Genomic DNA, 57,514 nt, shown 5'->3' with positions numbered 1-57,514 from the left:
ACGCGCTGCCGGCAACCTCGCCGTTTACGGCTTCCAGGCCCCGGCGATCTGGCGGGTGGCGATGTTCAGCCGGTTCCAGACATTGATATTGGCGATGGCGATGACGAGTGCCGCAAGGCTCTTGCCGTCATAATGCCGCGTTGCTTCGTCCCAGATATCATCCGGCACAGGGTCGGCGCGGTCGCTAAGGCGGGTAAGCGCCTCCGTGAGCGCAAGCGCGGCGCGTTCGGCATCGCTATAATAGGGAGCGTCACGCCAGCCAGCGACGGCAAAGAGCCGCTCATCGGTTTCGCCGTGTTTACGGGCAATGCGCCAATGGCCATCGATGCAGACGCTGCAGCCGTTGATCTGGCTGGAGCGCAGATTGACGAGTTCGAGCAGCTTTGGCGAAAGGCCGTTCTCTGCCGGCACCTTGCTGAGGGCATTGAGCGCCTGCATGGCCGCGGGAAGGACGAGGGCGGGATTTCCCATTCTCTCCTGCATGATATGTCTCCTTATACGTTCCGTGTTCGACGATCCGCCGGCGCTGTCACATCGGCCGGGTTTCATGCGTCATGGCTTTGACGGAACGCAGCGGAGGAATGTGACACATGGACGAGAAAAAATGGCTGACTGACGAATTCGAGGCGAACAGAGCGCATCTGAGGGACGCAGCCTATCGCATGCTCGGCTCGCGCAGCGAGGCGGAAGATGCCGTTCAGGAGGCCTGGCTGCGGCTTAGCCGCGCGGATACGACAGGGGTCGGCAATCTCGGCGGCTGGCTGACGACGGTGGTGGCGCGCATCTGCCTCGACATGCTCCGCGCCCGTAAGACCCGACGCGAGGAGCCGCTGGAGGCGCCTGTCCATAGCGGGATCGCCGATCCCGCGAACGATCCCGAGCGCGAAGCCGCCTTTGCCGATTCGGTCGGTCTGGCATTGCTCGTCGTGCTGCAGACGCTGGCGCCCGCCGAACGTGTCGCCTTCGTGCTGCACGATATGTTCGACCTGCCCTTCGACGAGATCGCGCCGATCATCGGCCGTTCGTCCGGTGCCACCCGCCAGCTCGCAAGCCGCGCCCGCCGTCGGGTGCAGGGGGTGGACGAAGCGCCGGATGTCGATTTCGGCCGCAAGCGGACGATCGCCGAGGCCTTTCTGACGGCATCGCGCAACGGTGATCTGGAGGGCTTGATCGCGGTGCTTGCCCCTGACGTCGTCTTCCGGCCGGATGCGACGGCAGCCCGCTTCGGCACGATTGGCGAAATGCGCGGCGCAGCTCACGTGGCCGAAGCCTTCAAGGGTCGGGCGCAGGCGGCAGAAATCGCCATCGTCGGCGGCGAGCTCGGATTCGTCGTGGAGATCAAGGGCCAGCTTCGCGTCGTGGTGGCGCTGACAATCGCCGATGGCAGGATCGCTGCGATCGACGCCATCGCCGATCCGGATCACCTGGAACGGCTTGACTATTCGATCCTTCGGGATTGAAAAGAAACGCGAATTCGCCCGCTCTTCGAAACCAGGCGCGCCTCGGATGGAGCGCGCCGCTCACGTTTCTTCAGCGATGACGGCCGGGTCATTTTTCTTGACAGCGGCGTCCTCGGCTTTATTCTATTATAAAGATTTATATAACATAACTATGGAATTGTAGCGACCCAGATACCTCTCTGCATCTTTCGCTACCCAACACTCTTCCATACTGACCCGCAGACGGATGGCCGAGGAGTGATCCCGGTCCGAGACTTCGAAAGGAATGCATGTCATGTCCGGCGACCAGGCGAAGAAGCCGCTTCTCCTCACCAATGTCAAACCGATGGCTTTTGGTGCGGGCACACAAGAGGGGGCAATCGACATTCTTGTCAATGCCGACGGCAGGATCGCCGAGATCGGTCCGTCGCTCGCGGTCTCGCGGGACGTTGCGCGCATCGACGGCAAGGGCGCCTTCATTTCGCCGGGCTGGGTCGACCTGCATGTGCATATCTGGCACGGCGGCACCGATATTTCCATCCGCCCGTCCGAATGCGGCGTCGAGCGCGGCGTTACCACGCTGGTCGATGCCGGTTCAGCCGGCGAGGCGAATTTCCATGGCTTTCGGGAATATATCATCGAGCCGTCGCGCGAACGCATCAAGGCCTTCCTCAATCTTGGCTCGATCGGCCTCGTCGCCTGCAACCGCGTCGCGGAATTGCGGGATATCCGCGATATCGATCTCGACCGCATCCTCGAAGTCTATGCCGAAAACAGCGAGCACATCGTCGGCATCAAGGTGCGCGCCAGCCACGTCATCACCGGCTCCTGGGGCATCACTCCCGTCAAGCTCGGCAAGAAGATTGCCAAGATCTTGAAAGTGCCGATGATGGTGCATGTCGGCGAGCCGCCGGCGCTCTATGACGAGGTGCTGGAGATCCTAGGCCCCGGCGACGTCGTCACCCACTGCTTCAACGGCAAGGCCGGGTCGAGCATTATGGAGGACGAGGACCTCTTCAACCTCGCCGAGCGCTGCGCCTCCGAAGGCATCCGTCTCGACATCGGCCATGGCGGCGCCTCCTTCTCCTTCAAGGTCGCCGAGGCGGCAATCGCGCGCGGACTTCTGCCGTTCTCGATTTCGACCGATCTGCACGGCCATTCGATGAATTTCCCGGTCTGGGACTTGGCGACCACGATGTCGAAGCTGCTCAGTGTCGGCATGCCTTTCGACAAGGTGGTGGAAGCCGTCACCCATGGGCCGGCATCCGTCATCAAGCTGTCGATGGAGAACCGGCTTGCGGTCGGCTCGCAAGCGGAATTCACCATTTTCGATTTGGTCGATTCCGACCTCGAGGCGACGGATTCCAACGGCGACGTCTCGGTCCTCAACAAGCTGTTTGAGCCGCGCTATGCGGTGATGGGTGCCGATGCCTTTACCGCCAGCCGCTATGTGCCGCGGGCGCGCAAGCTGGTGCGCCACAGCCACGGCTATTCATACAGGTAGGATCCGCTGAAGGGCGCAATGCTCAGCGGTTGCGCCAGCCCATCAGTTTTTCGATCCGTTCCGCTGAACTGCGCACGTGGGCCGTATAGTGGTTCTCGTCGGAAAACGCCTTCTGTTCCGGCAGCACGATGGAAATGGTGGCGACGCACTGGCCGTCGCGATCGCAGATCGGCGAGGCGATGCAGGCAACCGCATAATCCGATTCCCCCGCCTGGATCGACAGCCGCGACTCGAAGGCCTTGCCGGCGGCTTCCGACAGCGTGCCTGGATCGATCTCGGCGCGGCCGGTCGGTGAAGAGCGGGCGCAGCGCTTGAACAGTTCGATGCGCTCCTCCTCGGCCAGGTGGCCGACGAGCAGGCGGCCGGAGGCCGTCCAGTTCAGCGGCACCCTTGTGCCGACGCGGGACGCCACCTGAAAATGGCTCGGGCCGTCGGCCATGGCGAGCACCAGCATATAGTCGCCGTCGCGGCCGCAGACCTGCACGGTTTCGCCGGCCTGGCGGCAGAGATCGTGCATTTCGTGGGTGGCGATGCTCATGAAATCCAGCGACCTGGCATAGGCAAGGCCGTAATGGTAGAGCCGCGCGCCGAGCCAGATCGAGCCGTCGGCCTGGCGTGTCAGCATGTTTTTCTCGACGAGATCGTCGACGATGACGTAAACGGTCGACAGCGGCGCCTTCACCGCCTTGGCGATAGCATAGACGCCGGCGGGCGATCCGGTCTCGTAAAGATGGTCGATCACCTGAAGCGCCCGGTCGATGCCGCTGACGCGCGCGCGGCGTGCCCCCTTGCCACCGGCCTCGCCGACGACGCCCTCATCTTCGGAGTAAACTGCGGATGATGTCTTTCCGTCCAATTCCACGCCCCTCATAAAACTGCGATCATGTTACATTACTATGGCATAGTTGTCGCTGTGGCAAATCGCAACATTTAGCGGGTTGATCGTATGACTAATGTGACGGCGGTCGAATCCCGGAGGCTGCGTGATACCCCACGATACCGTCTACTTCATAACAACCGATGATGCGCGCCGACGATGCTGCAAGCTTTTGCCAGCCCCTTGTCCAGGGTGACGAACGTGGCGTCGCTGCCGAGCGCGACAGCGAGATGCAGAGCATCACCGGCGCGCAGACCGATATTAAGTTGATCAGTCATTCGTGCCGCTTCGACAAAGTGCGATCGCGATATCGGCAGAAGTTCGAAGGTCGTCGAACATAGTTCCTTGAACAACGCCAAAGCCTTGCTGCGATCGTCCAGATCGATTTGTCCGTTTCTCGCCTTAAGCGCGATGGCGCTCGAAAATTCGGTGATCGTCCAGCCGCTGACCGCAATTTCTTCGGATCGAAGCGTCGCTAGCCATTGCTGTACGTCGTCCGTGCGGGTTTCGATCGTCCACGCGGCGACGAGGACTGACGTGTCGATATAAAGCATCAGTAACGGTCGGCGTCGCGCATGTCGCGGATGAAAGTCGTGGAATCGACCGGTTCGGCCGGCGGTTTCATCGAGGCGGTCAAAGCCTTCAATCGCTCGACTTCGATCGGTTTTTTGCGTGTCTTTACGGGCACGAGCTGCGCCACCGGTTTGCCATGCCGCAAAATCTCGACGGTCTCGCCGGCTTCGACGCGATTGAGCAATTCACTGAGATGGGCTTTGGCTTCCGCCAGATTGAAACTTGCCATAATGTGCTCCTGATGACCAATTTTCTGGTCATTTTAGTCCGAAAGCAAAACTGCCGCAAGGCCGCTGGAACAACAAGCCGTAGCCCGAGTTTGACCCCCTGAACCCAGGAGGTCACGATGCCAAATTATCCCACACCGCCTTTCCCGTCCCAGAAACAGCCGATGCCGGGTTTCACGGCACAGATGGACCCCGTTCCCGACCATGGCGAAAAGAGCTATCGCGGTTCCGAGCGGCTGAAGGGCAAGCGCGCGATCATCACCGGCGGCGATAGCGGCATCGGCCGGGCGGTGGCAATCGCCTATGCCAGGGAGGGTGCCGACCTGCTGCTCTCCTATCTCGACGAGGATGAGGATGCCGATGAGACGAAACGTCTCGTCGAGCAGGCCGGACGCAAGGCTATCCTCGTCAGCGGTGACATCCAGGATCCCGCCCACTGCAGACAGATCGTCGAGACGGCGGTCAAGGAGCTCGGTGGTATCGACATTCTCGTCAACAACGCCGCGCATCAGGCGAGCTTCAAGAGCATCGACGAGATCAGCGACGAGGAGTGGGAGCTGACCTTCAAGGTCAATATCCATTCGATGTTCTACCTGACCAAGGCAGCCGTCGCCCATATGAAGCCCGGCAGCGCCATCATCAACACGGCTTCGATCAATTCGGACAATCCGAACCCGACGCTGCTTGCCTATGCGACGACCAAGGGCGCGATCCAGAATTTCACTGCCGGCCTTGCCCAGCTTCTGGCCGAGAAAGGCATTCGTGCCAATGCGGTGGCGCCAGGGCCAATCTGGACGCCGCTCATCCCTTCGACACTGCCTGAAGAAAGCGTCAGCAATTTCGGCAAGCAGGTGCCGATGAAACGGCCGGGACAGCCGGCCGAGCTCGCGACAGCCTATGTGATGCTGGCCGATCCCTTGTCGAGCTATGTCTCCGGCACGACCATCGCGGTGACCGGCGGCAAGCCGATCCTCTAAGGAGCGCGATCCCGTTGGACGCTTTTGCGCGACATGCTAAAGCGGCAAGGGCCGCCGTCAGGTTGTGACGGCAGCCCTTGACGGGGGCAGGGAGAGATCCCCAAGCTGTTTAGGCGGCGTCTTCAGCCGAAGCAGGGCACTGCCGGCAGATTGGCGCGGCTTGCGAGTGCTCCGATCATATTACCCACCGATGTCGAGCGCGGTTCGCGTTTGCGGGCGGCCGTCTCCAGGAGTTGCTTGAAGTCTTCAAGCTTTACGCCGTCGGCGCGCAACACCATGGCGATCAGGGGGTCGCGAAGGGCTTCGGATATCGTCAGGTCATCTCTGGTCTTTGTCATGGTTGTCCTCCTTTCGTGGGCGGTCGCCCGTGTTCCACTTTCCGCTGCCATGCCCTCGGCATTGACTTTCGCGTTTCGTGGTGTTACCGGTAAGTAACAATGCATTTGTTACCGATCGGTCACATTGATGTCAAGGACTACGTCCGCAAAAAAATCAGAAACTTCGAATGAAATCTCCGCAGCCGTTCCAGAAGATCGCTTGCCCCCGCGGGAGCGTATCGTCTCGACAGCCTCGGAGCTTTTCCGCGAGCGCGGCATCCGCGGCATTGGCGTCGATGCCATTGCCGACGCGGCTCTGACCAACAAGATGACGCTCTATCGGCATTTTGGCTCGAAGGACGAGTTGGTCTGCGAGACGCTGCGCCGCGCCTCCGAAAAGGCGGGTGCCATCTGGCGCGATCTGGAAGCGGCCTATCCCGGCAATCCGCGCGCCCAGCTGGACGCCTGGGTGGAGCTGCGGGCGCAATGTCTGAATGGCGAGCCCGCCGGCTGCGATCTCGCCAATGCCGCCATCGAGCTGAAGGGCGAGGGCCATCCCGCCCACGAAATGATCGAGCGGCACAAGGCCGAACAGCGTGATCGCCTGGCCGCGCTCTGTTCGGCGGCCGGCGCGCGCGAACCCCGGCTCCTTGCCGATACGTTGACGCTGCTGCTCGAAGGCGCGCGCGTCAGCCGCCAGGCCATGGGCGCTGCCGGCTGCTGCGGTCATTTCGCCAAGGCCTGCCACGCAGCGATCGCTTCCTTCGCCTGACCGCCGCAAGTGTGTGGGAGGGGAACCTTACCGCTTCCATGCCGTTTTTAAACTAACCCGAGGGCGATGTGGAGGCAGGGAGATGAACTACGTCTATCTCAAACGCCTGTATGCCAAACGCGCCGAGCTCGAAGCCAAGCTGGAGCTCCATGATGCGCGCTATTGTTTCGGCGAGGAAGAGGTCGATGACGGCACCGACAGCGATTTGCGTCAGCGGCTGAGCGAAATTTCCGAGGAAATTGCTACGCTGGAGAGCAGGCCGGGCCGATAACTATTTAATTTGCAACAGCATTCAGATTTTAAGCCGACAGGCATAGATCAGTCTGTGCTGGCGCTGAGGATTTTCATCGTCCGATCGTCGAATTTTCCCTGATAGAAACGCTCGATCACCCGGTGGAAGGGCGAACCGTGGTCGCTGATCGCGGCAAACAAGGTCATCGACGAGCGCAGCTTGAGGTCGTCGGGCGAGCCCAGGATTTCGTGCGCCGATCGGCCGTCCACCGACAGGATCGCCTCGACGCAGCGCAGCAGCCGGCTTGAGAGAATGGGATCGGCGAGATAGGCGGCGGCTTCCTCGGCCGAGCGGATCGCATATTTTTCGGCCATCGCCGACATACCGAGACCGGCGATCTGTGGGAATATGAACCACATCCAGTGGGACGTCTTGCGTCCGGCTTTCAGCTCTAAAAGCGCCTGTTCGTAGACGCCGTTCTGGGCATCGATGAACCGATCGAGATTATAGTCGATTTCACCGGCCATGGTCCCTTTCCCTTTCTGCTGTCGATGCAGCCTGGGCCAAGGTCTCCATGCCCGGCGAGCCACTGCATAATTCCTTAAATCGGAATCGATTTTAAGGACAAGTTACGCAGCAATTCAAAGTGCTACAACGTCCGTTGCGCGTCCGAAAAGAAACGCGGCGCTGTAGTTGGTATCAGCAGACCCTCTCGGCGTAGGGGCTACTGTCGCGGCAATGGCCGTAGGCCGGATGAGCCTGCGTGTTATCGCCGGCCGGGGCGGCAATGGCCGATGTCGTCATCGGGTCCGTATCGCCGGAAGAATATGCGGCAAAACCCGCAAAGCTCAAGAGAACCAGCGCTCCGACCACGACAATGCGCTCGAAGGCCGAAAGTTTCTGGGCGCTGACATGATCTACATAATCGCGCTCGCCTAAACCGGCGGTTTTGTCCTCTTTTACATGGAGGGTCACCATATCCTGGCGATGGCTTAAAGTTTCACAATCTGTCATTTTAATTACTCCTGCAACACATGCGGCGCCGGTCTCTCTAGGGCAAATTCCCACCCTCGTGCCGAACCGCTTCCGCATGCGAGCAGCATGTGTGTCTTCGATCGTGGCAATTGAAGGGGCGATATTCAAACTCAGTGTTCAAAAAATCGTACCAATAAATGCAAAATATCGTGAAGCTCTGGTTCACAGGAATGATCCGGAGTAGTCCAGAGAGGAGCATCTCTCTTTTGGATAGTCCCATGAGCAAATCCTTCGGCGCGATGTCGGTCGCGCAGCTTTCCGTCCTCATTCAAGGTGGCGCGGCCGACCCGGTCGAGGTGGCCGAGGCGGTCTTCGATTCCATCACGAATTATGCCGACAAGGCGGTCTTCACCACACTGCTCGAAAGCCGGGCGATGGAGGAGGCGCGCGCCTCCTCGAGACGTCTGCGGGAAGGGCGCTCGCTTGGATTGCTGGACGGCATTCCGATTGCCTGGAAGGATCTTTTCGACATGGAAGGCCTGCCGACGACGGCGGGTTCCGTCGTACTGGCAAAGGATATGCCGGCCAAGCGCGATGCGGCTGTCGTCGCTCTCCTGCAGCAGGCGGGCATGGTCGCCGTCGGACGCACCAATATGAGCGAATTCGCCTTTTCCGGCCTCGGCATCAATCCGCATTACGGCACGCCGGCAAATCCGCGCGGCACCGATCTCCCGCGCATTCCGGGCGGCTCATCCTCCGGTGCTGGTGTCGCCGTCGCGGCCGGATTGGTGTCGGTCGCCATGGGCACCGATACCGGCGGCTCGGTGCGCATTCCCGCTGCCTTCAACGGTATCGTTGGTTATAAGGCAACACGCGGCCGCCACGCGATGGCGGGCGTCTATCCGCTGGCAAAGAGCCTGGATTCGCTGGGACCGCTCTGCCGCAGCGTCACGGACGCGGTCTGGATCGACGCGGCAATGCGCGGCCTGACGGTGCCCGATGTCGCCACGCATCCCCTGCAAGGGCTGGAACTCGTCGTGCCTGAAAATGTCGTCTTCGATGGCGCTGAAGCCGGGGTCGTCGATGCGTTCGAGGCAGCTCTGGGACGTCTTCAGAAGGCGGGCGCCAAGGTTGCCCGCACCGTCATCCCCGCCTTCGACGAGATATTCGAGCTGATGACGAGATATGGTCCGCTGGTCACGGCGGAGGCTTTCGCACTTCACCAGGAACGCTTGGCCGGACCGGACGCGGACAGGATGGATCACCGTGTCGTCATGCGCACCCGTCTCGGAAGCAAGACGACGCTGCCCGATTACCTCAGAATCCTCGAGGCGCGCAGCCGCCTGATCGCCGATGTCGAGCGCCTTGTCGGCGACCGGCTGCTCGCCTTTCCGACTGTCGCCCATGTCGCGCCGCCGATCGGGCCGCTGGAGCAGGATGACGAACTGTTCTTCGCGACGAACAACAAGACGTTGCGCAACACCGCACTCGGCAATTTCCTCGACTGGTGCGGCGTTTCCATTCCCTGCGGCACCGGCGAGGCTGGCATGCCGGTTGGCCTGCTGCTTTCGGCCACTGCCCATCGGGATGAGGCGCTGCTGGGGATTGCCCTTGCCGCCGAGGCGGTTGTCCGCGGCGATTTTGCCTGATGGCAATTGAACCGACTGGCTTTTGTTGCCATTGATGGCATGAGGAGATCCTGGAGGAAGACACGTGCAGGTTTTGCAAAACGGACGTTTCGCGGTTTCGACATGGTCGCTGCATCGGCTGCTTGGCGCCGTTCATGCCTATAGTCCCGATCCCGGCAAAAGCGCTGCGCCGAAAGAACCCTATGGCCCGGGTGCCACGGCGCTGATCGACGTGCCGGCGGCGCTCTCGGCGCGCGGCGTTAACCGGCTGGAGGTCTGTTCCTTCCATCTGCCGAGCCTCGACGCCGCCTACATGAGCGACTTGCGTGGCGCGATGGCGGCCTCGAACGTGCTGTTCCAGACGCTGCTCGTCGAGGACGGCGATCCGAGCCATCCCGAGACAGCCGAACGCGACGTCGAATGGATGGCGGGGTGGATCGACATTGCCGCAGCCCTCGGCGCGCAGAGGATGCGCGTCATTGCCGGCAAGCAGAAGCCGACGGAGGAAAACCTTACCCGTGCCGCCAACCATCTGAACTGGCTGGCCGGAAAGGCCGAAGGCAGCGGTGTGCGTATCGTCGTCGAGAACTGGTTCGACCTGCTGCCGTCGCCCGTCGAGATGAACTGGCTGTTGGACCGGCTGGATGGCAGGGTCGGCCTCAACGGCGACCTTGGCAACTGGCCGGCGCCAGCGAAATATGTAGGCCTTGCCGATATCATGGGCCGGGCGGAAATCTGCCATGCCAAAGCCGATTACGGCGTCGCCGGTCTCGACACCGAGGATTACCGCAGGTGCCTGGAGATATGCGAGAGAGCCGGTTACGACGGTCCCTTTACGCTAATCTATGACTCGCCCTTCTTCCCCAATGAATGGGACGGCATCCTGCTGCAAAAGGCCTTCATCGAGGATTTCCTGCGTGAGGCGCCGGCGCGCAAGACGGCTTAAATCAGACGCGCTTCTTGCTCATTCCTAGAGCATGATGCCGAAACGTGTGAGCGGTTTTCGGACGACATCCTGTTCTAGCGTGGGAACCTTTGGTTTTCCTCCAGCACGTTCAGATCCATGTGGTTGCGCATATAGCGCTCCGAGGCTTTCTGCAGCGGCTGGTAGTCCCATGGATAATAGGCCCCATTGCGCAGCGCCGCATAGACCACCCAGCGCCGCGCCTGGCTTTCGCGCACGGCTGCGTCGAAATCGGAAAGATTCCAGCGCCGGCCAGCCTGTTCGACAAGCCTTGCCAAGATCTCGGCATGCGCCGGATCGGCCGCCAGATTGTCGAGTTCCTGCGGATCGGTCTCGAGATTAAACAGCATCGGCGGGTCCTTGTCGCAAAGCGAGAGCTTGTATCGTCCGTCCCGGATGCAGACGAGCGGTGCCTCGGAACCCTCCGCGGCATATTCCATCGGCACCGCGCCGCGGCTGCCGGTGCCTTCCGCAAGCGCTGCGAGATCCTCGCCCTCGGTCCATGGCTTCAGCGAGGCAATATCGATCCCCGCAAGACCGGCAAGCGTCGGCGTCACGTCGAGAGTGGAGACAGGCTGGTCGATCTGTCTGGGCTGCCAGCCGGGTGCTGCGATCATCAGCGGAACGCGGGCCGATCCTTCGAAGAAGTTCATCTTGAACCAGAGGCCGCGATCACCGAGCATGTCGCCATGGTCGGAGGCAAAGAGGATGATCGTGTTTTCAGCCATGCGGCTCCGTTCCAGGACGCCGAGAATGTCGCCGATCTTCTCGTCGACATAGGAGATATTGGCGAAATAGCCCCGCCTTGCCCGCCTGATCTGCTCGTCGCTGATGTCGAAGGCGTCGTGATCGCAGGCTTTCATCAGACGTTGTGAGTGCGGGTCCTGCCGCTCGAAGGCAATCGGCGCAACCGCAGGGTCCAGTGCCGGGCAATCCTCATAGAGGTCCCAGAATTTGCGGCGCGCGACATAGGGGTCGTGCGGATGGGTGAAGCTGACGGTCAGGCACCAGGGGCGCTCGTCATGACCGCGTGACAGATCGAACAGCTTGCGGCCCGCGTGATAGGCGACCTCGTCGTCATACTCCATCTGGTTGGTGATCTCGGCAACGCCGGCGCCGGTGACCGAACCCAGATTGTGATACCACCAGTCTATGCGCTCGCCCGGCTTGCTATAGTCGGGCGTCCAGCCGAAATCGGCCGGGTAGATATCCGTGGTCAGGCGCTGCTCGAAGCCATGCAACTGGTCGGGGCCGACGAAATGCATCTTACCGGAAAGCGCGGTCTGGTATCCGGCGGCGCGCAGATGATGCGCATAGGTCGGAATGTCGGAGGCAAATTCCGCCGCATTGTCATAGACGCGGGTTCGGCTCGGCAATTGCCCGGACATGAAGGAGGCCCGCGCCGGTGCGCAGAGCGGGCTTGCCGTATAGGCGTTGGTGAAACGTACGGAACGCTCCGCCAATGATTTCAGATGTGGCGCATGCAGAAAATCGGCAGGGCCATCGGGAAAGAAAGTGCCATTCAACTGATCGACCATCAGGATGAGGATATTCGGACGCGTCATGTGAAATTGTCTCCTGTGGTCTCAAAGGTCGGGACGATCTTCCTTGAAGGGGACGTCCCTTGCTATTTGCAGATCTTATCAAAACTACTATCATCATGCTTGTAAAGCCGGCTTTTTTTGATGCTTGCCAAAAGGAATTTTTATGTCAGACCGCGTGCCTGAGCTGGGATGGATGCGCATCTTCGCTGAGGTCGCAAGGCTCGGCAGCTTTTCGGCCGCGGCGGCAGGTCTCGGCCTTACGCAGCCTGCCGTCAGTTATCAGATTCGGCGGCTGGAAGAGCAGTTCGGCGTCGCCCTGCTGCGCCGCCAGCATCGCGGCGTCGAGTTGACCGCGGAGGGCGAACGGCTTTTCCAGGTCGCCGCCAAGGCGGTCGGTGACATCGATGCCCTGGCGCGCAGTTTCCGCACCGACGCTCAAAGGCCGGTCGTCAGACTGAGGACCGACTATGCCTTTTCAGCGCTTTGGCTGATCCCGCGCATGCACGGCTTTCGCCTGCTTCACCCCGAAACGGATATACAGATCGTCGCGACCCAAAGGCTTGAACTCGGCTTTCGTGACGACGCAGATGTGGCGGTGGTTTTCGGCACAAAGGCGGAATTCGGCGCCCTCGGATCGCTTCTGCTGCAGGAAAAGGTGGTGCCGGTCTGCACGCGAGGCTTTCTCGATCGCAACGGCCCATTCGACGATCCGCAGCAGCTTGCCAAGGCGATCCTGATCCACCTCGATTCGCCGATGCCGTCGCCTTGGTTCGATTGGCGAAGTTATTTTGCCGAATTCTCCGTCATTCGCGATATCCATGCCGGCCGCGGCGATATCAGCTTCAACACCTACTCGCTGGTCGTCCAGGCCGCTCTCAGCGAGCAAGGCGTGGCGATCGGCTGGATGGGGCTGGTCGATACGCTTCTCTCCACGCACATGCTGGTGCAAGCCGGCCCGCCACTCGAGGCGCGCGACCGCGGTTATTGGCTGATACCGCCGCAATCGGCAAATGTTCACAGCGAGAGGCTCAGCACGTGGCTGGTGGACGAGGTCGGCCGCACATGACGTTCGGACCGAGGCCGGTGCCTCATTGCATCCGGAATATGTTCGCTCTCAGGAGAGAAGCCTTGTCATGACCGACGCCGATCGACATTGTGGCATCGATTCATAGGGAAGGGGCGAAGCATGTCGCGAACCGTCGGATACGTCGTTGGACTGCTCATGATCCTCCTGGGGCTGATTTGGATCGCCCAGGGAAGCGGTTATTTTCCCTATCCTGCATCCAGTTTCATGATCAACCAAAGCATCTGGGTTCTCTGGGGAAGCATCATGGCTGTCGCTGGGCTCGCCGTGACAATCATTATTTCACGACTGCGCCGGAGAGGATGAGCCGGCAACCCGTGCATAGCTTTGAGGGAATTCGGCATTCAAGAGTTCCTCGAGCAGAAATATCTGGCCGCTGGCGGCCTGTCGAATTGAGGAGAATGGCATGAGCGCAGCTGAAATCGACGGCTTTGCGGACCGGATCAGGCACCAGCGGGGCGGCATGATCTCCGCCTGGATCGGTATTCCCGACGCCACGCTTGCCAATCACCTGGCGCAGGAGGCCTTCGACACCATCGTGCTGGATATGCAGCACGGCATGTGGGACATGCCGTCGGCAGCGAATGCCGTCGCCCAGGTGCGGCTTGCCGGCAAGCCGGCGCTGGCGCGCATACCGGTCGGTGATTTCGCGTCCGCCTCGCGCCTGCTCGATGCCGGTGCCTCCGGCATCATAGCGCCGATGATCAATTCGGCCGAAGACGCGCAAGCCTTCGTCAGGACTACGAAATACCCGCCTCTCGGCGAACGCAGCTGGGGACCGTCGCTGGCGCTCAACCATACAGGCCTGTCGGCCGATGATTATCTGAAGAACGCCAACGCGCTGACCGTCGCCATCGCCATGATCGAGACCCGGGCGGCACTCGAGGCGATCGACGGAATCCTCGGCGTTGGCGGCATCGACGGTATCTTCATCGGCCCCTCCGACCTTTCGATCGCACTCTCGAACGGCGACCAGGTTGCGCCGAACGCCGCCGAGATCGACAGCGCCATGCAGCATGCGGTTTCGCGCTGCCGCGCCCATGGCAAATTCGCCTGCGCCTTCGCCGCCGACGGCGAGCGGGCGGGCGAGCTACTGAAATTTGGCTTCGATCTGGTCATTGCCGGTGCGGAGACCGCGCAACTGCGCTCCGGTGCCCGCCGCGCCATCAATGCCGCCCGCAGGATCGCTTCTGCTTGAACGTCATTTCACTGGTTTGACTGCCAGCCAGATGACGTGGCGGGCGCCGCCGCGTTTGCCGTTGGCGCGCGTGTTGACCACATCGACGGCAAAACCGCTGCCCTTGAGACGTCGGGTGAAATCGGGGTCCGGACCGGACGACCAGACGGCGAGCACGCCGCCGGGGCGCAACGCGTCGCCGGCGGCGCGAAGGCCAGCGAAATCGTAAAGTCGGTCGTTGGATTTGCGGGTCAGGCCATCAGGACCGTTATCGACATCGAGCAGGATCGCATCATAGGCGCCTTTGCCGGAACGGATCGCCACGCCGACATCGCCCTGGTGGATACCGACGCGCGGATCGTCGAGACAGCCCTTGAAGACCTCGGCCATCGGCCCGCGCGCCCAGGCGACGACGGCAGGCACCAATTCGGCGACGGTGACGTTGGCATCCTCCGGGAGGACGGCGAGAGCGGCGCGCAGGGTAAAGCCCATGCCGAGCCCGCCGATCAAGATCCTTGGCTTCGGATGCGTTTTGATCCGATCCCAGGAAAGGGTCGCTAGCGCTTCTTCCGAGCCGCTGAGGCGGCTGTTCATCAGCTCGTTGGCGCCGAGCATGATCGAGAACTCGCTGCCGCGCTGCTTCAGCCGCAATTCGCCGTTTTCACCGGGAATGGTCGCGGAATCGAGCTGGATCCAGGGCAGCATGACGGCTTCGCCTCGCATGAAAGGAACCGTCCCCTAGCATAGGGCGCTAGATGAGGCCAGCAAGCCGGCTTCAGATCATCCGCATGAAATGATCCTGCTCGAATTCGACGATGTCGTCCCGCGGCACGGCCGAACGGCGGCGGATGTCCTCCACCTCGTCGGGCCTCAGCCGGGCCTTCGGGTCGTCGAACCGGACCTCGGGATCGGGCACGGCCGAGAGCAGCAGACGGGTATAGGGATGCAGCGGATTGTCGATCACCTTGGCGACGCTGCCCCATTCGACGATCTGGCCGGCATACATCACGGCGATGTCCTCGGCGATATAACGGGCGGTGGCGATGTCATGGGTGATGTAGAGCAGACCGAGATTCATCTCCTGCTTCATCTCGTTCAGCAGGTTCAGCACGCCGAGGCGCACCGAGACGTCGAGCATCGAGGTCGGTTCGTCGGCGACGATCACCTCCGGCTTGACGGCCAAGGCGCGAGCGATGTTGACACGCTGGCGCTGCCCGCCGGAGAGCTCATGCGGATATTTCGGCGCGACGAGATCGGGATCGAGCCTGACGCGCTGCAGCAGTTCGCGGATCGCGGCGTCGATCTCGGCCCCCTTGATCTCCGGGCGGTGCAGTTTGAGTGGCCGCCGGAGATGATGGGCGATGGTATGGGCAGGGTTGAGCGAGGCGAAGGGGTCCTGGAAGATCATCTGCACCGAACGGCGGTAACGGGCGATCTCGGCGGATTTCGCCGCCTCGACAGGCCGGCCCTTGTAGAGAATCCGGCCGGATGTCGGCAGATATTCGCGCATCGCCATGCGTGCGCAGGTGGTCTTGCCGCTGCCGGATTCACCGACCAGCGCCAGTGCCCGCCCCGCATGCAACGAAAACGAGATGGCGCGCGCCGCATGCACGGCCCCGGAACCGTGACCGAAAGTCTTGGTCACCTGGTCGAGCGCGAGAATGGCGTCTGTCATAGCAGCACTCCTCCATGCAGCGAGGGGAAGGAGGCCCAGAGCTTTTTCGTGTAGTCATGCTTGGGTGTTCTGTAGATCGCCTCGGCCGTGTTCTGCTCCACCAGTTGACCTGATAGCATGATGCCGATGCGGTCGCAGAACTGCACCATCAGGCCGAGATCATGGGTGATGAACAGCACGGAAAAGCCAAAGCTGCGGCGCAATTCGTTGATGCGCTGCAGGATCTCGCGCTGGACGACGACATCGAGCGCCGTCGTCGGTTCGTCCATGACGACGAGCTTCGGATCGAGCGCCATGCATACGGCGATAACGATGCGCTGGCGCATGCCGCCGGAAAACTGGTGTGGATAGTCGCGCATGCGATCCGGCGCGATATCGACGAGCGTCAGCATCTCGGCGGTGCGCTCGCGGGCTGCAGCACGGCTCATCCCCTTGTGGGTGCGCAGCATGTCGTAGAATTGCGTCTCGATGCGCAGCACCGGGTTCAGCGAGTTCATGGCGCTCTGGAAGACCATGGCGACCTCGCGCCAGCGGAACGCACTGAGCGCCTGCCGGTCGAGGCTGAGCACGTCGCGCCCGTCGAGCAGGATGCGGCTCTCCTTGCGGATCAGCGCCGGCGGCTTGTGCAGGCGGCTGATGGCAAAAGCGATGGTGCTCTTGCCGCAGCCGGATTCGCCGGCAAGGCCGAAGACCTCGCCGGGCGCGACATCGAAGCTGACATCGTCGACGGCGCGAAAATCCTTCTCCTCGCCGATATAGTCGATGGTGAGGTTCCTCACCGAGAGCAGCGGCTGCGTCACAGGCGGCCCTCCCCTGTTCGAACGAGCAGGGACCAGCGCTTCAGATGATTGCCGGTGCGCAACCGCGGATTGGCGATCTCGTCGACGGCGAAGTTCAGCAATGACATGCCGATGCCGAGGAAGGCGAGCGCGAAGCAGGGGGTGAGAATGTCCCACCAGGCGCCGACCGAAAGGGCCGAGGCCTTCTGTGCATTGTAGAGCATCGTGCCCCAGGAGATCGCTCTCGGATCGCCGAGGCCGAGAAATTCCAGTGTCGCCTCGGTGATGATCGCGAAGATGACGCTGCCGATGAAATTGATACCGACGATAGATATCACGTTGGGGAAGATCTCGAATGTCATGATACGCCATTGCGGCTCGCCCATCATTTCGGCCGATTTGACGAAATCCTTCTGCTTGACGGAGAGCGTTTCGGCGCGAGTGACGCGTGCGCCCCAGGCCCAGGAGGTGGCGCCGAGGATAAGGGCGATGACGAGGGGGCTTGCCTGGCCGATGAAGGCGGCAAGCACGAGCAGCAGCGGCAGGTTCGGAACGACCAGCACCATGTTGGTGAAGAAGCTGATGATCTCGTCGGTCTTGCCGCCGCGATAGCCGGAGATGATGCCGAGCGCGGTGCCGACGAGGGTGATCAGCAGGCCGGCGCCGAAGCCGACGGCAAGCGACGTACGGGCGCCATAGATCAGCCGGGCGAAGACATCCTGGCCGATGCGGGTCGTGCCGAGGATATGGTCGAGCGACGGCGGCTGGTGCGGCCGCCCGGTGCGGGCGGCTGGATCGTACTGCGTCAGGAGAGGCGCTGCGATCGCGACGAGGACGATGAAGGCGATGATGACGAGGCCGACGAGCGCCTTGCGGTTTCGAAGCAGGGTCTTCATCTCACGCTCCCTTCAGCCTGGGATCGAGCAGCACATAGCTGACGTCGACAACGAAATTGGCGATCAGCATGGTCGCGGTCATGATGAGCAACTGGCCCTGGATGACGGGGTAATCGCGGGCGAGGATCGCCTGGTAGAGAATGTTGCCGAGGCCGGGATAGTTATAGACGACCTCCGTCACCAGCGAGCCGCCGAGGATGGTGCCGATGGCGATGGCAAGGCTGGAGACAGTTGGCAGCAGGGCGTTGCGCGCCGCGTACCAGATCATCACATGCCGATCCGAAAGGCCCTTGGCGCGGGCCATGACGATATAGTCCTCGCCGAGCAGATTGATCATGTTGTTGCGCATGGTGACGGTGAAGCCGCCGATCAGCACGGTGCAGAGCGTCACCATCGGGAGGATGCCGTGATAGGCGAGGCTGCCGATATAGCGCAGGCTGAAGGCCGGATCGAGCGATGGGTCGGCGGCATAACCGTTCGGAAACCAGCCGAGCGTGAAGCCGAAGATGAAGAGCACGATCAGCGAGGTGACGACGGCCGGTACCGAGGTGGCGAAGATCGCGCCGACGGAGACGACGACATCGAACGTGCTGCCACGGCGCCAGGCGGCGACGATGCCGAGAAAGGTGCCGAGCGCGAAGCTGACGATCGTCGCCGTGCCCATCAGGCCGACGGTCCAGACGAGCGCATGGCCGAGCACCGAAGTGACCGGCAGCGGGAAATATTTGATCGAGCGGCCGAGATCGCCGGTGAAGATGCTGCCGAGATAGGTGAGGTATTGTTGCCAGAGCGGACCGTCGACGAAGCCGAAGGTGAGCTTCAGCGCCTGCAGGCTTTCCGGCGGCAATTCGGTGCCGGCGCTCGAGAACATGATCTGCACCGGATCGCCCGGCATCAGACGCGGCAGGAAGAAATTGATCGTCGCTGCCGCGATGAAGGCTGCCATGTAGAAGACGAGGCGGCGAAGCAGAAAAGCCATGGGGACTCCGTCGTGACGGAGCGGCGGTTTACGTCGCTCCCGAGGATAGCGATGCTTACTTGACCGGCTCGAGGGCTAGCAGGTTCAGCAGGCGTGCCGGGTTGGTCCGCGAGATCGACGGATTGACGAAGGGGGTTTCCTTGGTCGACCAGCCGCTGAAGCGCTTGGTGTTGTATTGATACCAGTTCGGATTGTTGAACACCGGAATCATTGGCATATTTTCGGCGACGATCCGCTGCGCCTTGTTCATCGCGTCCCTCTGCTTGGCAAGATCGGCGGTATGAGTGAACTCGGTGACGAGTTTTTCGACCTCCGGATTGAACCAGCGCTGCGCGGTGAAGCGGGTCTTGCCCTTGTCCGAGGCGCTGAAGGCGCGCTTGTAGGGGTAATAGGGCGAAGCCGATGCCGGCAAGCTGTTGATCGCCGCATCGAAGGTGCCGTTGATGAGGTTGCCGGTCCAGACGGCTTCCTCCGGCGTTTCGATCTTGGCGTCGATGCCGACAGCCTGGATGCCTTCCACGGTGATGTTGACTGTATCGACCCAGTCCGTCCAGGAATTCGGGACAATGATGGAGAAGGAGATCTTACTGCCGTCGGGATTGTCGCGGAAGCCGTCGCCGTCCTTGTCCTTGTAGCCTGCCTCGTCGAGCAGGGCCTTGGCTGCATCGGCGTCATAGGTTGCGAACTTGCCGAAGTCGGCCTTGATGGATGGGTCCGCCCAGCTCTTGTAAAGCTCGCCCATCAGGCCGGGGTCTTCGTTCAGCGTCGGATAGCCATAGCCGGCGACGTCGATCATCGTCTTGCGGTCGAGCGCCATGCTGACCGCACGGCGGAATTTCAGGTCGTTGAAGGCCTTCTTGTTGTTCTCGTTTGCCGTTTCCAAGTTGAACAGAAAGGCGACCATGCTGCTTGGCGAATACCAGTAATGGAAGTGCGCCGGATCCTTGGAAACATAGACATTGTCGATATCGGGAATAAAGGAGACGCCCCAGTCGAGCGTGCCGTCGGCCGTTGCCGTCAGGATCTGGTTGTTGTCGGCAAGCTGCGGGAAGCGCATGCAATCGACCTTCAGATGAGCGTTGTCCCAATAGTGCGGGTTGCGGCACTGGTCATAGGTCTGACCGGTGAAGCGCGGGACCTCCGTTAGCGGGCCGCTACCAACAGGGGTCTCGTTGGCGAAAGTCACGGGATCGGCGACGTCCTTCCAGACATGTTCCGGGACGATCGGCAGCTGCGAGATCTGCTCGGCAGCAAGCGAGCTCGGATTGGCGAGCGTGAAGCGCACCGTCTGGCCGTCGACCGCCTGCACGTCGGTGACGAAGGTCCAGATGCTGACGAAGTCGAGCGCCGGGAACTTCTTCAGGTAATCATAGGTGAACTTGACGTCGGCTGCGGTCAGCGGCTTGCCGTCGGACCATTTCAAGTTCGGGCGCAGCTTGAATTCGATGCTCTTCAGATCATCGGAGAGCTTGAAGCTTTCGGCCAGGCGATAGACCGGCTTGTTGCTGTCGAAGCGGTTGAAGACGACCAACGGCTCGTAGATGAAATCGAGCGTCGACTGGCGCGCCGAGGTCTGGTTGAACGGGTTGAAGTTGCGAACCCAGGTCGTTGCCGGTTCGATATTCGCCGTCAGCACCGTTTGCGCCATGGCGGATCCGGAAAGCAGCGTGAGTGCTGCGGCTGCAAGAAAATATTTCTTCATATTTTATTCCCCTTTTCTTATGCGGTGAGAGATGGCGCGGCGTTCAGGAGACCAGCGCGCTTGCAAACATGTCTTCGACATCAGCATGGGCGGCGCGGACATCGATCTTGAGATTGCCGAGGCGGGCCTTGCCGGCGGCGATGCGCTTGAGGGCGGCTTCCGTCAGCGGACGGGCGGCCTTGGCGGCGGCTTCGCTTTCCGGAATGTCGCCGTGGCTGTGGAGCGCGATATCGAAGCCTGCGTCGAGCACCTGTTTGACGCGTTCCGGCATGGTGCCGGATAGCGACTGCATGAAGATGCAGTCGGAAATCAGCACGCCGTCATAGCCCATGTCGTTGCGGATCACGTCGTGCATGATCGGCGAGACAGACGCCGGCAGCTCCGCGTCGTAGGCCGAGTAGACGACATGGGCGACCATCGCCCAGGGCGTATCCTTCAGCGCGACGAAGGGCTTGAAATCGGTGGCGGTAAGCGTCTCGCGGCTGGCATTGACCACCGGACGCTCCTTGTGGGAGTCGAGCGTCGCACGGCCATGGCCGGGTATGTGCTTGATAACAGGCATGTTGCCGGTCTCGAGCAGGCCATCGACCACCTCGCGGCCGAGGGCAGCGATGAAATCGGGATCAGGGCCAAAGGAGCGGGCGCCGATGACCGCGCTCGTCGTCTCGAAGACGAGATCGAGAACGGGCGAGCATCCGCTGGAAAGGCCAAGTTCCGTCATCATCGCGCCCATGGCCTGGGAGGAAAGGCGCAGTGCTTTTTTGCCGAGATCGAAATCGCGGCGCGCAAGTTCGGCGAACTGGCCGAAGCTGCGGAAGAGCGGCCAGGGACCGGCATCGAGATGCTGAACGCGGCCGCCTTCCTGGTCGGTGAAGACAGGCGCGTCATCGCGGCCGACCGCTTCGCGGAAGCGCTCGATCAGCCGCTTCGTCTGCTCCGGCTCGCGCTGATTGCGCCGGCCGACGAAGAGGCCGAGCGGATTGGTTTCGCGAAAAAGGGCGAATTCATCATCCGAAATAGTGGGATTCGGAAGGCCGACGAAAAGGGCGAGCGGGGTCGAGGACAATTCTGGTGCTCCGGGATCAGCTGGTCATTTCGGCGTGCTTCTCAGCATGCCTTCGTAGATGCCCTTATCGGGGGCGGGGATGACGATTGCGCCTGCGGTCCTGGCGTAGAAATCGACCGGCCCGGCATCGCCGATGAAGGCATAGGCGTGACCGAGCGTCTTCATGGTCTGAAGGCAGGCGGAAAAGAGGGCGAGCCCGATGCCCTTGCCGCGGACGTCTGGGCCGACGCCGGTCGGGCCGAAGAAGCCGCGCGCCGTCGTGTCGTAGCAGGCAAAGCCGAGCAGCTTGCCGCCTTCAACGGCGATCAGGCAGGCAACGGGCTGGCGGGAAAAGGCGACCGCGACTTCGCTCGCCCAGTTCTCGCTGAACCGTTCGCGAACCCAGCTGACGACGAGATGCAGTTCCGGGGCGAGGGCCGGACGGATGGAGACGCCGACATCATCGGCTTTGCGTTTCAGGTCGGCGAGCTTAATGGAATATAAGCGCACAAGCAGGTCTGGCACCTGTCACACCTCCAATTATTCCGTTATTGCGGAACATATCCCCTTTTAGTGTCATAGACTTGGCCATCTCGCCGGGCTTGTCAACAAGGTTTTTCAAACGGCCAAAGGCACGACCTGCCGCTGTCCTGCAGTTTCAACGCAAGGTAGGTGCCGAACGCAAAAAAGGCCCGGGAAGGGCCGGGCCGTTTCGATTGGCGGCATGTTGGTTGAGCGAGCGCCTATTCGCCGTCTTTCCAAAGCGCATGAAAATGCTGCACCGGGCCGTGGCCGGAGCCGACGGTGAGGCGTCCGGCAGCCGCGACCGCGCCGGCGAGGTAATCCTTGGCGATGGCGACGGCCTCCCGCGCCGAGGCGCCCTTGGCGAGCTCGGCCGCCAGCGCGCTAGAGAGCGTGCAGCCGGTGCCGTGGGTGTTCTTGGTCGGCACGCGCCTAGCTTCGAACCAGTGCAGTCCGGCAGCGGTGGCAAGCACGTCAGGGCTCTCGTCGCCGTCGAGATGGCCGCCCTTGACCAGCACCGCGGCCGGGCCAACCGCGCGCAGGCGCTCGGCCTGCGCCGCCATGTCAGCGCGGTTTGTCGCCACCGGCTGGTGCAGCAGGGCGGCGGCTTCGGGCAGGTTCGGGGTCAGCAGTGTGGCAAGCGGCAGCAGCCGGCGGGTGATCACGTCGACCGCTTCAGGCGCAAGCAGGGCGGCTCCACCCTTGGCGATCATGACCGGATCGATAACGATCGGAATGTCGCGGTGGTCAGACAGCGCACCGGCAACGGCGTCGGCGATGCCGGCATTGGCGATCATGCCGATCTTGACGGCGTCGACGCGGACGTCGGCAAAGACGGCATTGATCTGGTCGGCGACGAATTGCGGCGGCACCAGATGCACGCCGCTGACGCCTTGCGTATTCTGCGCCGTCAGTGCGGTCAGCACCGCCATGCCGTAGACGCCGCGGGCGGAAAAGGCCTTGAGATCGGCCTGGATGCCGGCGCCGCCGGAGGGATCGGAACCGGCGATGGAGAGAACGTTGCGGATCATGCGCGGACCTTTCGAATTTCTGCAGCGATGCGGCGCGTGGCCGCTTCGGGGTCGGGCGTGCCGCAGATGGCGGAGACGACGGCAAGCCCCATGGCGCCTGCGGCGAACACTTGGGCGACATGATCCGCCTTGAGCCCGCCGATCGCGACCGACGGCACCGGCGAGGCCTTTACCAGCCTTGCAAGTCCGTCAAAGCCGATCGGCTGCTTGTGATCGGCCTTGGTCGGTGTCGCAAACACCGGTCCGACGCCGGTGTAATCGACGAGATCGGGATCGACTGCGTTAGCAAGCGCCTCGCTCTCGACCGACAGGCCAAGGATCATCTCAGGGCCGACCATCGCCCGCGCTCTCATCGCATCCATGTCCTCCTGGCCGATATGCAGGCCGTCGGCGCCGATGGCGATTGCCGCCTCGACGTCATCGTTGACGATGAGGAGGGCGCCGGTCCCATCCAGCGCCTGTTTCAAGGCGCGGCCGGTCTGGATCATCCTGATGGTGCCGGCATGTTTGTCGCGCAGCTGCACCATGGTCGCGCCGCCGGCAACGGCAAGGCGCGCGGTCTCGACCATGCCGATCCCCGCGCAGAGATCGGGGTCGAGGACGAGATAGAGCGAAAGGTCGAAATCCTTCATGCGGCCGAAATCCTTGCCCTGGCGTCAAGCGTTTCGGCGTCGAGCGCGGCCAGCGCATCGAGAAAACGCCAGGAGAAGGAGCCAGGCCCGGCGGCCCCAAGGGCGGCCTCCTCGCCGGCGATGGCGAAGGTTGCAAGTGCTGCAACCGTCGCGCCGAAGATATCCTCTGGCGCCGTCGCGGCAAAGGCGCCGACGAGGCAGGTCAGCGAGCAGCCGAGTGCTGTGACCTGAGGCATCAAGGCCGATCCGCCTTCGATGCGCACCGCCCGCTCGCCGTCGGTAACGAAATCCACGGCACCGGTGACGGCAACCACCGCCCGCTGACGCTCAGCGAGCCATCGCGCCGAACCTTCCGCCTGCTCGACCGGATCGCGACTGTCGACCCCCTGGCCGCGGCTTTCTCCGCCGGCAAGCGCGATGATCTCGGACGCGTTGCCGCGGATGATGGTCGGTCGCAGGACGAGCAGTTCGGCAACCGCATTGCGGCGGAAGGCCGTCGCGTAATGCGCGACCGGATCGAGCACCCAGGGTTTGTCGGCTGATGTCGCCGCCTTCGCCGCCGCCTGCATGCCGTCAATCCATTGCGTCGACAGGGTGCCGATATTGATTGTCAGCGCACTGGCGATCCCGGCGAATTCGCCGGCTTCTTCGGCGGCATGCACCATGGCGGGCGAGGCGCCCGATGCAAGCAGGACATTCGCGGCGATATTCATGGCGACGTAATTGGTGATGCACTGAACGAGCGGCGGCTTTTCGCGCATCGCCTTCAGCATCGCTCCTGGTGTGGTCCTGGTCTGCATATGGCCCCTTTCAGGCGGGGGCAGGCACGGGGCGGCCCGTATGGCGATGCCCCGAGCGACTCCCTCCGCCGGCATTATCCGGTTCAGGTTCGAAGGGTGCTTCTCAGCCCGTCTGTCGACGGGCGCCCCTGTCTCTCATCGCGCTCTTTTTCGCAGAGAACGGGGCGACTGTCACCCCGAAAAAGAGAGTTCTACGACCCGTGCGACACGATGACGACGGGCGCCTTATGAAGGGCGATCAGCCGACGATCTTTGCCAGCAGCCGTCCGACATCCTCGTTGGCGACATTGTTATGGGCATCCGACGCCGCCGTCTTGATGATGTACTTGTCCGCCAGGAAGGTGTTGACCTTGCCGGCCTGCGGCGTGAACACGGCATCCGTATCGTCCTCGACGGCCTGTCCCGCCTTCAGGTGCTGCGGACCGTTCGCCCCCATCGCCCCGAACTCGTCATTGGCATCGCCGATGCTCTTGGCGATATCGCGCGACAGGCGCGACGCCAGCGCATAGGCGAGCGTGCAGGCGAGATCGTTGTGGGTGTGGGTGATGCAGATCGGGCCGGTCGGTTTGCCCACGACGTCGGGAAAGGCGCCGGCAAGGCCCGGCTTGATCTCCTTGGCGAAGCCATTGTGCGAGAAGGCCCCCTGCAGCAGGGTGAGCGAGAAGAATTCCAGCTTCGGGACCGGGGCGAGCCCGTTGGCTGCTGCCGCGACCAGCCGGGCGCCGAAGCTGTGGCCGACGAGATGCAGGCGGACCGGCTGCTGCAGCACGAGCTTCGATAGCACGTTTTTCGTCAAAGCCTCGCCGACGATGCCGGCGCGTTTCTTCATTTCGTAATAGGTCAGCTGGTTCAGGAACCGCGCCACCGCCGCTCTCGGGCCGGAGATCACGCCCGAGACGAAATCCCCAAGTCCCTGCGCCTCGCCGACGGAGCTCTCAAGATTGAAAGTCGGCGGCGGGACGAGGCCTTCCATCAGCACCTTTGCGCTATTGGCATCCTCCGTTGCGAGCGCAATCGGCTCGGCATCTGCCTTGAGTTCCGTATCGGATCGAGGAGCGCCGATCGCCTCATTGCCTCTTCTGACGAGGAAAAGCGATGTCGTTTCATCGAGCGTCTCGGCTGCCGCCCGCGCCTTTTCGGCCGTGGCAGTGCCGTCCGGCCCGAAGAGATCCTCGAAATCGGCCAGCACGTCTTTGAAATCCTCCTCGGCGAGATCCTTGACGGGTGCCGGTGTCCCGCCTGCCGCCTGAGCACCGCCGCCTCCGGTCACCAGGGTTTGTGTGTCGAAATCTGTGCGATAGGCCTTGGCGGGCCAGACGACTCCGGCGACGACGGTGTGGCTCGCCTTGTCGGGCGCAAGCTTCTTGCGGGCGTTCGCCCACAGCGTTCCGTAGAGCTTGCGGGCATCGTCCTTGGTATTCTTCCAGCCATGTGACATGACCACCAGATCGGTCGTTCCGGGCTGGTTGAGCAACGCCGCGAGACTTGTCGTCGTCGCGGGATCGATCGCGCCAGTCTTGTCGAATTCGAGCCATAGGAATGGCGAGGGTCCAAGCGTGTCCATATGTCCTCCTCCTTACACAGCCTGTAGCGTTCGCATCAGATCAAGCAGGCCGGCGCCCTGAAACTCCGGCCGCCGCTTGAGGTCAGTCGCAGCGCCGACGAAGATTTCCTTGACGCGTTCCGGTTGGCCGAGAAATTCACGCCGGACCGACAGGAAGGCGGCGATCGCGCCGGAAACATGCGGTGCCGCCATGCTCGTGCCGGTGTCCTCGCGAAACGGCGCCTCGCCTGTGTTGGCGCCGTTATAGAGCGCGCACGAGACGATGCGCTCGCCGGGGGCAACGAGATCGGGCTTCATCCGCCCATCAGCCGTCGGTCCCTTCGAGGAGAAATAGGAGACGCCGTAGGTATGCGGCATGTCGCGATGCGTCGAGCCGACGGTGATGGCGAGCGCCGCGTTGCCTGGATCCATGATCGTGCCGTCATGGACTGCGCGTTCCGGCGTGCCGGAGAATTGCATTACCGTGCCATAGCCGGCATTGCCGGCGGCAACGACTACGCAGACGCCCGAGCGGACGAGCCTGTTGACCTCGACACAGAGTGGGCTTTGTCCGGCTGCGAACCATACCGGGTTGAAGGGATAGCCGAGGCTGAGGTTGAGCCCATGAATCTTGATGTTGCGCCCATAATCATTCAAACGTTGGATATAGTTGATCGCGGCCAGCAGGTTGCTGAGTTTGCCCTGCTTGTCGTTGACGAGCACCTTCAGGCTCATCAGCTTGCACTGCGGCGCCATGCCGGAGATCACGCCCTTATGCTCGTCGGTCACCAGCGACTTTGTATCGTCCTCGTTGCGGATTTCAGAGGTGACCGAGATTTTCGCTATTCCCTCCGTCTTCGGGTCTTCCGATAGGGACGTGCGGCCGGCGATGATGCCGGCGACGTGGGTTCCATGACCGGCGACGTCGATCAGAGCGGCCTTCGATGCCGATGCCGGATCGGGATTGTCTGAGGTAAAGTCCCAGTGATTGAGGCCATTGGGCAGTTCGAGCGTCTTCAACTTCGAGAAATGCGGATGGGTCTTGTCGATGCCGGTATCGGCCACAGCCCAGACGACGCCTTTTCCGCTGGCCGCGAATGAGGCCTGCGCCGCGTCGCCTTTGATCGTCCTGACGGATTCATAGACGCAGCGATAGATCTCATGGTCGTGCCAGATCTTGTAGACAAGCGGAATATCCTTTCGCTTGCTGCCACTCGGCTCGGCTTTGCCCTTGGTCTTCTTGCCGTCGCCCTCGATCTTTTCGTCGTCATCTTTCCGGGGCATCACCCAGGTCGAAAGCTGGCCGATGGCTTCCCGGGTCAGGGTCGCGAAGGCGTAGCTGTCGGTCCAGAGCGATTTGGCGGCAATCCTGCTGCCATTCGAAAACATCTGGGAGAGCTCGAACTTTATCTCTTCGGGGAACGCAGGCATGCCGAGTGGCGCCGACATGCCGAAACGCCGCAGATTGTTGCTTTCATCCGTCGCGCCGATCCTGTCGAGATGCAACAGGTAGGCCTCGAACAGGAGCTGCCGCGCCGCCGTCACGCCGCCTGGAAAATCACGGTTGAATTCGATGACGACATCGAAGCTCTCTGGGCCCTTGGCGACCTTCTTGTGGCGGTCCGGATCGCCTTTCATGACGGACGAGAGATCGCCGCCGATTCGCGTCTTGACCAGGTTTTCCCGAATGCTGTCCTCGGGCTCTGTCCCGGGCTGCCTCGGCCGTTGCCGTTTCGCCATGCGGCTGTCCTCTCGTTTTCCCAGAAGAATAACAGCAGCAACCGTGGGTGCAATGAATTTCTAAAATACATCTCTGTATTTGTGAGGAGCATTGGGAAAGGTACAGATATTGGAGAGGCTCTCTTCTTCGAAGGAATAAGGCTGATCTTCGCAAGACTTCCCTACGTTCCCTGAAGCAATAAAACTATTCATCCTATCCGTTCATCTGCGGCATTTTCAATGCAAGCGGGCACATGGCCAGCTTCGCGTAAGTTGCGCATCGTCTCATGGCTCTCGCCAAGCGGTTTATTCGAACGTTGAAATCGGTTGGCCAATTCGTTGGGGGCGCGTCTCGGCCGAGCGCAAGACTTAATCTCCCGGAACGCGAAGTAAATATCTAACGGAAACTTTACCGTGCTGACACGCTCAGGTTGACGAAATGATAGATTGTAGCGATATGGCTCTACACGTGAATAAAATCTTCCTGAAGTTGCATTTTAAATGAGGAAATTTTTGAGAATCGGCATGACGGGCGGCTTCCGGACTATCGCCTCCGTTTTGATATTCATCGCTTGTGCCAACCCGGCTTTTTCGCAATCGGCTGTTCAAGCCGAGCAAGGACTGGAGCAGGTGCAGGCGCCAGCTCAACCGGCGCCGGCCATGAAATCGCAGAAATTCGATGACTGGTATTATCGCTGCACGGGTTCGGCGGGCACCGAGGCCTGCGAAGTCGCACAGGTTGCGCAAGTCACCAAAGACGGCAAACCCGTCAATATCCTGACGCTGGCAATCGCAGCTTCCCCAGCCCCGTCTCGGGGCAAGGGCGGCAAGGGCAAGCCGCGGCTGATGCTGACGGCCCTTCTGCCGCTCAACGTCTTCCTGCCCTCCGGCCTGTCGATCAAGGCCGACGGCAAAGCGGTCGCCAAACTCGATTATCGCAATTGCAACCAGTCCGGATGCTGGGCGCAGCAGGCGCTGGATGCGAAGACGGCGGCGGCGCTGAAGAAGGGCTCGACCGCCGAAGGGCTGGTGCGGCTGATGAACGGCCAGGACGTCAATATCCGTTTCTCGCTGAAAGGGCTGAAACCGGCCCTCGACGAACTCCAGCCCACTGCCGTGAAGTAGCCGAATTTCAAAATGACGACAGACATTCGATCCTTCCTGGTCGCCGGCGCCGTCCTCGTAGTGGGTGCCGTCTCCGCTTATGCACAATCGCCGGCCGACGATTTTAACCGCCGCCAGGAAGAGCAGACGCAGTCGCAGCGGCTGGATGCGCTTCGCCGTGCCACGCCGGGCGGCAGCGCGGATAGGGAAAACGGGTTTTTGCCTGCGGGTCCCGGAAATGGCGCCTGTTTCGACATTATGCGCGTCGAGATCGATGGGGCAACCCTGCTGTCGGCGCAGGATATCGGCAAGGTGACAGCACCTTACGGCAACCGATGCGTCGGTCTCGCCGAGATCAATGCGGTCCTCAGGGATGTCACGCACCTCTATATCGATCATGGCTATGTGACTTCACGGGCCTACGTGCCGCAGCAGGATATCCGCCAGACCAGGATCCTCCGCCTGCTCGTCGTCGAAGGCACACTTTCGGACATCTATCTCAATGGTCAGAAAGTCGCCGGCAGCGGTTCGCTGGCAACAGCCTTTCCGGGCCTGATCGGCCGGGTCGTCAATATCCGCGATATCGAGCAAGGGCTCGACCAGATGAACCGGCTGCAGGCCAACGACGCCAAATCCGCCATGCTGCCCGGCCCCAAGGACGGAACGTCGATCCTGAATATCGAAAACCGCCCGGGCCGGCCCTGGCATGTCGCCTTCGGCAACAACAATATGGGGCAGGAAAGCACCGGTTTTTCCAGGAGCTCGGCATCGCTGACCTTCGACGATCTCATCGATATCAACGATCAGTGGAACTTTTCATACGAGCATAGCGGTCCGGACTATCCCTGGAGCAATGACGGACGGGGATATGGCAACAGCTATTCCGGCAGCGTCAGCGTGCCCTACGGGTACTCCACTGTCTCGCTGAACGGCTCCTGGTACCAGTATGAAAGTGCGGTCGAAGGCAACTTCAGCACCCTCGAGACCTCGGGCAATTCGGGGCAGGCGGGCCTTGGCATCGATCGCGTCGTCTTGCGCGACAAGGATTCAATCACCACCGTCCGCAGCAGCCTGACCTACAAGCAGACGAACAACTTCCTGCTCGGCAACCTGATCGAGGTCGGCAGCCGCCGGTATACGGTCGGCGAGATCGGCATTTCCCATTCCCGCCGCATGTTCGGCGGCATCTGGGTGTTCGACGCCAGCTATGACAAGGGGCTCGGTCTCTTCGATGCCGTGGAACCAGGGGATCCCGGCGCCGGCAACGCCGATCCGCGATTTGCGAAATTCAACGCCACGATCAGCGTGACACAGCCGTTCAAGCTGGCCGACCGGCAGTTCGAGCTGACCTCACTCATCAGCGGTCAATATTCCCCCGACAATCTGCTCGGTGCGGAACAGATCTCGCTTGGCAGCTACAGCAATGTCCGCGGCACGCGCGAAAGCGTGCTCTTCGGCAATAATGGCATGTTCAGCCACAACGAGATCGTCTGGCGAACGAAATCCAACGAAAGCGGCGACGCAGTCGCGAAGGTCCTCGGTGAACTGCGCCCCTATCTCGGCCTGGACTACGGCCACGTCTATTCGCAAAAACGCTTCGACATGACGGGCGGCGATCTCGCCAGCTGGACGGCCGGTATCCGCACCGTCGGCGGCAACATCAGCGCCGACCTCGGCTATTCCGACATCGTTGCAAGCAGCCTCGACCACGTCGACGGCGGGCTCTTTTATTTCAGCGCATCCACTCATTGGTAACGGAAGCAAAAATGACCACCGGCAGTATCTCGACGAATAAACCCGCTCAAACCTTTTCAAGATCGACGGCGCTGATCCTTGCCGTCTCCATCTCGCTTGCCGGCTGCGCCGGCCGGGAGGTGCGGCCGGTCGCTTCGACCAACCCGACCGACAGCGCCTTCGACTGCGCCGGCATCGCGCGGGAATTCGAGGCGAACGAACGGCAGATCTCCTCGACGGTGAAGGAACGGAGCGACGCGCAAGGCAAGAACATCGTCCTCGGCGCGACCGGCGTCCTTCTGTTTTTGCCGGCGCTGTTTTTCATGGATCCGAAATCGCCTGAGAAAGTCGAGATCGATGCATTGCGCAACAGAAATAATGTCCTGACGAGCATTGCCAAGTCGAAAGGGTGCCCGGCGCCGAAGTCCCAGTTGACCGAGCTCTACAAACATCTCGACGCCAAGCCCAAGTCTGCATCGTCATCGGACAACCGAAACTGAATCTAACAAGCATTTGAATATTATCGCGAATCCTGGAGTTGCGTATGCGTATCGTGCGTTTTCTAGCCCTTCTCTTTCTGGCAGCGACCCTGGCGTCCTGCGTCACCACGAGGACAGACCCCCGGCTGATCGCCGCTCTTCAGCGAACATCCGTGCGTGAGATCCGGATCGAGCTAGCTCCCGACGTCAAGACATTCGGTTTTGGCGACAAACCTGAGCAGCAACTGTCGGAGGCGGTTCACACCCTTCAAGCTGCGATGACGAAGGAACTGATCGGCGTGCCGGGCGGCCCTAACCGGGGCAGGCTGGTCGTGACGCTGCATGTGTTCGACGTCACCACCAAGCAGGCTCGGATTATCGGCGGTCATGACAGCATGATCGACGGAACCGTCCGTCTGGAGGATGCCAAGACCGGGCAATTGATCGCCGAAGCGCAAAACATCCACGGCGAAGACCTCTCCATGCGGGGAAGCGGCTACGGCGTGATCATCGCCGTTGCTGTCAACGCGGCGACAACGTCCGGCGCCCCTGATGTTATGGCACAGCGCCTGTCCAAGTCTTTCACCCGCAACGTGAAAACCTGGCTCACCCAGAAATAGTACCGCAACAGGGCGAGGCGCTGCCGCGGTGAAGGCGGCGCAGAGCCATGATTAATGTCGAGACATAAAACCAGTTGTGCGTTTGGAAAGACGAAACGATGCGTGAAAAATCCGGTCTTGGTTCGAATGGCAAGGGTCTTGGCCGCCAGTTCGGCAGGTTTGCCCATCGCTCGCTCGCGTTCGTGCTCAGCGCGCTGCTGGTGTTTCAGCCGATGCTTGCCAATGCCCAGTCGGTCTCGGCAAGCACCGCCGCGCCCGCCGCCAATCAGCCGGGCGTCGGGACGGCGCCGAACGGCGTGCCGCTCATCGACATCGTCACGCCGAACAGCAAGGGCCTGTCGCATAACAAATACGACAATTTCAACGTCGGCACGCCGGGGCTGATCCTCAACAATTACAAGGGCGAGATCGGCAATTCCAATCTCGGCGGCGTCACGGCGGGCAATGCCAATCTCAACACGTCAGGTCCGGCATCGGTCATCCTCAACGAGGTCATCAGCAGCAACCGCTCGGCCTTGAACGGCGCGATCGAGGTGTTCGGCGGGCGCGCCGATGTCGTCATCGCCAACCCGAACGGCATCACCTGCGACGGATGCGGCTTCATCAACACCCCGCATGCGACGCTGACGACCGGTGTTCCCGATATCGGCGCCGATGGCGCGCTGAAGGGCTTCACCGTCAACGGCGGTGATGTCACCTTCGGCTCCAAGGGCGCTAACCTTGCCGCCGGCGCCGGCAGCGTCGACCTTTTCGATGTCGTCTCCCGTGCGGTCAAGATCGACGGCCCCATTTACGGCAACGATATTCGCGTGACCGCCGGGCGCAACAAATTCGACTACGCGACAGGCGATGCGACGGCGCTGTCCGCGACGTCAGGGACACCACAATACGCCATCGATGGTTCGGCGCTCGGCGCGATGCAGGCCGGCCGCATCAAGATGGTCGTCACCGAAAACGGCGCCGGCGTGCGCATGAGCGGCAATCTTGCCGCCAACACCAACGAGCTGTCTTTGTCGGCCGACGGCAAGATCTCGCTCGGCAACGTCTCCGGCGAGCAGGGCGTTTCGATTTCCTCGAGGGCGAAGGTGACGGCCGCCAAGGTCACGTCGAAAGCAAAGGTCGCAGTTCAGGCGGATCAGGGCATCACCCTCGATACCGTCGCCGCCGATGGCGATATCGTGCTGTCCAGCGGCAGCGGTTTGTTGAGTGTCGGCGGCGAGGTCAACAGCGCCGCCAACGTGATGATGTCGTCATCGAACGGCATTACGGCAGGCAGCGTCGTGGCCGGCAATGCGCTCGCCCTGTCCAGCACATCGGGCAACATCCAGATTGCCGGTGCGGCAAACAGTGCCGATGCGCTGACGATCACGGCGACATCGGGGTCGATCTCGGCAGCCTCGCTTGTCAGCGGCAACGATCTGACGCTGTCAGCCGGCGCCGACATCGGCATATCCGGCGATATCCTGGCTGAGGGCAACGTCTCGGCAACCGGCCGCTCGATCTCGGCCGCGACCATCGCCGCCGGCCTCGATCTCGCCGCCACCGCCCAATCGGCGAACGGCACCTTGATGCTGCAGCAGCCGGGCAGCATGAGCCTTGCCGCCACGAACGGTTCGATCACCGCCGGCAACGCGCTCATGAGCAGCGGCGCTCTTTCGGCCACGGCGACGCAGAATATCGCCTATATCAAGCTCCAGAGCCTCAGCAGCGCAGCACTGACGGCATCGGGCCAGATCAGTTACGGCAACCCCACCAGCGCAACCGGCAACCTGACGCTCACCACCACCAATATCGATCTCTCCAATGGTGCCGCCAGCAACATCACTGCTGGCGGCACGCTGACGCTCAATGCCAATAGCGCCAATCTCCGCAACAACAGCCTCACGCTCGGCGGTCTCGCCCTCAATCTCTCAGGCACGGCCGATCTCAGCGGCGCCACCATCAACGCCGTCACCAGTGCCGGCGGTTCGGGGGACATCGCCATCAATGCCGGCGGCCTCTCCACCTCGGCCAGCACCGCGCTGCTCGCCGCCGACGACCTGACGCTGACGCTGCCGTCTCTCACCAATGCCGGACAATTGGCCGCCGGCGACGATCTGACGCTCAACATTTCCGGCAATTTCACCAACAGCGCCACGGGCCTTGCCTATGCCGGCCACGACGCGGGCCTGTTCATCGGCGGGGTGCTCACCAACAATCAAGGCGCCATCCTCGCCGGCAACGATCTTGAGATTGCCGGTACGACATCAGGACAAAGGAACACCGGCGTCACCAATATTTCCGGTCTGATCCAGGCCGGAAACGACATGTCCATCCTCACCAGCAATTTGACCAACGAGCGGGCCGCCACGCCGCAATGGACGACCGGGACGCTGGTGTCTTCAGGTGTCGTCAGCGGCTTCACGCTCAATCCCGTCGCCGCCGGCCTGCCTTTCGGCTATCTCGAGACCGCAGATCAGAACATGTTCCAGCTCTATGCCGGCGTCGATCCGGGCTTGTGGCAGGATTATCAGCCGCTGCTCTGGTCGAAGGCGACGCTTGCCGACGGCACGACCTATCGTGCATGGACCTGGATTTCGGCTGATGGACCCGAGAAGGTCGAGCCGATCATCGACTGGATCCGGGCCCGCGTGCCGAGGGACGCGAACGGCAATCCCGTTGTCGATCCCAACAATCCGTCGCGCTATTTCATCGTCGACGAGGTGAATTTCAGCGGTTCGGACGAAAGCACCACCTATAGCTGGGATTGGTCGTCCCACCTCAGCCAGTCGGTCTACGAAGACCGGCTGGTCGGCACGCTGAGCCCGGAAGCGACCATCCGGGCGAGCCACAACCTCACCATCGACGCCACGAATCTGACCAATGCCTACAGCTCGATCGAGGCCGGCGGCGACGCGACGCTGCGGGGCTCGACACTGACCAATACCGGCGTCAGCCTTTTCCGCACGACGACGACGACCTGCCATGCCCAAGGCGCCTGCACGGCCTATAATGCCAACGGCACTGCCAATCCCTCGAAGAACATCGCCAACGGCACGACGATCGTCAGCTCGGTCCAGGCGATCGGCGGCGTATCGGCCAATATCAAGGCCGGCGGCGCACTCTCCGTGAATTACAGCAGCGTCAACAATACGTCGGCAGCCGGCTCGATGGCTGGCGGAGCCAGCGTCGCGGCCGCAAGCAATCCCGGCGATCCGTTGTCGGCGCTCTCCGGCCTGACCGCCGGCGGCGCATTGTTCACCGTCAATGCGGGCCTCGGCACCGCCCTTGTAGCTTCGACCAACCCGCAATCGGGCGGCTTCGGCGGCAATATAGCCGGACAGACCTTTTTGTTCGAAACTCGCGCAGCCTACCTCGATGTCGGCAAGTTCTATGGCTCCGGCTATTTTATGGACAAAATCGGCTACCAGCCGGACACCACGGTTCCTTTCCTGGGCGATGCCTATTTCGAAAACCAGCTGATTGAAAAGCAGATCCAGCAGCTTGCCGGCCAAGGTCTGGGACCGGGCTCCTTCATCCCCGGCAGCGATGCCACCGAGCAGGTCAAGACGCTGCTCGACAATGGCGCCGATTACGCTAGCGACAACAATCTGCAGGTTGGCCAGGCGCTCACCCCCGAAGCGGTCGCCGCGCTGACGAAGCCGGTCGTCCTCTATCAGAAACAGGTGGTCAATGGCATCGAGGTGCTGGCGCCGGTCGTCTATCTTCCGAGCACGGCAACGGCGCAGCTGACCGCCTCCGGCGCGCTGATGTCAGGCGCGTCGGTCTCCGTTGCCGGCGGCGAAATCAAGAACTCCGGCGCCATGGTCGCCTCCAACGATCTTTCCGTTTCCGGCTCTTCGATTTCTTCGAACGGCGGCACATTCAAGGCCGGCAACGACGTGTCGCTGTCCTCCTCGCGTGCGCTGACGCTGACGGCGCAATCCATGGATCTCGGCGGCCAGACGATGGTCAATCCGAACGCCGCGGTCACCGTCGGCGGCGATGCGATACTTGCCGCGGCGACCGACCTGACGCTGAACGGCGCTCTGGTCAGTGCCACAGGCAACGCCTCGCTCACCGGCAAGAATGTGACGCTGGATGCAGCCAAGGTCGACAATGGCGGCCAACAAAATGCCACCGGCAGCCAGGTCGCCAGCGGTAAGGCCCTGACGATCAAGGCAACGGACAATGTCAACGTCATCGGCAGTTCGGCCAAGGCGGGCACGACGCTCGATGTGACCGCCGACAATGGCTCGGTGGCCGTGGTGTCGACCGATGTCGCCCGCAACAACCAATCCGGCTACACCAGGACCCTCTCCACCGACCAGCAGCAATCGCAGCTATCTGCCGGCACGAATGCGACGATCAAGGCCGGCGACGACATCCTGCTCTCCGGCTCCTCCGTCAAGGCCGGCGGCAATGCCGCGCTCAGCGCCGGCGACGATATCAACATCACGGCCGCGCAGGAGCAGTCCGAATCCACCTTCGGCAAAAAATCCGCCTCATCGATCACCCATGTCGGCTCGGAGATATCAGCCGGCGGCGATCTCTCGGTCACGGCAGGCAGCGGCAGCGGCGATCACGACCTCAATATCGTCGGAAGTCAGCTCGCCGCCGACGGCAAGGTCGCTCTCAAGGCCGATGGCGACGTGACGATCGCCGAGGCCACCGACACCGCGAGCCTCGACACCAAGCTCAGCATCAAGGGCGGTTTCCTCGGTAGCAGCGAGAAGACGACCACCCATCTGGAAACGACGACGGCCGTCGGTTCCGCCATCACAGGCGGTGGCGGCGTCGACATTGAGTCCGGCCAGGACACGGTCATCTCGGCCTCGAAGATCGAAGCCGGCAATGAGACCGACACCGCGAACCTGAGCATCACCACCAAGGGCGACCTCATCATCGCCTCCGGCAAGGACACCAGTGCCAAGGATGACAAGGGGTCGCGCAGCGGTTTCCTGTCGAAAGGCTCGTCCAGCTACAAGAGCTATGACGAGACCACCGTCGCCTCCGAACTCGGTGCATCCGGCAATATCAACCTGACCGCCGGCGGCGCGGCGGTGATCGCCGGTTCCAAGGCCAATGCCGGTGGCTCGATTTCCATCGAGGGCGACAGCGTCTCGGTCATCGGCGCGGCCGAACAGCACGAGCTTGAGATCGAGCGCAAGAAATCCGGCCTCTTCGTCGGCTCGGGCGACGGCTTCCTATCGCTCTGGGGCAAGGAGCAGAAGAGCGGCAGCCAGGCATCCGCGCTGAATGTGGCATCGGTGCTTTCTGCCGGAACGGACGTTGCGCTCAAGTCCCGCGAGACCGACGTCAACATCCTCGGCTCGCAGATCTATGCGACCGATAACATGACGCTCGATGCGGCCCGCGACGTCAATATCACGCCGGGCGCCGAAAGCGCTTCCTCGGAGGAAAAGGAGAAACGCTCCGGCTTCGGCATTTCCTTCGGCTCGAGCAGCGGCGGCTTCTCGGTCGGCATCGGCGTATCCTCCGTCTCGGACACGACGAAGCAAGGCTCGCAGACCAACGCGATGGCCACCCTTTCCGCCGGCAACGACCTGACGATCAAGGCTGGGCGCGACGCCAACCTGCAGGCCGCCGATGTCGCAGCCGATCGCGATGTTGCGATCACTGCGGAGCGCGACGTCAATCTGCTCAGTGCGGAAGACAAGTCGAATTACGAGAGTGTGCACGAGCAATTCTTTGCCGGCGTGACGCTGTCGGTTTCCTCGGGTCTCGTTTCCGCCGCGAGCAAAGCGGTGGCAGCCGCTTCGAAGGTCGGCGATGGCAGCGCCAGCAAATCCATTGCGCACATAGCGATCACCGGGATCGAAGCCTATTCGGTACTCGATGCCCTGACCAATCAGGACGCTGCCGGTGAGTTTGACAAACTCAAAAATGGACAGTCGAGCGTGTTTGCCTCGGCCTCGCTCACCGCTGGCTTCCAGTATAGCAAGAGCAGCGAGAAAGGTTCCAGCTCAGACCCGGTTTCCACCACGATCCGGAGCGGCAATTCCGTCACCGTCGAAGCGACGTCGGGCAATCTGTTCGGCAGTGGCGCGCAGATGCTTGCCGGCTATGATGCCGATGGCATGCCGAACGGCAAGTCCGGCGACATCGCGCTGATCGCCGGCCAGGACGTTATCCTGCAGAGTGCTCAAGCGACCACCAATAATTCCACCAGGAACAGCTCTGGCGGCGTTCAAGTCGATCTCGTCAATCCCGGCCTCAGCTTCAACTATGGCAAAGGCTCATCCAACGGCTCCTCGGTTACCCAGGTCAGCAGCCATGTCGTCGGCTCCGGTGACGTGTTCATCCAGTCCGGCAATGACACCAGACTGCAGGGCGCCGTCGTTAGCGGCGAGAGCGTCACAGCCGATGTCGGCCACGACCTGATCATCGAAAGCCAGCTCGACAAGACATCACAAAAGGCCAATCAGTTCGGCATCGGCGGCGGTTTTGGCAGCGATACTCCGGCAAGTTTGAACGGCTCCTTGCAGAAGGCCACCGGCAGTGCCGCGATCGTTTCCGAACAATCCGGTATCCAAGCCGGTTCCGGCGGCTTCGATCTCACCGTCGGCAACAAGACTGCGCTGACCGGCGGGCTGATCACCTCTCAGGCGCCAGCAATGCAGAACTGGCTTGAGACCGGCACGCTGGAATTCAACGACCTCGATACCCATTCGAAATGGAAGGCCGACAGCTATAGTGGCGGGCTGACGCTCACTGGACCGCTCCTTGCTCCACCCATGCATGACGGCGAAAGTGCGACGGGTCAGGCGCTCTCGGCCATCTCGCCGGGCCAGATCGTCATCACCGATCCCGCCAACCAGACGCAGGACCTCGACGATCTGCGCCGCGACACCAGCAACACCAACACCTCGCTGCCCGGCATTCCCGAGCTACAGGACATCCTGCGCGAGCAGTTGGAGACGCAGGAACTGTATCAGGATGCTGCCGCCAAGGCCGCCAAGTTCATCGGCGACTTCGCGCTACGGCGGGAGCAGGCGGCAACCACTGACGAGGAGCGGGCCTTCTGGGCCGAAGGCGGTCCCGGTCGCGCGGCACTACACGCGCTGGCCGGCGGCCTGCTCGGCGGCGTCACCGATGTCTCCGGCATGATCAAGGGCGCGCTCGGCGGGGCTACGTCTTCGCTGCTCGGGCCTTATATCCGCGACCTCGTTGCCGAAATCGTCAACGGCACGTCGCTTGCCGGCACTGCCCAAGGCGAGCAGTTGATCAACATCATTAGTGCGAGCTTGGTGCAGGGGCTTGCCGCCACCGTAAGTGGCGGTGAGGGCGCCGCCTACGCCGCGTATGCGTTCAAATACAACTATCTAACGCATCGCCAGCTGGAGAAGCAGCTCGAGGAGATGATTGAGTGTGATCAAGATCAGTCCTGCATTGGCAAGGTGGCGCAGAAATATAAGGCGATCGACGATATCCAAGATCAAGCTTTGGCCGATTGCCGCACAATTGCTTGCGTCGAAATCCACGTAAAGCTGATCCAGGAAGCTAAGGAGTATCTGCTTGAGAATGATTATGTTATCGAACTTGCGGAGTACTCACTTGATGCAGCAACCCGAATTAATCAACGACAAGAAGGCCTATTTTTCTCGCGATCACTGGCTGAGGTAGAAGCCGGCGCCGACCTCACCGCGGTCGCCTTTTGTGAACGCAGTCCGGGACCCAACTGCAAACTACTCGGAGGTATTCTCGCTGACCTCAGCGACGGTCTGACGGCTGTCGCCTATGCTAAGTTGGCGGCGGCGGGCGCCAGTGGACGGCTTGTGGCAGATGACGTCCGGATCCTAAAGGATGCCGTTACCGCTGAAAAAGCTCTAAGCGAGTCTTTTGGCCAAGAGCGGAAATTCTGGTCACAAGAGCCACTGCAGTTCCAGGGAAATAAAGTCTATCAGCGAAATGACCTGTTTGATCCAAACTTGGTAACAAGTTGGAGAGAAGGTGGAAAAGTCATCACCGGTACGAATGTCGAGCGGATGGCTTCGGGACGTGCGCCGATCGGCACGGATGGGAAGTCAGTAAACCTGCATCATATTACTCAGACGCAAAGCGGCCCAATCGCCGAACTGACGCAATCGTTCCATCAGAGCAACGGCTCTGTTATTCATATCAATCCCAATACAATTCCCTCTGGAATTGACCGTGCTGCCTTTGATATCTGGAAGGCTGAATACTGGGAAAATCGTGCGGCAATATATGGGCATTGACTATGAGTGATGTAACTGCTGAGCAAGTCGAAGAATTAGTAGCCTCCTATCCTGAAATCGTCAAATTTGGTAGCGAGACAGATGCGGTAAGTTACGATTGGATCCAGAAGGCAGAGAACCGATTGGGATTTCCGCTTAGCACATCATATAAGTGGTTTATAAAAAAATATGGAGGAGGAGAAATAGGTGGAGAAGAAATATATAGTATATATGGAATTGATTTTGATGCGGTAAATGGTGGAGATATAGTCTATCAATATATTGTTGGGCAAAAGAACGGGCTACTGGAAAAGAATAAAGTTGCTGTGAGTGAAACAGATTATGGAGAAGTATTCTTTTTTTATTACGTATCAAATTCGGCTGAAGAGTGCCCGGTATATTTGAGGCTTCCTTCAGGCGAAGAAATTATGTATTCGTCTAATTTCTTCGAATTCCTCTATAAGCGGATCAAAGCGCACATTTGAATCCGGCGAGTGTGATCCGTCTGACGGGTGGGAATCGAAGTTTGGGGCTCCTTGTGAACCCGGGCAGCCTCCTGAAGAAGTGAACCGCACTGAATTTGCCGGACACCATCATTCCCTTCCTGGGCGACGCCTATTTCGAAAACCAGCTGATTGAAAAGCAGATTCAGCAGCTTGCCGGCCAGGGCCTGGGACCGGGCTCCTTCATCCCCGGCAGCGATGCCACCGAGCAGGTCAAGACGCTGCTCGACAACGGCGCCGATTACGCTAGCGACAACAATCTGCAGGTTGGCCAGGCGCTCACGCCCGAAGCGGTCGCCGCGCTGACGAAGCCGGTCGTCCTCTATCAGAAGCAGGTGGTCAATGGCATCGAGGTGCTGGCGCCGGTCGTCTATCTCCCGGGCACGGCAACGGCGCAGCTGACCGCCTCCGGCGCGCTGATGTCAGGCGCGTCGGTCTCCGTTGCGGGCGGCGCGATCAACAATTCCGGCGCCATGGTCGCCTCCAACGATCTCTCCGTTTCCGGCTCTTCGATTTCTTCGAACGGCGGCACATTCAAGACCGGCAATGACGTCTCGCTGTCCTCCTCGGGCGCGCTGACGCTGAGCGCGCAATCCATGGATCTCGGCGGCCAGGCGATGGTCAATCCGAACGCCGCGGTCACCGTCGGCGGCGATGCGATACTTGCCGCGGCGACCGACCTGACGCTGAACGGCGCTCTGGTCAGTGCCACAGGCAACGCCTCGCTCACCGGCAAGAATGTGACGCTGGATGCAGCCAAGGTCGACAATGGCGGCCAACAAAATGCCACCGGCAGCCAGGTCGCCAGCGGTAAGGCCCTGACGATCAAGGCAACGGACAATGTCAACGTCATCGGCAGTTCGGCCAAGGCGGGCACGACGCTCGATGTGACCGCCGACAATGGCTCGGTGGCCGTGGTGTCGACCGATGTCGCCCGCAACAACCAATCCGGCTACACCAGGACCCTCTCCACCGACCAGCAGCAATCGCAGCTATCTGCCGGCACGAATGCGACGATCAAGGCCGGCGACGACATCCTGCTCTCCGGCTCCTCCGTCAAGGCCGGCGGCAATGCCGCGCTCAGCGCCGGCGACGATATCAACATCACGGCCGCGCAGGAGCAGTCCGAATCCACCTTCGGCAAAAAATCCGCCTCATCGATCACCCATGTCGGCTCGGAGATATCAGCCGGCGGCGATCTCTCGGTCACGGCAGGCAGCGGCAGCGGCGATCACGACCTCAATATCGTCGGAAGTCAGCTCGCCGCCGACGGCAAGGTCGCTCTCAAGGCCGATGGCGACGTGACGATCGCCGAGGCCACCGACACCGCGAGCCTCGACACCAAGCTCAGCATCAAGGGCGGTTTCCTCGGTAGCAGCGAGAAGACGACCACCCATCTGGAAACGACGACGGCCGTCGGTTCCGCCATCACAGGCGGTGGCGGCGTCGACATTGAGTCCGGCCAGGACACGGTCATCTCGGCCTCGAAGATCGAAGCCGGCAATGAGACCGACACCGCGAACCTGAGCATCACCACCAAGGGCGACCTCATCATCGCCTCCGGCAAGGACACCAGTGCCAAGGATGACAAGGGGTCGCGCAGCGGTTTCCTGTCGAAAGGCTCGTCCAGCTACAAGAGCTATGACGAGACCACCGTCGGCTCGCAGCTGAGCGCCAGCGGTGACATCAATCTCGACGCGGGCAAGGCAGCAGTAATTGCCGGTTCAAAGGTCGATGCCGAGGGCTCGATCAATGTCGCGGCCGACAATGTCTCTATCATCGGGGCTCAGGAGACGCACGAGCTCGAGGAGCAGCGCAAGAAATCCGGCTTCGGCGTCGGCGGCGGTGGCGGCTTCATTTCTATCTACGGCAGCCAGCAGAACAAGGGTGCCCAGGCCTCGACGCTGAATGTCGGCTCGGCGCTTTCAGCCGGCGAGGACGTCAACCTCACGGCGCGGGCGACCGATCTGAACATTATGGGCTCTTCGGTCGATGCCGAGCGCGACATCAATCTGTCGGCCAAGCGCGACGTCAACGTCACGCCGGGTGCTGAAAGCTTCTCGCAATCTGAAGAGGAGAAGAAGTCCGGATTCGGCCTGTCCTTCTCCGCCGGCAATGGCGGCTTCTCGGTCGGCATCGGCGCGCAGACGAGCAAGGACAGCTCGGCGCATCAGTCCGATACCAATGCGGCGTCGATGCTGTCGGCCGGCCGCGATCTTAATATCTCGGCCGGCAACAACGTGAATCTGCAGGCCGCCGGGGCCTCGGCCGAGCGTGACGTCAATCTCTTTGCCGGCAAGGACATCAATCTCCTGTCGGCCAATGATGTCACCAACTATGAGGAAGTGCATGAGAAGACGTTCGCCGGCGTGACGCTCTCCGTCTCCAGCCAGTTGGGAAGTGCGGCCCAGAGCATTATGAATTCGGCCGAGCGGCTGACCAGCGACACCCGCGTCAACGCCGTCACCAACACCACCATTGCTGCCCTCGGCTTCTATCAGGGCTACAAGGGCCTGAAGGAAGCCTATCAGCAGCTGACGGACACGTCTCCTACAGCGGAAGGCCTCAAATTCTCGGTCTCGCTGTCGGCCGGCGTCAACCATCAGGAAAGCAGCTCGTCCTCGTCATCCTCGACGCCAGTCGTGACCGACATTCGTGCCGGCCGTGCGATCACGCTGGAGGCGCAGGACGGCTCGATCACCAGCGATGGCGCGCAGATCGCCGCCGGCTATGACCAGTTCGGCCTGCCGACCGTTTCGAGCGACCCGATGGCCGGCGACATCTTTCTGTCGGCGAAGAACGGCAATATCAACCTCAACGCAGCGACGGGCACGTCGGATACGTCAAGCGAGAACTTGTCCTATAGTGTCGGCGTCGGCGTCGGCTGGAAGTGCGGCACAAAGTCCGGCTGCGGCGCGCCCGGCGTCAATGTCACCGGCTCCTACGGTAAGGGCAATGACGGCACGACTGGGCTTACGAATTACAACAGCCATGTCATCGGCACCGGTGACGTCACCATCCTCACCAACGACCTCACTTTGAGAGGCGCTACCGTCACCGGAAATTCCGTGACCGCGGTCGTCCGTAACCTGACAATCGAGAGCCTGGTGGACACGGCAACCGCCGAGGCTCGCCAGCTCAATCTCTCCGGCTCGATCGGGAGCGATGGCTTCAGCGCTTCTGGCTCGACCCAGAAGGCGACGGGCGACGCCGCCATCGTCGCCGAGCAATCCGGCATCCACGCCGGCACCGGCGGCATTGATCTGACCATCGACGAGAAGACGACCCTCGTGGGCGGTCTGATCACCAGCCAAGCCCCGTCTGACCAGAACCACTTGGAAACCGGCACGCTTGAAGTCACCGACGTCGACACCCATTCGCGCTGGAAGGCCGACACCTACGGCGCCTCGATCGGCTCCGGCGGCCTGAGCCTCGCAAAGGTCAATGACGGAGAGAGCGAAACCGGCAAGGCCTATTCGGCCATCGGCGGCAATATCGGCATCACCATCACCGATCCCGAGCACCAGACGCAGGATATCGGCACGATCCGCAGGGACACCGACAACACCAACACCTCGCTGCCCGGCCTGCCGGACCTGCAGAACATCCTGCGCGACCAGTACAAGACGCAGGCCGATCTGCAGGAAGCCCAGGCGACGATGGCGGGGTTGGTCGGTGACATTGCCAACGAGCTCTACAGGCAAGCCGCTCTGAGTGGAGACCAGACCGGAATGGACTACTGGAAGGAAGGTGGGATCGGCCGCGCGGCACTCCATGCGGTCGGTGGTGGTATCCTTGGCGGAACCAATGGCTGGGAGGGGGCGATTAAAGCCGCTCTCGGCGGAGCTACGACCACTCTGCTAGCGCCAGCCATTGCGGCCCTCGTCGATGGCATGCTTAAAGGCACGCTAAATACGAAGGAACACCGGAGGGCGCGGCCCTCGCCAAGCTGGTCGGAGCGAGCCTGACGGCTGGTATCGGCGGGATCATTGGCGGCGGCGAAGGTGCAGCTTACGCGGCAGCCAACTACCAAAACAATTATCTCAAACACAAAGAGCTGCAGGAACTCTACGAGAAATTCGCCGCGTGCGAGAAAGTAGCCAACCCGGTTGCATGTCGTCAGAGTGCCTGGAACACGGCGATCGTTCAATCGCGCGCGAACCTCACCGCGCTCAAGTTGTGCGGCAACAATCTGAGTTGCGTTAATGAAAAACTACAGGAAATCAAAGCTGGCGATCAGATGCGCGTCCTTATCGGGAATACCGAGTGGACGCTGGATCCGAACGCATCGCCTATGGCGATAGCAAACACGCTGTATGGATGGCAAAGTGATGTGGAAGGTGAGACCTGGCAATATCTTGCTCAAGTGACTGCGGGCACCCCCCTCTTTGGTGAGTTTGAGGGCTTGCTTGCCCGACACGGATAGATGGAAAACTGACCGCAGTTGAAGCAAAATATGTGGCCAACTGGACGAAATCGATCCGAAACCCATTCGGCAGTATAGGTTCCTGGTCATGGTCGAAGACGGAGCAAGCGAAGATGCTGGCGCAAGCAAAGAAATATTCGCAGGCGTTTGCGGGCGGCGTAATTTATCACACTAATAGCGTCGAGTTTGCAAACTATTACTCAAATGTATTTCTTGCGAACGGCATATCAAACGCAAAATTTCTAATTACTCCAATCAAGTAAAGGAGAGGACATGGTTGGCGAAATCGATAGGCTGGAAAGAATACTTGGAGGCAAATTTGAGCGGCGTAATGCGCGGGTAATTCCCGGTACGCAGGCTGTCGATGGCGTCGAGTTTTCATATTTCTCCGACGATGGGAAAAACAAATTCGCCAAGCAGTTCAATAACCTCACCCGAAACGTTGAACCGAGGGCGGCGACGCGAGGAGGATTGAATGAAAGTGGGTGCAAGATTACCCCACCGGGCGGCCCCTTATTTCATGCAATTGAATATCACGGTGACGTTGAAGGTTGGAGGCAAGATGTCAAGATCGGTGCAAAAGGTCTTGGTCTGCTTCTAGCCCGAATTGAAAATGGAAACTTCATAATTTCCGACGGACGATGTTTTCCCCTGTCTGAGTGCCTAGTCGATTTTAACTGAGCGACCAGCACGCCTCATTCTTCGGATTGAAACCATGAAACTGATATCCGTCGCAGAAGCCGACCTAATGGTTTCTACAAATCTGGAAGAGCTGCATATTTTTCATGCGGCCTTAAACGAGATTTGCAACGGCATAGAAATTTTCGAGTTTGAGACACGAATCGGAGCTAGTCTCGAAGAAGTTAAAGGTGTCATGCGTTCATTGGATGAGATTCTAGATTCTTGAAGCTGTTCACTATGGACTCAAGATAACGTCCGTTTTTTTATGTGGATGATGCGGTATCAGATCCCATTATCTGGATTCGTATATTGCCGTCGAGAATACGGCATCGAAGTCCCCTAGCTCAAATCATGAAGATCGGCGGCAATCGCCGGCCCAATCCAAAACTCCGAAAACTGCACCTTCCCACGACGCTCCGGCGTGCACGCAGTCGGCCCACCTCATAGCGCTCGGCAGCAGTCAAACAGGTGGCCGGCCGCTTTGGTGGCGGCATTTACCGCTTTGATCCTGCAACTGGAATAATGACCGATTATTAGAGGCGTTTATGCAACACCACATGATACGAATGTTCGTCAACACCGACGCTGTGACTACTGATTGGTCTATTGGTGAGGAGGTGTTGTCGGCCTTCTGCGAAGCGGACGCCCGCCTAGTGCCTGAGAGTATACATCAATGGGAGACGCGCATTGGTGAGTTTCATTCTATCGAGCAGTGTGAGCCCCATTGGGCAGGGATTGCGCGCTGGCGCATTAACGGATCGCTGCTTGAGTTCCCGATCGGGCTAGGTTGGAGAAGAAAAAAAGCCGTCAAATACCAAGCCGAAATCAAGCATAGCCAAACTAGCGTGCATGGGCGTTGGCTTGGTGGAGGCCTATCTGTTTATGCTGCACCACATAACACCCTCGACTGGGTGCCCGTTTTTCGGCGCGCGTGCAATGCCATGACATCCACATTTGGCATCTTGCATTATTTCACGCCTGTCGAGGATACGGGAAGGCCCGGAACAGGTGAGGGTTATTTTAGCGGGGGTATAATCCCAAGCAAAGGCATGCCTAAACGCATACCCAATATTGGCTGGGCCACGTTCTTTGGAGGAGAATTTGCCAAAGACGTCAAGGCAGAGCAGATTGCGGAAGCGGGATTCGCCATTGAAGAGGTGGGTGACGGATATCTGGCTAGAATAACGGACAATATCAACGATGTTGCCGATAGTTACCCTCATTTTTCAAAACGGAGGGCCGAACTCAAGAAGCTGTTTCCTGACGACTTCTTTCTCGTCAAAGATGAGCCGATATCTCTATAATTACTGCGGTTTGGCGTTAACCCTGTTGCTGGCGATTCTGAGCGCAATATACCGCATTCACCGTGTCCCTAACTGAAACCCGGGATATCCTTGCGTCACCCAAATCGCCCACTTGCCGCAAGGCGCTCCTCGTCGACATTTTAGTCAGTCTCAGTCCTTCGATCACGCATGCGCTTCCCTGCCGCGATAGACCTCCGGATCGGGGATCGGAACCGCGGCGATCAGCGCGCGGGTGTAGTCATTCCTGGGGTTCTCGAAGATATTCCGCCGTGTGCCGGTTTCGATGATGTGGCCGGCGCGCATGACGGCGACGTTGTGGGACATGCGCTCGACCACTGCCATGTCGTGGGAGATGAAGAGATAGGCGAGCCCCATCGTTTCCTGCAGTTCGAGCAGCAGGTCGAGCACGCGGGCGCGGACGGAGACGTCAAGCGCTGCGACGCCCTCGTCGGCGACGATCAGCTTGGGCTCCAGTGCCAGCGCCCGGGCGATGCAGATGCGCTGGCGCTGGCCGCCTGAAAATTCGTGTGGATAGCGCGTCGCCGCATCAGGCGTCAGGCCGACCCGGCGCAACAGTTCGGCGACGCGGTCCTGTCGTTCACTGTGGTTGCCGATACCGTGGATGAGCATCGGTTCGCCGATCGCCTTGCCGACGGCCATGCGCGGGTCGAGCGAGGCATAGGGATCCTGGAAGATCATCTGCGCCGAGCGGCGCACGGGCCGCATCTCGCGCTGGTTGAGGCCGGCGATATTGCGGCCGTCGATCAGGACATTGCCCTTGAAAGGGATAAGACCGAGTACGGCCTTGCCGGTCGTCGATTTGCCGGAGCCGCTTTCGCCGACGAGGCCGAGGGTTTCACCCGGCAGGATATCGAAGGAAATGCCATCGACGGCTGCGACCGACGGCTTGCCCTTGAAAAACCGGCTTGCAGCATTGCCATAGGTGACGGTGAGGTCGCGCACGTTCAGAACCGGCGTGCGGTCCGGATGCAGCGTCTCGACGGCGCGCTGGGTGATGCGCGGCGGGTGGTCGGTGCCGGCAAGCGCGCCGAGCCGCGGGACGGCGGCCAGCAATTGCTGCGTATAGGCCTCCTTCGGCCGCTGGAAGACGGCGAGCGCTGTTCCCTGTTCGACGATCCTGCCATTCTGCATGATGACGACGCGATCGGCCATTTCGGCGACGACGCCCATGTCATGCGTGATCAGGATGATTGAGGCACCAAATTCGCGCTTCAACTCGCGCATCAGCCGGAGGATCTGCGCCTGCACGGTGACGTCGAGCGCCGTCGTCGGCTCGTCGGCGATCAGCACCTTCGGCCGGCAGGAGAGTGCCATGGCGATCATTACCCGCTGGCGCATGCCGCCGGAAAGCTCATGCGGATATTGCTTCAGCCGCCGGGCCGGCTCGGTGATCTGCACGGCATCGAGCATCTTCAGCGCCACCGCCTCGGCATTGTCGCTGCCCTGGTGCGCGCGGATTGCCTCGGTCAGCTGGTTGCCGACCGACATGACCGGGTTCAGCGAGGTCATCGGCTCCTGGAACACCATGGCGATATCGCCGCCGCGCACGCTGCGCATCGCCCGGTCGGAAAGCCTGAGCAGGTCGCGCTCGCCGAGCATGATGCTGCCGGAGGCGACCTTCAGCGAAGCCTTCGGCAACAGACCCATGATCGACAGCGAGGTGACCGACTTGCCGGAGCCGGATTCGCCGGCGATGCAGAGCGTTTCGCCGCTTGCAAGCTCGAAGCTGACATCCTGGAGCACCGGCTTGCGGCCTTCGGGTGTGCGGGCATCGACGCTCAGATTACGAAGGCTGAGCACCGGTGCTGCGGCGGGCATGGCGTCGTTCACGCGAACACGATCCTCGGGAAGTAGAAGGAGACCACCCAGTTCGGCTGGTCGACGATCTCGCTGATCCGCAGGTCGCCGCAGACCGAGCAGAGCAGATAGGCATTGATGGCGCTCATGCCGTGTTCGGCGCCGAGAAGATCGATCATACGCATGACGCTTTCGCGCGCCCCGGTCATCAGATCAGGGCCGATGCCTGTCGTCACCTCGTAGCCGGCGCCGTCGAGATGGCGGGTCACCGGTTCGGTGGTGGTGAAGCGCGGCGTCTGCAGCTTGGTGTCCTTGACGAGCTCGATCGTCGCTTCGACGTTCATCTGGCTTTCGATCGCCGTGCCGCAGACTTCGCCATCGCCCTGGGCGGCATGGGTATCACCGATCGAAAACAGCGCGCCGTCGACCTCGACGGGCAGATAGAGCGTCACCCCCGCCGTCAGGTCGCGGATGTCCATATTGCCGCCGACGCGGCGTGGGGGAACGACGGAATGCGTGCCGGGCTCGGCGGGTGCGACGCCGATCGTGCCGGCGAAGGGCTTCAGCGGCACGCGGCCGCCCGGGCCGTAAAGGGCGGGCACCATGCTGTTGGCGTCATAAGACCAGACATGCAGCGCCGGGTCCGTGAATTGGTCCGCAAGCAGGCCGAAGCCCGGAATATTGGCCGTCCAGCCGACACCCGAGGGAATGAACTTGCGCAGCGTCACCTTCAGCGCATCGCCAGGCTTGGCGCCTTCGATATAGACCGGGCCCGAGACCGGGTTGATCTTGCCGAAATCGAGCGCGTTCAGCGTTTCCAGCGTCGCGCCGCTTCCGAGCTGGCCACCCGATGAATCCATGCATTCGAAGTGGATCGTCTCGCCGGGCTTGGCGACGACGGCGGGGGTGAAATCCTTGTTCCAGCCGAAATTATGCTGGGCGCGGTGGATGGTGTGGGTGCAGGCGATGCACATGGCATATCTCCCTCGATTTTATGACGCCTTCCCGGGTGGAACCGGGAAGGCTTTGTTTCTTCATGGCTTATTGCTGACGAAGATCGCGTCGTAATTGATGACGCGGGTCGGATCGATGTAGATGTTGTCGGCACCGCCCATGCGCAGCGACTTGGCGACGACGCGGCGTTCGTTAATGACAGGGATCCACGGCGCATCGGCCATGATGTCGGTAAAGATCTTGCCCCAGGCGGCGGTGCGCTCGGCTGCCTTTGCCGGATCGGACATGGAGTCGGCGGCAACGGCGCGCTTGTCGAGATCTGCGTTGCAATACCATGACCAGTTCCAGCCGCCTGGAACCGCGCCGGCGCAACCGAGGATCGGGCCGTAGAAATTGGACGGGTCCGGGAAGTCGGCGATCCAGGCCATGCCACCGGACCAGATCATCGGCGCTTCGCCTTCCGTACCGCCGGCCGAGATGACGTTTGCCTGGGCCAGCGCCCGGACTTCGGCCTTGACGCCGACGGCAGCCAGATCCTGCTGGATCGCCTGGGCGATGCGCGGCTGCGGGTCGGTGTTGGTGGAGTAGAGCACGGTCTCGAAGCCATCAGGATAGCCGGCTTCGGCAAGCAGCGCCTTGGCTTTCGCCACATCATAGGCATAGCCGGCGAAGGATTTGTCGTAGCCCGGCATCAGCGGCGGCAGCGGCTGGTTGGCAGGCGTTGCGCGGCCGTTGAGGATGCGGGTGATGCGCTCCTTGTTGATCGCCATGTTCAGCGCCTGGCGAACCTTGACGTTGTCGAAGGGTTTCACCTTGGTGTTCAGCGTGATGTAGCCGGTATGCAGCTGTTCGCCGTCGACGATCATCTGCGCGCCGTCGGCCGAATTCTTGATTTCAAGAAACTTCGCCGGCGGAATGCCGTCGCCGGCAATATCGACCTCGCCCTTCTGCAGGCGCAAGAGCGCCACCAGCGGCTCCTGGCCGACTTCGACTTTGAAGCTGTCGATATAGGGAACGCCCTTGACGAGATAATCCTTGTTGCGCTCGAAAACGAGCTGCTGGCCGATCGTCCAATCCTTCAGGATGAAGGTGCCGGAGCCGACCGGCTTCTTGCCGAAGTCGCCGGCCGCGGCCTCGACGGCTTCCTTCGGCACGACCGAGGCGAAGTTGATCGCAAGCACGTGCAGGAAGGTGGCGTCGGGGCGCGAGAGGTTGAAGATGACGGTGCTGTCATCCGGCGTCTCGATGCCGGAAAGCGTCGTCGTCTTGCCGCCGGTTTCATCCTCGAAGCCCTTGATGGCGCCGAAGAAGCCGGCGCCGGGCCCTTGAGTCTTCGGGTCGACGGCGCGTTCGATCGAATATTTCACGTCGGAGGCGACGACCTCGCGGCCGTTCGAGAACTTCACGCCCTTGTGCAGCTTGAAGGTATAGATCAAGCCGTCGGGCGAAACGGTGAAGCTCTCGGCAAGCGAGGGCACCGGGTTCGGCGTGCCGGGCGCATAATCCATCAGGCGGGAATAAAGGCTCTTGATCATCGACCAGTTGACCCAGTCGTAGCCGATCGCCGGGTCGAGCGTGGTGATGTCGTCCTTGTAGGTGACGACGATATCGCCACCCTGCTTGGGCGTTTCCTGCGCCATGACGGATAATGGGGCGAGCGCCACCATCGTTGCCATGGTCGTCTGTTGCAGCCAGCGTTTGAACATCTTGGTTCCCCTTCTTTGGTTGCTGTCAGCGTGTGCGGATGCGCGGATCGATGACCGGCGCGACGAGATCGGCAAGCAGGTTGCCGATGATGATGGCGAGCGCCGAGGTCAGGGTGACGCCCATGATGATCGGGATGTCGACCTGCTGGATCGCCTGCCAGGCCAGCTGGCCGATGCCGGGCCAGCCATAGACCGCCTCGACGACGACCACGCCGCCCATGAACTGGCCGATATCGATGCCGATCATGGCAATGATCGGCAGCACGGCGTTGGGCAGCGCATGGCGCAGGATGACGCGCTTTGAGGAAAGACCCTTGGCGCGCGCTGTGCGGACATAATCCTGGTTCAGCACGTCGATCATCGACGAGCGCACCATGCGGGCATACCAGCCGGCGCCGCAGATGCCGAGCGTCACGGCCGGCAGGACGAGATGCGCGAAGCTGCCGTAGCCGCTCATCGGAAACCAGCCGAGCGTTGCCGCCAGCAGATAGAGCAGCAGCAGGGCGACGAGAAATTGCGGTGCGGAGGTGCCGACAAAGGAGGCCATCATCACCAGCCGGTCGACGAAGCCGCCGCGGCGCATGGCAGCGATGGTGCCGAGCGTCAGGCCGAGCACCACCTCGACGAAGATGCCTGCAAGCATCAGCGTCAATGTTGCCGGCAGGCGGGCGGCGATCAGCGTCCAGACGTCGGTTTTCTGCGCATAGGAGCGGCCGAGATTACCATGCAGCAGATTGCCGAGATAGGTGCCGAACTGGACCAGCAGCGGCTGGTCGAGGCCGAGTTCATGGCGGATGTTGGCGACCGTCTGGGCGGTGGCGCTGCGGCCGGCGATCATGCGGGCCGGGTCGGCCGGAAGGGCGTAGAGCAGCACGAAGGTGATTGCCGCGACGCCGAGGAGGATGAGAGCCGCCTGCGCCAGCCGGCGCAGCATGAGTGATGCCATCAGCCCCTCCCGCGCTGGGTCGGGTCGAGAATGTCGCGCAGCGCGTCGCCAACGAGATTGAAGGAAAGCGCCGTCAGAAGGATGATCGCGCCCGGAATGAAGACGAGCCAGGGGGCGGCCTGGAAATAGCTTTGGCTCTCGAAGATGATGTTGCCCCAGGAGGGCTGCGGCGGCTGGACGCCGACGCCGAGGAAGGAGAGTGTGGCCTCGAGCAGCACCGTGGTGGCGATGCCGAGCGTGCCCCAGACGATTGCCGTCGGCACGAGGTGCGGCAGGATATGCATGAAGAGCACGCGCATATGGCCGGCGCCGAGCGAGCGTTCGGCCATGATGAAATCGCGCTCCACCAGGCCGCGAGTCTCGGTATAGACGATCCGGGCGACCTGCACCCAGTTGACCAGCGCGATCACCATGGCGACGATCCACAGGCTCGGCTTCAACAGGGCTGCCAGCACGATGGCGAGCAGCAGCGCCGGAAAGGCCATCATCAGATCGGTGAAGCGCATCAGGATGTTGCCCGGCAGTCCGCGGAGATAACCGGCAACGATGCCGACGAAGAGGCCGATCGCCACCGCGATGCCATTGGCGACAAGGCCGATGATCAGCGAGGTGCGGGCGCCGAAGAGCAGGCGCGAGAAGAGGTCGCGGCCGAGCGTGTCGGTGCCCAGCAGATAGGGACCGCCCGGCGGCAGCGGCGCGCCTTCGAGCGAAAGGCCGTCAAACATCTGCTCGTCTGGACTGAACGGCGCGATCCACGGCGCTGCAATTGCGAGCGCGATGACGAGTGTGACGACGATCAGGCCGAAGAGGGCCGTCGGCTGACGGATCATCTGTTTCAGCACATGCATCAGCCCGCCTCCGGCAGAGGTTCGGCACCCGCCAGGATGAAGGCCGATATCTGCTCCATCGGCAGGCGGCGGCGCATGGCGCAGTTGCGCAGGATTGCGTAAGCGCTCTCCTCGTCGATGCCGCGCGCGGCCTGAAGCTTTTCGACGGCGGCGTGAACGAGCGGCCGCAGCCGGACGCGCTCTTCGAGATATTTCAGCTTTTCCGCAGTCGCCTTGCGCTCCTGATGAATGGAGACGGCCATGACAAGCGCCGGATAGACGGCCGATGTGGCGATCGGCTTGGCGATGATCGCGCCGGCACCCTGTCCGAGCGCCCAGGCGATGCGGCCGGGCGCCTCCGAACCAAGCAAGGCGACGACGGGGCAGGCAGGCGTTTCGCCGTTCCAGGGCAGCAGATCGTCCCAGCCCTGGTCGGCATCGACGATGACGAGATCGGGAAGTGCCGCGGCCGAGAGCGGCGCCCATTGCAGCGTTGCATGGATGCCGAGCAGGCGAAGCTGGCGGATCAGCTTTTCGGTGTTGCCGTCCTCGCGGTGCAGGACCATCGCCTGCCAGCCGGTGAAATTGGGTGTCTCTCTCATGACACCACCCTCAGCCGTGGAAACGCCTGGCGGTTGCGGCCGGTCAGATAGGGGTCGGCGGCAAGCGGCGGCCGCGAGGCGACGACATCGAAGCCGTTGTCGGCGTTGATCCGGCCGAGATGGAAGGGCAGGGCGGCATGATTGGTCTCGCGGTCGATCGAAAGTGCGCCGAACGGGGTCGGCCAGGATCGATTGTAGAGCTCGCGCCGAACGGCCTCGGGCTCGTCACTACCGGCAGCGACGATCGCGTCGACGCAGAGCCGGACGGCGGTATAGGCGCTGGCAAAGACGCTGGAGACACGCCGCTCGGCGCCGTGATGCTCGGTGACACGGACCTTGAAGGCGGCATTTTCGGGGGTCGCGATACTATCGAAATAGGAAGCGGCGCAAAGCTGGCCGGCAGCAGCTCCGGCGGCGATATCGTCGAGTTCGCATTCCATCAGGTCGCAGCTCACGACTGGGCAGTTTTCCGCGCGGAAGGCCGGGTCGCGATCACCGAGGGCCTTGATCGCCTCCAGGAAGGCGTAGCTCGAGGGGCCGATCAGATTGTTGAGGATGAAGCTCGGGCGGCGTTGCGCGATCTCGGCGACGGTGCGCTCGACGGCGGTTTCCTCGAGCGGAAGATAGCGTTCACCAAGCACCTCGCCGCCGGCATTGGTAATGAGTTCGCGGGCGAGCCGGTTCATCTCCCAGCCCCAGACGTAGTTGGCGCCGACGAGATAGGGCCTTGCGCCGTAACGCGGGATCAGGTGCTCGAACAACGGCAGCAGATGCTGGTTCGGGCAGCCGCCGACATAGATGACGTTCTCATTGGCCTCGAAACCTTCATAGGGGCACATATACCAGAGCAGGCCGTCATGTTTCTCGACGAGCGGGATGACTTCCTTGCGTGCCGCCGACGTGATCGTGCCGACGATATGGCGGCAGCCGGCGCGCAGAAGATGACGCGCGCCGTCGAGATAGGCGGCAAGATCGGCATGCGGATCGAAGAAGACCGGCTCGATTGCCAGCCCTTCGACGCCGGCATATTCGGCCATCGCGAAATCGGCGCCGTCGCGCGCGTCGCGGCCCATCGAGCCGTAGGGGCCGGTGGTCGAAAAGAGGATGCCAATTTTCAGCGCGTCGTTCATCAAGTGACCACATCAAAAACCCCACGACGCTGATCCCATCGAGCGATGAGGCGTCATGGGGCGAAACTGCCCAGAGACTATCGGAGTCATGTCAATGCGGCCAGCCTTCTGCCTAATCCGCAGGCTTGAGTAAAATACAGGCAGCTTGTCTTTGTCAAGTGTGCTGCGCGGCACTCGCAGTCATTTGATCTTGTTCTTTCGGTAGAGCAGCCAAAGGTCGCTCTTCTAGCTCAAATCATGCAGATCCTTGGCGGTCGCCGGCCCAATCGAGAATTCGGAAAAGCGCACCGTCAGTCCGCTACGCTCCGGCGTGCAGGCGGTCGGTCCGACCTCGTATTGCGCCACTGCCGGGAAGGGCGCGAGCCGCAGCAGCGGCCAGAAGCTGCCGTCGCGCGAGGCCTGGATGCGCATCGCGCCGTTGGCGACAGTGACGCGAATACGGAAATCCTCCAATTCCCTGAAGGGCTGTGCCACCGACCAGTCGGACTTGCCGTCGGTGACGACGGTGCTGAGGAAGGCTTCACCGTCGGTGAACTCGACGCCTGTTTTCACCCAACGTTTTTCGTCGATGCGAACCATCAGGCCGGCCTGGTCGTAGAGCGTGCGGAATTCGCCCTGGACGCGGATCTGCGCGGTGAAGGCGTCGGTGGTGGGAAAGGCGAGGAAATGGCCGCTGTCGCGGGTGAAGCCGTAATGGGTTTCCCGCCAGAAATCTGTTTTCTCGTCGGTCGTTAGGGTGAGGCCGGCTTCCTCCGCGTGCCAGATGGCCGGTTCGTTCAGCCATTTTCCGTCGTTGAAATTGGTGCTCATCTGATTGTCCCGTTCTGTTGAGGCGTCACCGCAGGGTGTTTGACTCACCTTGGCATAATGCGCGGTCTTGTTGCAGGCCGGCGCAGCCGAAGTTGTGTGTTTTTCCGGCGTCTCGGCATCGGCCGAGGGCATAATCCGTCGCTCGTGCTTGACAGGATCGATCCATCTCTTATTCTGTTACAAAAAGATGAATTACATAATTGTGGAACTAAATGGGAGATCTCACATGAAAACACTGGTCGCATTCCTTCTCGGCACCGCGCTTGTCGCCCTGCCTTCGACCCTCTTTGCCCAGGAAAAGGGCGGCGTCATCAATGTCGCGACGATCGGCGAGCCGCCGACGCTCGATCCGATGTCGTCGACGGCCGATCTGGTCGGCATCGTCACCCAGCACATTTTCGAAACGCTCTACACCTTCGACAAAGGCTGGAACGTCACGCCGCTTCTGGCCGAAAGCCTGCCTGAGATCAGCGCCGACGGCAAAACCTATACGATCAAGCTCAGGACCGGCATCAAGTTCCACGACAATAGCGACATGACATCGGAAGATGTCGTCGCCTCGCTTGGCCGCTGGATGAAGATCGCCTCGCGCGGCAAGCAGGTGGCCGGCTTCATCGATAAGGTCACCGCCGTCGATCCGGCGACCGTGACGATCACGCTGAAGCAGCCCTATGCACCGCTGACCTCGCTGCTCGCCTTCAACAATTCGGCCGCGATCATCATCCCGTCCGAAAAGCAGGACGAGCCGATGAAGGACTTCATAGGCACGGGTCCCTATATGCTGAAGGAGCGCAAGGCTGACCAGTATATCCAGCTCGCCCGTTTCGATGGCTACAAGTCCCGCGAAGGCGACAGCAATGGTTATGGCGGCGCCCGTCATCAATATCTCGATGAGATCCGCTTCGTGCCGGTGCCGGATCCGAACACCCGCGTCGAGGCAGCCGTTTCCGGCCAGTATGATTATGTCGACTCGATCCCGGTCGAATCCTACGACAAGCTGAAGGCCTCCACCGCCTCGCAGCCGATCATCCTGAAGCCCTTCGGTTATCCCGTCTTCGTCTTCAACACGAAAGAAGGTATTGCCGGGAATGTCGAGGTCCGCAAGGCGATCCGTCAGGCGCTCAGCATGGAAGATATGCTGGCCGCGGCCTTCGGCAGCACGGATTTCTACGCGCTCGACGGCGCCATCTATCCAAAGACCTTTGCCTGGTCGACGGATGCCGGCGTCGAGGGCGCCTATAACGTCGCCGATCCGGAAGGGGCGGCCGCTGCCGCCAAGAAGGCCGGCTACAATGGTGAACCGATCCGTATACTGACAAGCCGCCAGTACGAATTCCACTACAAGATGGCGCAGGTCGCCGCCGAATATCTGAAGCTTGCCGGCTTCACCGTCGATATGCAGGTTGTGGACTGGGCGACGCTGACGCAGCGCCGCGCCGATCCGAAGCTCTGGGATATCTACATCACCCACAGCCCTTTCCTGCCGGAGCCTGCCCTGATCGGCTCGCTCTCGACCAGTTCGCCGGGCTGGTGGGATACGCCGGCTCGCAAGGCTGCCGTCGATGCCTTCACCTCGGAGGTCGATCCGAAGAAGCGCGTGGCGCTCTGGGCCGATGTTCAGAAGGCGATCTATGCCGACGCCCCCTTCATGAAGATCGGCGACTTCAACGCGGTTTCGGCGGAATCGACCAAGCTCGAAGGCGTCGATCCGGCTCCGTGGCCGTATTTCTGGAATGCTTCGATGAAGAAGTAATGGAGTGACTTTGATGGCCACCGCTTGCTCCCTCATCCCTGTGCCCTCAGGGCTTTGCCCGAGTGAGGTCACAGGGATCCAGCCACGGCGCGTCTGTGCCGTGATTGACCCTTATTCGGTCAAGGAGTCTTCCGCGCCCAAGGACTTGGGCGCGCTGGATTCCTGTAACAAGCACAGGAATGAGCGACTATCTGGGTTGTCAAGTTGCATATTCGAATTCTCTTCGCGCATCTCGTGCTTTTGCATTGAGAATGACCAGGAGTTTTCGGGCGAGCGCGATGCGGATGACCATTTTGGGTTTGCCGG

Annotated in this window: 49 protein-coding genes, 2 pseudogenes and 1 riboswitch; of the genes and pseudogenes, 21 read left to right on the top strand and 30 right to left on the bottom strand. The window is 61.3% G+C overall.

Annotated elements, in window-relative coordinates; translation table 11 throughout:
* Positions 1–24: 24 nt before the first annotated feature.
* Positions 25–483 carry a carboxymuconolactone decarboxylase family protein gene (locus GFM02_RS03555; protein ID WP_131662292.1) on the bottom strand — a complete coding sequence of 153 codons (459 nt, stop codon included), beginning with the start codon at positions 481–483 and terminating at the stop codon, positions 25–27.
* A 107-nt stretch (positions 484–590) separates the two neighbouring features.
* Between GFM02_RS03555 and GFM02_RS03550 the strand changes: the two genes are divergently transcribed.
* The gene (locus GFM02_RS03550) at positions 591–1,460 is read left to right on the top strand and encodes a sigma-70 family RNA polymerase sigma factor (protein WP_168266495.1); all 870 of its coding nucleotides are present in this window, start codon (positions 591–593) and stop codon (positions 1,458–1,460) included.
* A gap of 265 nt (positions 1,461–1,725) precedes the next feature.
* Positions 1,726–2,943 (top strand): amidohydrolase/deacetylase family metallohydrolase, encoded by a 1,218-nt coding sequence (locus GFM02_RS03545; protein WP_205930173.1) that lies wholly within the window; start codon positions 1,726–1,728, stop codon positions 2,941–2,943.
* Between the two features lie 22 nt (positions 2,944–2,965).
* Here GFM02_RS03545 and GFM02_RS03540 read toward each other — a convergent pair whose 3' ends face one another.
* The 3 genes from GFM02_RS03540 to GFM02_RS03530 all read right to left on the bottom strand — a co-directional run bounded on the left by GFM02_RS03540 (position 2,966) and on the right by GFM02_RS03530 (position 4,622).
* The gene (locus tag GFM02_RS03540; protein WP_168320831.1) at positions 2,966–3,814 is read right to left on the bottom strand and encodes an IclR family transcriptional regulator; all 849 of its coding nucleotides are present in this window, start codon (positions 3,812–3,814) and stop codon (positions 2,966–2,968) included.
* A 137-nt stretch (positions 3,815–3,951) separates the two neighbouring features.
* Positions 3,952–4,374, bottom strand: coding sequence for a type II toxin-antitoxin system VapC family toxin (locus GFM02_RS03535; RefSeq protein ID WP_168320830.1), 423 nt, complete (start codon positions 4,372–4,374; stop codon positions 3,952–3,954).
* Entirely contained in the window at positions 4,374–4,622 is a 249-nt protein-coding gene (locus GFM02_RS03530) for a type II toxin-antitoxin system Phd/YefM family antitoxin (protein WP_168320829.1), read from the bottom strand. The genes GFM02_RS03535 and GFM02_RS03530 overlap by 1 nt, the downstream gene beginning before the upstream one ends.
* 117 nt (positions 4,623–4,739) lie before the next feature.
* On the opposite strand from GFM02_RS03530, the gene GFM02_RS03525 reads away from it, so the two are divergent.
* Positions 4,740–5,597 carry an SDR family oxidoreductase gene (locus tag GFM02_RS03525; protein ID WP_003553847.1) on the top strand — a complete coding sequence of 286 codons (858 nt, stop codon included), beginning with the start codon at positions 4,740–4,742 and terminating at the stop codon, positions 5,595–5,597.
* 122 nt (positions 5,598–5,719) lie between these two features.
* Here the strand turns inward: GFM02_RS03525 and GFM02_RS03520 are convergent, their stop codons facing one another.
* The gene (locus GFM02_RS03520; protein ID WP_025397489.1) at positions 5,720–5,935 is read right to left on the bottom strand and encodes a hypothetical protein; all 216 of its coding nucleotides are present in this window, start codon (positions 5,933–5,935) and stop codon (positions 5,720–5,722) included.
* A gap of 127 nt (positions 5,936–6,062) precedes the next feature.
* Between GFM02_RS03520 and GFM02_RS03515 the strand changes: the two genes are divergently transcribed.
* Both GFM02_RS03515 and GFM02_RS03510 read left to right on the top strand, forming a co-directional pair.
* On the top strand, positions 6,063–6,686 hold the full coding sequence (locus GFM02_RS03515) for a TetR/AcrR family transcriptional regulator (RefSeq protein WP_168320828.1): 624 nt from the start codon (positions 6,063–6,065) through the stop codon (positions 6,684–6,686).
* Between the two features lie 82 nt (positions 6,687–6,768).
* Positions 6,769–6,957 carry a hypothetical protein gene (locus GFM02_RS03510; RefSeq protein WP_003547852.1) on the top strand — a complete coding sequence of 63 codons (189 nt, stop codon included), beginning with the start codon at positions 6,769–6,771 and terminating at the stop codon, positions 6,955–6,957.
* 47 nt (positions 6,958–7,004) lie between these two features.
* On the opposite strand, the gene GFM02_RS03505 is transcribed toward GFM02_RS03510, so the two are convergent.
* On the bottom strand, positions 7,005–7,445 hold the full coding sequence (locus GFM02_RS03505; RefSeq protein WP_168320827.1) for a DUF1810 domain-containing protein: 441 nt from the start codon (positions 7,443–7,445) through the stop codon (positions 7,005–7,007).
* Between the two features lie 172 nt (positions 7,446–7,617).
* Positions 7,618–7,896, bottom strand: coding sequence for a hypothetical protein (locus tag GFM02_RS03500; RefSeq protein WP_168321100.1), 279 nt, complete (start codon positions 7,894–7,896; stop codon positions 7,618–7,620).
* A gap of 275 nt (positions 7,897–8,171) precedes the next feature.
* Here GFM02_RS03500 and GFM02_RS03495 point away from each other — a divergent pair, with 275 nt between their 5' ends.
* Positions 8,172–9,542 (top strand): amidase, encoded by a 1,371-nt coding sequence (locus GFM02_RS03495; protein WP_168320826.1) that lies wholly within the window; start codon positions 8,172–8,174, stop codon positions 9,540–9,542.
* A 64-nt stretch (positions 9,543–9,606) separates the two neighbouring features.
* Positions 9,607–10,467: a TIM barrel protein gene (locus tag GFM02_RS03490; RefSeq protein WP_168320825.1), complete on the top strand. Its 861-nt coding sequence runs from the start codon at positions 9,607–9,609 to the stop codon at positions 10,465–10,467.
* 74 nt (positions 10,468–10,541) lie between these two features.
* On the opposite strand, the gene betC is transcribed toward GFM02_RS03490, so the two are convergent.
* The gene (betC, locus tag GFM02_RS03485; RefSeq protein ID WP_168320824.1) at positions 10,542–12,050 is read right to left on the bottom strand and encodes a choline-sulfatase; all 1,509 of its coding nucleotides are present in this window, start codon (positions 12,048–12,050) and stop codon (positions 10,542–10,544) included.
* Between the two features lie 142 nt (positions 12,051–12,192).
* Here betC and GFM02_RS03480 point away from each other — a divergent pair, with 142 nt between their 5' ends.
* From GFM02_RS03480 to GFM02_RS03470, 3 genes are all read left to right on the top strand, one after another.
* Complete coding sequence (locus GFM02_RS03480; RefSeq protein WP_168320823.1) at positions 12,193–13,095, top strand: choline sulfate utilization transcriptional regulator; 903 nt, start codon at positions 12,193–12,195, stop codon at positions 13,093–13,095.
* Positions 13,096–13,215: 120 nt separating this feature from the next.
* Entirely contained in the window at positions 13,216–13,419 is a 204-nt protein-coding gene (locus GFM02_RS03475) for a hypothetical protein (RefSeq protein WP_026265569.1), read from the top strand.
* A gap of 100 nt (positions 13,420–13,519) precedes the next feature.
* The gene (locus GFM02_RS03470) at positions 13,520–14,311 is read left to right on the top strand and encodes an HpcH/HpaI aldolase family protein (protein ID WP_168320822.1); all 792 of its coding nucleotides are present in this window, start codon (positions 13,520–13,522) and stop codon (positions 14,309–14,311) included.
* 3 nt (positions 14,312–14,314) lie between these two features.
* On the opposite strand, the gene GFM02_RS03465 is transcribed toward GFM02_RS03470, so the two are convergent.
* The 13 genes from GFM02_RS03465 to GFM02_RS03405 all read right to left on the bottom strand — a co-directional run bounded on the left by GFM02_RS03465 (position 14,315) and on the right by GFM02_RS03405 (position 27,634).
* Complete coding sequence (locus GFM02_RS03465; protein ID WP_168321099.1) at positions 14,315–14,995, bottom strand: spermidine synthase; 681 nt, start codon at positions 14,993–14,995, stop codon at positions 14,315–14,317.
* 70 nt (positions 14,996–15,065) lie between these two features.
* On the bottom strand, positions 15,066–15,965 hold the full coding sequence (locus GFM02_RS03460) for an ABC transporter ATP-binding protein (RefSeq protein WP_168320821.1): 900 nt from the start codon (positions 15,963–15,965) through the stop codon (positions 15,066–15,068).
* Positions 15,962–16,765 (bottom strand): ATP-binding cassette domain-containing protein, encoded by an 804-nt coding sequence (locus tag GFM02_RS03455; protein WP_168320820.1) that lies wholly within the window; start codon positions 16,763–16,765, stop codon positions 15,962–15,964. Before GFM02_RS03455 ends, GFM02_RS03460 begins: the two co-directional genes overlap by 4 nt.
* Positions 16,762–17,640, bottom strand: coding sequence for an ABC transporter permease (locus GFM02_RS03450; RefSeq protein WP_033183630.1), 879 nt, complete (start codon positions 17,638–17,640; stop codon positions 16,762–16,764). The genes GFM02_RS03455 and GFM02_RS03450 overlap by 4 nt, the downstream gene beginning before the upstream one ends.
* A 1-nt stretch (position 17,641) precedes the next feature.
* Positions 17,642–18,619 carry an ABC transporter permease gene (locus tag GFM02_RS03445; RefSeq protein WP_168320819.1) on the bottom strand — a complete coding sequence of 326 codons (978 nt, stop codon included), beginning with the start codon at positions 18,617–18,619 and terminating at the stop codon, positions 17,642–17,644.
* 55 nt (positions 18,620–18,674) lie between these two features.
* Positions 18,675–20,321 carry an ABC transporter substrate-binding protein gene (locus GFM02_RS03440; protein WP_168320818.1) on the bottom strand — a complete coding sequence of 549 codons (1,647 nt, stop codon included), beginning with the start codon at positions 20,319–20,321 and terminating at the stop codon, positions 18,675–18,677.
* A 43-nt stretch (positions 20,322–20,364) separates the two neighbouring features.
* On the bottom strand, positions 20,365–21,387 hold the full coding sequence (locus tag GFM02_RS03435) for a glycoside hydrolase family 3 protein (RefSeq protein ID WP_168320817.1): 1,023 nt from the start codon (positions 21,385–21,387) through the stop codon (positions 20,365–20,367).
* A gap of 24 nt (positions 21,388–21,411) precedes the next feature.
* Positions 21,412–21,891 (bottom strand): GNAT family N-acetyltransferase, encoded by a 480-nt coding sequence (locus GFM02_RS03430; RefSeq protein ID WP_168320816.1) that lies wholly within the window; start codon positions 21,889–21,891, stop codon positions 21,412–21,414.
* Between the two features lie 218 nt (positions 21,892–22,109).
* Complete coding sequence (gene thiD, locus GFM02_RS03425; RefSeq protein ID WP_168320815.1) at positions 22,110–22,919, bottom strand: bifunctional hydroxymethylpyrimidine kinase/phosphomethylpyrimidine kinase; 810 nt, start codon at positions 22,917–22,919, stop codon at positions 22,110–22,112.
* The gene (thiE, locus tag GFM02_RS03420) at positions 22,916–23,551 is read right to left on the bottom strand and encodes a thiamine phosphate synthase (protein WP_131640542.1); all 636 of its coding nucleotides are present in this window, start codon (positions 23,549–23,551) and stop codon (positions 22,916–22,918) included. Before thiE ends, thiD begins: the two co-directional genes overlap by 4 nt.
* The gene (gene thiM / locus GFM02_RS03415) at positions 23,548–24,351 is read right to left on the bottom strand and encodes a hydroxyethylthiazole kinase (RefSeq protein ID WP_168320814.1); all 804 of its coding nucleotides are present in this window, start codon (positions 24,349–24,351) and stop codon (positions 23,548–23,550) included. Before thiM ends, thiE begins: the two co-directional genes overlap by 4 nt.
* Before the next feature lie 43 nt (positions 24,352–24,394).
* Positions 24,395–24,491: riboswitch (TPP riboswitch) on the bottom strand.
* Between the two features lie 98 nt (positions 24,492–24,589).
* A complete protein-coding gene (locus tag GFM02_RS03410; protein ID WP_168320813.1) occupies positions 24,590–25,915 on the bottom strand; it encodes a hypothetical protein in 1,326 nt (441 codons plus the stop codon).
* A 12-nt stretch (positions 25,916–25,927) separates the two neighbouring features.
* Positions 25,928–27,634 (bottom strand): S8 family peptidase, encoded by a 1,707-nt coding sequence (locus tag GFM02_RS03405; RefSeq protein WP_168320812.1) that lies wholly within the window; start codon positions 27,632–27,634, stop codon positions 25,928–25,930.
* A gap of 480 nt (positions 27,635–28,114) precedes the next feature.
* Between GFM02_RS03405 and GFM02_RS03400 the strand changes: the two genes are divergently transcribed.
* The 10 genes and pseudogenes from GFM02_RS03400 to GFM02_RS03350 all read left to right on the top strand — a co-directional run bounded on the left by GFM02_RS03400 (position 28,115) and on the right by GFM02_RS03350 (position 46,662).
* On the top strand, positions 28,115–28,738 hold the full coding sequence (locus tag GFM02_RS03400; protein ID WP_168320811.1) for an invasion associated locus B family protein: 624 nt from the start codon (positions 28,115–28,117) through the stop codon (positions 28,736–28,738).
* 12 nt (positions 28,739–28,750) lie between these two features.
* Complete coding sequence (locus tag GFM02_RS03395) at positions 28,751–30,472, top strand: ShlB/FhaC/HecB family hemolysin secretion/activation protein (RefSeq protein ID WP_168320810.1); 1,722 nt, start codon at positions 28,751–28,753, stop codon at positions 30,470–30,472.
* Between the two features lie 11 nt (positions 30,473–30,483).
* Positions 30,484–30,951, top strand: a complete 468-nt coding sequence (locus GFM02_RS03390) for a hypothetical protein (RefSeq protein WP_168320809.1) — start codon at positions 30,484–30,486, stop codon at positions 30,949–30,951.
* Between the two features lie 44 nt (positions 30,952–30,995).
* A complete protein-coding gene (locus GFM02_RS03385) occupies positions 30,996–31,550 on the top strand; it encodes a hypothetical protein (RefSeq protein WP_168320808.1) in 555 nt (184 codons plus the stop codon).
* 98 nt (positions 31,551–31,648) lie between these two features.
* Positions 31,649–39,769 carry a hemagglutinin repeat-containing protein gene (locus tag GFM02_RS03380; RefSeq protein WP_168320807.1) on the top strand — a complete coding sequence of 2,707 codons (8,121 nt, stop codon included), beginning with the start codon at positions 31,649–31,651 and terminating at the stop codon, positions 39,767–39,769.
* Between the two features lie 2 nt (positions 39,770–39,771).
* Complete coding sequence (locus tag GFM02_RS03375; protein WP_168320806.1) at positions 39,772–40,233, top strand: SMI1/KNR4 family protein; 462 nt, start codon at positions 39,772–39,774, stop codon at positions 40,231–40,233.
* 98 nt (positions 40,234–40,331) lie between these two features.
* Positions 40,332–44,344 (top strand): annotated as a pseudogene (locus GFM02_RS03370) (hemagglutinin repeat-containing protein); the annotation flags it as partial.
* A gap of 606 nt (positions 44,345–44,950) precedes the next feature.
* Complete coding sequence (locus tag GFM02_RS03365; RefSeq protein ID WP_168320805.1) at positions 44,951–45,358, top strand: hypothetical protein; 408 nt, start codon at positions 44,951–44,953, stop codon at positions 45,356–45,358.
* Positions 45,359–45,392: 34 nt separating this feature from the next.
* Positions 45,393–45,584, top strand: a complete 192-nt coding sequence (locus GFM02_RS03360; RefSeq protein WP_168266544.1) for a hypothetical protein — start codon at positions 45,393–45,395, stop codon at positions 45,582–45,584.
* 340 nt (positions 45,585–45,924) lie between these two features.
* A complete protein-coding gene (locus tag GFM02_RS03350) occupies positions 45,925–46,662 on the top strand; it encodes a hypothetical protein (RefSeq protein ID WP_168320804.1) in 738 nt (245 codons plus the stop codon).
* A 162-nt stretch (positions 46,663–46,824) separates the two neighbouring features.
* On the opposite strand, the gene GFM02_RS03345 is transcribed toward GFM02_RS03350, so the two are convergent.
* The 8 genes from GFM02_RS03345 to GFM02_RS03310 form a co-directional block, all read right to left on the bottom strand.
* Positions 46,825–48,513, bottom strand: coding sequence for a dipeptide ABC transporter ATP-binding protein (locus GFM02_RS03345; RefSeq protein ID WP_168320803.1), 1,689 nt, complete (start codon positions 48,511–48,513; stop codon positions 46,825–46,827).
* Complete coding sequence (locus GFM02_RS03340) at positions 48,510–49,454, bottom strand: acetamidase/formamidase family protein (RefSeq protein ID WP_168320802.1); 945 nt, start codon at positions 49,452–49,454, stop codon at positions 48,510–48,512. Before GFM02_RS03340 ends, GFM02_RS03345 begins: the two co-directional genes overlap by 4 nt.
* Positions 49,455–49,514: 60 nt before the next feature.
* On the bottom strand, positions 49,515–51,140 hold the full coding sequence (locus GFM02_RS03335) for an ABC transporter substrate-binding protein (protein WP_168320801.1): 1,626 nt from the start codon (positions 51,138–51,140) through the stop codon (positions 49,515–49,517).
* A 25-nt stretch (positions 51,141–51,165) separates the two neighbouring features.
* Positions 51,166–52,086 (bottom strand): ABC transporter permease, encoded by a 921-nt coding sequence (locus GFM02_RS03330; RefSeq protein ID WP_131662266.1) that lies wholly within the window; start codon positions 52,084–52,086, stop codon positions 51,166–51,168.
* Complete coding sequence (locus GFM02_RS03325) at positions 52,086–52,934, bottom strand: ABC transporter permease (RefSeq protein ID WP_064246611.1); 849 nt, start codon at positions 52,932–52,934, stop codon at positions 52,086–52,088. The genes GFM02_RS03330 and GFM02_RS03325 overlap by 1 nt, the downstream gene beginning before the upstream one ends.
* Positions 52,934–53,515 carry an ANTAR domain-containing response regulator gene (locus GFM02_RS03320; RefSeq protein ID WP_130790602.1) on the bottom strand — a complete coding sequence of 194 codons (582 nt, stop codon included), beginning with the start codon at positions 53,513–53,515 and terminating at the stop codon, positions 52,934–52,936. The genes GFM02_RS03325 and GFM02_RS03320 overlap by 1 nt, the downstream gene beginning before the upstream one ends.
* Positions 53,512–54,645: a transporter substrate-binding protein gene (locus GFM02_RS03315; protein ID WP_168320800.1), complete on the bottom strand. Its 1,134-nt coding sequence runs from the start codon at positions 54,643–54,645 to the stop codon at positions 53,512–53,514. The genes GFM02_RS03320 and GFM02_RS03315 overlap by 4 nt, the downstream gene beginning before the upstream one ends.
* A gap of 225 nt (positions 54,646–54,870) precedes the next feature.
* Entirely contained in the window at positions 54,871–55,455 is a 585-nt protein-coding gene (locus GFM02_RS03310) for a DUF1349 domain-containing protein (RefSeq protein WP_025397520.1), read from the bottom strand.
* A gap of 226 nt (positions 55,456–55,681) precedes the next feature.
* On the opposite strand from GFM02_RS03310, the gene GFM02_RS03305 reads away from it, so the two are divergent.
* Positions 55,682–57,208 (top strand): ABC transporter substrate-binding protein, encoded by a 1,527-nt coding sequence (locus tag GFM02_RS03305; protein WP_168320799.1) that lies wholly within the window; start codon positions 55,682–55,684, stop codon positions 57,206–57,208.
* Between the two features lie 199 nt (positions 57,209–57,407).
* Here the strand turns inward: GFM02_RS03305 and GFM02_RS03300 are convergent.
* Positions 57,408–57,514: pseudogene (locus tag GFM02_RS03300) on the bottom strand (IS110 family transposase); the annotation flags it as partial.

The organism is Rhizobium leguminosarum bv. viciae (assembly GCF_012276115.1).
GTDB lineage: Bacteria > Pseudomonadota > Alphaproteobacteria > Rhizobiales > Rhizobiaceae > Rhizobium > Rhizobium leguminosarum_T.
This window is presented reverse-complemented; position numbering and strand designations above follow the sequence as displayed.

Bases quoted from the DNA above. Each gene is read 5' to 3' on its own strand.
- GFM02_RS03515 (WP_168320828.1), top strand. From the start codon at position 6,063: ATGTCAAGGACTACGTCCGCAAAAAAATCAGAAACTTCGAATGAAATC.
- GFM02_RS03340 (WP_168320802.1), bottom strand. From the start codon at position 49,454: ATGTGCATCGCCTGCACCCACACCATCCACCGCGCCCAGCATAATTTC.
- GFM02_RS03335 (WP_168320801.1), bottom strand. From the start codon at position 51,140: ATGTTCAAACGCTGGCTGCAACAGACGACCATGGCAACGATGGTGGCG.
- GFM02_RS03380 (WP_168320807.1), top strand. From the start codon at position 31,649: ATGCGTGAAAAATCCGGTCTTGGTTCGAATGGCAAGGGTCTTGGCCGC.
- GFM02_RS03555 (WP_131662292.1), bottom strand. From the start codon at position 483: ATGCAGGAGAGAATGGGAAATCCCGCCCTCGTCCTTCCCGCGGCCATG.
- GFM02_RS03465 (WP_168321099.1), bottom strand. From the start codon at position 14,995: ATGCTGCCCTGGATCCAGCTCGATTCCGCGACCATTCCCGGTGAAAAC.
- thiE (WP_131640542.1), bottom strand. From the start codon at position 23,551: ATGAAGGATTTCGACCTTTCGCTCTATCTCGTCCTCGACCCCGATCTC.
- betC (WP_168320824.1), bottom strand. From the start codon at position 12,050: ATGACGCGTCCGAATATCCTCATCCTGATGGTCGATCAGTTGAATGGC.
- GFM02_RS03545 (WP_205930173.1), top strand. From the start codon at position 1,726: ATGCATGTCATGTCCGGCGACCAGGCGAAGAAGCCGCTTCTCCTCACC.
- GFM02_RS03540 (WP_168320831.1), bottom strand. From the start codon at position 3,814: ATGAGGGGCGTGGAATTGGACGGAAAGACATCATCCGCAGTTTACTCC.
- GFM02_RS03395 (WP_168320810.1), top strand. From the start codon at position 28,751: ATGACGACAGACATTCGATCCTTCCTGGTCGCCGGCGCCGTCCTCGTA.
- GFM02_RS03440 (WP_168320818.1), bottom strand. From the start codon at position 20,321: ATGAAGAAATATTTTCTTGCAGCCGCAGCACTCACGCTGCTTTCCGGA.
- GFM02_RS03400 (WP_168320811.1), top strand. From the start codon at position 28,115: ATGAGGAAATTTTTGAGAATCGGCATGACGGGCGGCTTCCGGACTATC.
- GFM02_RS03385 (WP_168320808.1), top strand. From the start codon at position 30,996: ATGCGTATCGTGCGTTTTCTAGCCCTTCTCTTTCTGGCAGCGACCCTG.
- GFM02_RS03470 (WP_168320822.1), top strand. From the start codon at position 13,520: ATGAGCGCAGCTGAAATCGACGGCTTTGCGGACCGGATCAGGCACCAG.
- GFM02_RS03450 (WP_033183630.1), bottom strand. From the start codon at position 17,640: ATGAAGACCCTGCTTCGAAACCGCAAGGCGCTCGTCGGCCTCGTCATC.
- GFM02_RS03530 (WP_168320829.1), bottom strand. From the start codon at position 4,622: ATGGCAAGTTTCAATCTGGCGGAAGCCAAAGCCCATCTCAGTGAATTG.
- GFM02_RS03310 (WP_025397520.1), bottom strand. From the start codon at position 55,455: ATGAGCACCAATTTCAACGACGGAAAATGGCTGAACGAACCGGCCATC.
- GFM02_RS03350 (WP_168320804.1), top strand. From the start codon at position 45,925: ATGTTCGTCAACACCGACGCTGTGACTACTGATTGGTCTATTGGTGAG.
- GFM02_RS03505 (WP_168320827.1), bottom strand. From the start codon at position 7,445: ATGGCCGGTGAAATCGACTATAATCTCGATCGGTTCATCGATGCCCAG.
- thiM (WP_168320814.1), bottom strand. From the start codon at position 24,351: ATGCAGACCAGGACCACACCAGGAGCGATGCTGAAGGCGATGCGCGAA.
- thiD (WP_168320815.1), bottom strand. From the start codon at position 22,919: ATGATCCGCAACGTTCTCTCCATCGCCGGTTCCGATCCCTCCGGCGGC.
- GFM02_RS03390 (WP_168320809.1), top strand. From the start codon at position 30,484: ATGACCACCGGCAGTATCTCGACGAATAAACCCGCTCAAACCTTTTCA.
- GFM02_RS03480 (WP_168320823.1), top strand. From the start codon at position 12,193: ATGTCAGACCGCGTGCCTGAGCTGGGATGGATGCGCATCTTCGCTGAG.
- GFM02_RS03520 (WP_025397489.1), bottom strand. From the start codon at position 5,935: ATGACAAAGACCAGAGATGACCTGACGATATCCGAAGCCCTTCGCGAC.
- GFM02_RS03410 (WP_168320813.1), bottom strand. From the start codon at position 25,915: ATGGACACGCTTGGACCCTCGCCATTCCTATGGCTCGAATTCGACAAG.
- GFM02_RS03525 (WP_003553847.1), top strand. From the start codon at position 4,740: ATGCCAAATTATCCCACACCGCCTTTCCCGTCCCAGAAACAGCCGATG.
- GFM02_RS03365 (WP_168320805.1), top strand. From the start codon at position 44,951: ATGGTTGGCGAAATCGATAGGCTGGAAAGAATACTTGGAGGCAAATTT.
- GFM02_RS03320 (WP_130790602.1), bottom strand. From the start codon at position 53,515: ATGAGAGAGACACCCAATTTCACCGGCTGGCAGGCGATGGTCCTGCAC.
- GFM02_RS03445 (WP_168320819.1), bottom strand. From the start codon at position 18,619: ATGGCTTTTCTGCTTCGCCGCCTCGTCTTCTACATGGCAGCCTTCATC.
- GFM02_RS03535 (WP_168320830.1), bottom strand. From the start codon at position 4,374: ATGCTTTATATCGACACGTCAGTCCTCGTCGCCGCGTGGACGATCGAA.
- GFM02_RS03375 (WP_168320806.1), top strand. From the start codon at position 39,772: ATGAGTGATGTAACTGCTGAGCAAGTCGAAGAATTAGTAGCCTCCTAT.
- GFM02_RS03475 (WP_026265569.1), top strand. From the start codon at position 13,216: ATGTCGCGAACCGTCGGATACGTCGTTGGACTGCTCATGATCCTCCTG.
- GFM02_RS03315 (WP_168320800.1), bottom strand. From the start codon at position 54,645: ATGAACGACGCGCTGAAAATTGGCATCCTCTTTTCGACCACCGGCCCC.
- GFM02_RS03305 (WP_168320799.1), top strand. From the start codon at position 55,682: ATGAAAACACTGGTCGCATTCCTTCTCGGCACCGCGCTTGTCGCCCTG.
- GFM02_RS03500 (WP_168321100.1), bottom strand. From the start codon at position 7,896: ATGGTGACCCTCCATGTAAAAGAGGACAAAACCGCCGGTTTAGGCGAG.
- GFM02_RS03405 (WP_168320812.1), bottom strand. From the start codon at position 27,634: ATGGCGAAACGGCAACGGCCGAGGCAGCCCGGGACAGAGCCCGAGGAC.
- GFM02_RS03550 (WP_168266495.1), top strand. From the start codon at position 591: ATGGACGAGAAAAAATGGCTGACTGACGAATTCGAGGCGAACAGAGCG.
- GFM02_RS03495 (WP_168320826.1), top strand. From the start codon at position 8,172: ATGAGCAAATCCTTCGGCGCGATGTCGGTCGCGCAGCTTTCCGTCCTC.
- GFM02_RS03325 (WP_064246611.1), bottom strand. From the start codon at position 52,934: ATGCATGTGCTGAAACAGATGATCCGTCAGCCGACGGCCCTCTTCGGC.
- GFM02_RS03360 (WP_168266544.1), top strand. From the start codon at position 45,393: ATGAAACTGATATCCGTCGCAGAAGCCGACCTAATGGTTTCTACAAAT.
- GFM02_RS03460 (WP_168320821.1), bottom strand. From the start codon at position 15,965: ATGACAGACGCCATTCTCGCGCTCGACCAGGTGACCAAGACTTTCGGT.
- GFM02_RS03330 (WP_131662266.1), bottom strand. From the start codon at position 52,086: ATGGCATCACTCATGCTGCGCCGGCTGGCGCAGGCGGCTCTCATCCTC.
- GFM02_RS03510 (WP_003547852.1), top strand. From the start codon at position 6,769: ATGAACTACGTCTATCTCAAACGCCTGTATGCCAAACGCGCCGAGCTC.